A 56291-nucleotide genomic window follows, 5' to 3' on the forward strand; every position below is an offset into this window, starting at 1 on the left:
GAAGCTTCCGATCCTGTCCGCAGCCATGGATACCGTCACCGAAGCCCGCCTGGCCATCGCCATGGCCCAGCTCGGCGGCATGGGCATCATCCACAAGAATCTCAGCCTGGAACAGCAGGCCGCGGAAGTGGCCAAGGTCAAGAAGTTCGAGGCCGGTGTCATCCGCGACCCGATCACCGTCGGCCCGGAAACCACCATCCGCGACGTGCTGGCCCTGACCCAGGCGCACAACATCTCCGGCGTGCCGGTGGTGGGCAGCGACGGCCTGCTGGCCGGCATCGTGACCCACCGCGACATGCGCTTCGAGACCGAGCTGGACGATCCGGTCCGCCACATCATGACCAAGAAGGATCGCCTGATCACGGTCAAGGAAGGCGCCGCGTCTGACGAAGTGCTGCAGCTGCTGCACCGCAACCGCATCGAGAAGGTGCTGGTGGTCAATGACTCGTTCGAACTGCGTGGCCTGATCACCGTCAAGGACATCCAGAAGAACACCGACTTCCCCAACGCTGCCAAGGATCTGTCGACCCGCCTGCTGGTCGGCGCTGCCGTCGGCGTGGGTGGCGATACCGATCGCCGCGTGGAAGCGCTGGTCGCCGCCGGCGTGGACGTGATCGTGGTGGATACCGCGCACGGCCACTCGCAGGGCGTGCTGGACCGCGTCAGCTGGGTCAAGAAGAACTTCCCGAACGTGCAGGTCATCGGTGGCAACATCTGCACCGGCGAAGCCGCACTGGCGCTGCTGGACAGCGGCGCGGACGCGGTCAAGGTCGGCATCGGCCCGGGCTCGATCTGCACCACCCGCGTCGTCGCCGGCGTCGGCGTGCCGCAGGTCACCGCCATTGATCTGGTGGCCGAAGCGCTGCAGGACCGCATCCCGCTGATCGCCGACGGTGGCATCCGCTACTCGGGCGACATCGGCAAGGCGCTGGCCGCCGGTGCCTCGACCATCATGATCGGCGGCCTGCTGGCCGGTACCGAGGAATCGCCGGGCGAGACCGAGCTGTACCAGGGCCGTTCGTACAAGAGCTACCGCGGCATGGGTTCGCTGGCTGCCATGGAGAAGGGGTCGAAGGACCGTTACTTCCAGGACGCGGCCACTGCCGACAAGCTGGTGCCGGAAGGCATCGAAGGCCGCGTGCCGTACCGCGGCCCGGTGGGCGGCATCATCCACCAGCTGATGGGCGGCCTGCGCGCCACCATGGGCTACGTGGGCTGCGCCACCATCGAAGACATGCGCAGCAAGCCCAAGTTCGTGAAGATCAGCGGCGCCGGCCAGCGTGAGAGCCACGTCCACGACGTGACGATCACCAAAGAGCCGCCGAACTACCGCGCCTGATGCGGGCCGAGCAAAGAGGAACGGGGAAGCACTTCCCGTTCCTCTTTCTCCATCTGCCGCCGTAAATCTGATTTCGTTTTCCCTACTGCATTGCCAGGGCGCCATGACCAATATCCATAACGACAAGATCCTGATCCTCGATTTCGGCGCGCAGTACACGCAGCTGATCGCCCGCCGCATCCGCGAGCTGGGCGTCTACTGCGAAATCTGGGCGTGGGACCACAACCCGGCCGAGATCGCCGGCTTCGGCGCCAAGGGCATCATCCTGTCCGGTGGCCCGGAATCGACCACGCTGCCGGGTGCGCCGGCCGCGCCGCAGGAAGTGTTCGACAGCGGCCTGCCGATCTTCGGCATCTGCTACGGCATGCAGACCCTGGCCGCGCAGCTGGGCGGTGCCACCGAAGCCGCTGACCAGCGCGAGTTCGGCCACGCCGAAGTGAACGTGATCAACCCCGATGCACTGTTCAAGGGCCTGAGCGACCACGGCGGCGAGCCGAAGCTGAATGTCTGGATGAGCCACGGCGACCACGTCTCCGTTGCACCGCCGGGCTTCACCATCACCGCCACCACCGACCGCATTCCGGTGGCCGCCATGGCCAACGAAGAGAAGCGCTGGTACGGCGTGCAGTTCCACCCGGAAGTGACCCACACCCTGCAGGGCCAGGCGCTGCTGCGCCGCTTCGTGGTGGACGTGTGCGGCTGCCAGACCCTGTGGACCGCCGCCAACATCATCGAAGACCAGATCGCCCGCGTGCGCGAACAGGTGGGCGATGACGAAGTGATCCTGGGCCTGTCCGGCGGCGTCGATTCGTCCGTGGTGGCCGCGCTGCTGCACAAGGCCATCGGCGAGAAGCTGACCTGCGTGTTCGTGGATACCGGCCTGCTGCGCTGGCAGGAAGGCGACCAAGTGATGGCGATGTTCGCCGAGCACATGGGCGTGAAGGTGGTGCGCGTGAACGCCGCTGACCGTTACTTCGCCGCACTGGAAGGCGTGAGCGACCCGGAAGCCAAGCGCAAGATCATCGGCAACCTGTTCGTTGAGATCTTCGACGAAGAGTCGAGCAAGCTGAAGAACGCCAAGTGGCTGGCGCAGGGCACCATCTACCCGGACGTGATCGAGTCGGCCGGCAGCAAGACCGGCAAGGCGCATGTGATCAAGAGCCACCACAACGTGGGCGGTCTGCCGGAGCACATGAAGCTGGGCCTGGTGGAGCCGCTGCGCGAGCTGTTCAAGGACGAAGTGCGCCGCCTGGGCGTTGAGCTGGGCCTGCCGCGCACCATGGTCTACCGCCATCCGTTCCCGGGCCCGGGCCTGGGCGTGCGTATCCTGGGCGAAGTGAAGCGCGAGTACGCTGAGCTGCTGGCCAAGGCCGATGCCATCTTCATTGATGAGCTGCGCAAGGCGGACCTGTACGACAAGACCAGCCAGGCGTTTGCCGTGTTCCTGCCGGTGAAGTCGGTGGGCGTGGTGGGCGATGCGCGGGCTTATGAGTGGGTGATTGCGCTGCGGGCCGTGGAGACGATTGATTTCATGACGGCGCATTGGGCGCACCTGCCGTATGAGTTCCTGGGTACGGTGAGCAACCGGATCATCAATGAGTTGCGGGGGGTGTCGCGGGTGGTCTATGACATCTCGGGGAAGCCGCCGGCGACTATTGAGTGGGAGTGAGTTGAGGTCCTTTGGGGGCTATCGCTAGCTATCGAAAATATGACGTAACGTGTTGATCTTAAATAAATTACGTCGCGGCAGCTATCGGTGAATATCGTCGGCCAGTAGGAGTGGTTGGCATTAAGAACGGAGGGCCGGATTAAGGTCGTCTCATTCACTATCCAGACCAAACCCGTCTTTGGTGATAAAGGTCTCCTCGGAAAAGCTTGATTTATGCGACTTTCCCGGCATCAGGAGGTCTCCTGGCCTCTGACGGTAAAAGCCGTCATGAGACAGGAGAAAGACCTCGATGCTGACCGACTCAGCACTGCGCAATCCTAAGCCTAAGCAAAGATTTATAAGGCTTCAGACCGCGATGGTATGTACGTGACGGTATCGCCTACCGGTACCGTCACCTTCCGCTACGACTACCGTCTCAACGGGCGCCGCGAAACCATCACGATTGGCCGCTACGGACCTGCCAGTATTTCGCTGGCCCTTGCCCGTGAAAAACTGATCGACGCAAAAAAGGCTGTCGCTCAGGGGAAGTCCCCTGCGCTGGAGAAGCAGCGCGAGAAGCGTCGCCTAACCACCGACGAAACATTCGGCGAGATGACCGGAAAGCGGCTCGCCGGCGCCCAGATGGCCGATAGCGCCAAGGCGATGCGAAAGAGCACCATCGATCGGGACATTTTGTCGGCCTTCGAGAACCGGCAGCTCAACGAAATTGCCGTTGAGGCTGCGCGGTGGCACCTGGTCATTCAGCGCGCAGCCCGCGAACTTCCTGTATCTTTAGCATAATAATTCTTAGCCATTGAAAGTTCACAGACGCTTCAAAGGTTTTGATGCAGCTAGGCGAAAAGAGGATAAGCAAGGATGCCATTGACGCTCACGCCAGTGACGCACGGGAAGCTCTGCCACGGTTCCCGATGGGTAATTTCTGATGAAGATGATCTTGCAAGTAAGGTTGCGCACATCGCACTCGGGCGGTCGCGTCACGTGGTAGCGATTCTCGCCAAGATAGATAAGAAGAAGCCTGCTACCCGCGTAGATACGGCGAAAGATGCGATCAAGCTTCTAACCGTGGAAAAGGGGAGTAAGCCCTACCATCGTGATGGCTGGATCTTTCAAGCAATTTCCTGGATCGCCGCTCACCGAAATGAAGCTGGAGCTGTAGTCCGTATTCCTCATGGAATCCTTGCGCACAAGGGTTTCGATGGCATGCAGCTGCGACTCGATACGAATGAAGAGAATGTCGTCGCAGTCGTCATCTTCGAGGACAAGGCTACGAAAAATCCAAGAAGTAAGGTTTCTGGTGATGTATGGAATGGCTTTCGGGCATTGGAGCGAGGCGAGCGTATGCCTGAACTCATTCAGGAAACCGGAGCAATATTGGAAGCGCATCAGCTGCGTTTTCCAAACCTGGATATTGATGACGCGGTAGAGACCATCCTATGGGAGCAGGCGCGGCACTACCGGGTCGCCGTCACCGTTGACGGCGCTTGTGACGATGATACCGAGCGGAAAGCTCTCTTCAAGGGGTTCGATGAAGTGGCGCCCGGGGCGCGTAAGCGCCGACAGGCTGAAACGATGTCTATCCCAGATCTTCGAAAGTGGATGGATAAGTTCGCTGCCAAGACTGTCAAGAAGATCGAGGCCTGGAGAGACGATGTTTGACCCCGCAACAATTAGCCTAATAAAAGCGGCTCCACCGCTCAGCTCTCTTGATCTAGAGGAGTTACCCCGCCGCTTCACCAACGCATTTGCAGAGATCGTTGCCGCTCGCGTTCGGCTCCGGGGGCTTCGCGATGTGGAGGATCGGAGTGAAGTTCTGATCGCGCTGCTGGATCAGATGCGTCGGCTGGCAGCCACTCAAGAACTGCTTGTTGCTACCGCGCCAGAGCGTTCTGACCGTACTGCAGCGGCGTTCGTTGCCGGAACCGCGCACCAGCTGTGCTTGATGGCCGAGGTTGTTTCTGAGAGCAGTGAGAAACGGGCGCCCTTCATCGACGCTGTTCGCGTATCGCCAGAGATCTGTAGCACCCTGCTGTTCTTGATCGCTGACTCGCAAAGCGACGCTGCCGAACTGGCAAGACGTCTAACCGTTGTTGGAGAAAATCGTTCAGCCGAGGCGCAGTTGATCAGGGCTATCGGTGATCTGGCGGCGGGCCGACTCGAATCGATCATTGGAGGAGCTGACGGGCCGCGCTATGAACGTCCATCCGATCAGAGTGGGATGGGTCTAGCTGTGGACGCTTTGCTGCGGCGGCTACATGTAGGAGTGGTCGAGCTCGCACGGGGATTGCTCAGCCGACCCGCGAATGGGGCCAAACCTGGAGTGGTTTCCAGGGCTCGAAAGATCTTTACCGAGGTTATTGATCTGTGCATAGCGCCTGTTGATGGCATCTTTGATGCTGGCGGGGCGAGCGCAATCAGTGTCTTCCCAGGTCCACTTCATGTAGCTAAATTGCTGTTCGCTCTTTCAGGTGATCTCGGTGCTGCTAGCCTCTGCAGAGTGCCAGCACCCCATGGGCTCGACGAGGATCAATGGTGGGGGGTTGTTCGGCGAGCCGCTAGCAAGCGTCCGTATCTTTGGCCAAATCACCGCGCTGCGCTCGACCAAGGGTATCTCACAAAGGGCGTGTCTGCCGCAGTCAGCTTTCCGACCGGCGGGGGGAAATCCACGCTCGCTGAGCTCAAAATCGCCACGTCTCTTCTCGATGGTGGGAAGGCCGTGGTCCTTGCGCCGACCTTGGCGCTCGTCGATCAGATAGCCTCCACACTTCAGCGAGCATTTGGTGACCACAGTGTCATTGGCGATCTTGATGAGGAGGTTGATTTCTCTGCAGTGATCGAGCTGCCAGAGATCATCGTCACTACGCCCGAACGATGTCTCATGCTGCAATCGCTGCAGCCGGATGCGTTCAAGGACGTCGGATTGGTGATGTTCGACGAGTGCCATCTTCTGCACCCCAGGGAGGCAGATCGAAGTCGCCGCAGTATCGACTCGATGCTTTGTCTGCTAAATCTCACTCAGCTGGCGCCGGATGCCGATCTTCTGCTGATTTCGGCGATGATGCAGAATGCAGCAGAGATCGCGGGTTGGGTTGCCGACCTGACTGGACGCCCGTGCCTGCCTCTTGATTTGGCATGGAAGCCAACCCGGCAGGCCCGAGGATGCGTGGCCTACAGCGAAGAGCGAATTGCCGAGCTCAACGAGTTGCTTCAAGACAACCAGGCTGTAGCCACCACTGTTGGGGTGCCGGCGAAGGTGAAGTCGGAGCTTAACGCGGCGCCACTTGCATTCTTCTGTCTTCGACAGACATGGGAAACGCGCAAGCGTAGCGACTATGCGCTGATGGCTCTGCTGGACGAACCTATCGGTTTTGCGACGGGGGTTAATAAATGGAAGAAGGAATGGTATCTAACGCCAAACGGCAACAAGGTTGCTGGGACGATCGCCGCAGCGGCTGCGGAGGATGGGCTGAAAACGCTGATCTTCGTGCAGAGTACAGTTGCTGCCGAGTCCACCGTCCGGCACTTTCGAGAGTTGCTGCCTGAGCGCCGCGTTTCGCTCACTGATGCAGAGAATGTGTTGAGGAGGCTGGTTGAGGAAGAGATGGGTGGACCGCAGTATTGCTACCTGAAGCTCGACGCGGATGGGCAAGTGGTGGGAGGTGCTGCCAGCCACCACGCACAGCTGATAAAGAATGAGCGGCTCCTACATGAATCTTTGTTCAAGCGGCGGGATGGCATTAGCGCACTCTTTGCTACTTCTACTCTTGCCCAAGGGATGAATCTTCCCAGCGATATCGTGCTGATCGCCGGCGACAGTCGATGGGATGTTGATGGCGACAAAATGAAGCAGCTTGATGCTCACGAATTACTCAACGCGGCCGGGAGGGCCGGGCGAGCTGGTGAGGGTAGCCAAGGCTTTGTGCTTGTTGTGCCGAGCAAAATCATCAGTATTGATGATAAGAAGAGCAACATCACGAGCCATTGGATGACTCTTCAGGGAATTTTCTCCCAATCAGATCAGTGTCTAGTGATTGACGATCCATTAACGGAACTGCTGGATCGGATTCATTCCGGAGTGCACGAAGGAAATGAAGAGTATCTACTTTCTCGGCTGCCTGTTGGTTACGAGGAGGCTTCAGACGATCCGGCGAGGGTAATGATTCAGCGGAGCTTTGGCGCATATCGTAAGCGCCAGGCGGGAAAGGCTGAATGGATCGAAAGCCGGATTGCGTCAGCATTGGCTCGGCGAGCTGAACTATCTCCTAAGCAGGACCTTACTTGGCTAGAGCGTGTCGCAGCGTCTTCTGGGCTCTCATACGATATCGTGGCGAGCTTGGCAGAATTCCTCGAAGCTCGTGAAGAATTTCCTGAGACTTCGTTCGGCTGCATGGAGATGCTCTTCGACTGGATCGAAAATAGTCCCGAATGGCTGCTGCAGTTGATTCGGCCGAATGATGTCGAGGGGCTGTTTGGAGGTGAGTACCGTCGGCTCAAAGACGACAAAAAGAAGGGCGAGCTGGCTCTCCCAAAAATCAAACTACTTCTTGGAGCGTGGATGTCAGGCAAGCCTCTATGCGATCTTGAGCGAGCGATCGGAACTGCAGAGAGTTCCATCAAGACATGCGAGACAGCGCGGCATTTCGCTGTCCGCTTGGCAGCGGACTTGGCCTTTGTAGCCGGTCTCCCTGCTCGGATACTAGCCGCCAAAGCTCTGGCTGCAGGTGAGGAGCCCTCAATCCCGATTACTTTCTTGACGCTAAGTGGGGTGGTTCGGAAGGGGTGCGCGAGTCCAGAGCTTCTGGCGAATTTAATTCACTTGAAGGGTGCCTCACGTCCGGCCGCGCTTGCAGCCTTTGCGCAGGTGCAGCTGCATCTCCGCCCAGGAAGCGCGTTCGAGAGCTTTGAGAATGTGCGGAAGCGAGTGCGGAGGGCATATAGGCTCTCGGAGTTGGATCAGCTTTAGGTTGGGGTAGCCAAGAAAAGCGCGCCGACCTTTGGGTGGCGCGCTTTTCGTATGACGAATTTAGGGGCGCTTTAACGCTGGGAAGTGGCCTTCTCGCTTCCAGTTGTTGATGACTTCGAGTTCACTTATCGACAGATCCTGGTCTAGTGCCTCTTGCGGGATCAGGAAATCATCTTCATTTAGCGCAATGTGGAGATCCAACCCTTCCCATTCCTGTAGCTCTCTCTTGGGAGGAAGGATGTGAATACGTCCATCGCTGATTTGGTGCCGGGCGTTGGAGTGAACATATCTAGTACGCCACTTCAATTTAAGGCCGGGGGGCGGTGCCTCCAGCTTATCGCCGAGATCATCATTGAAGTTCTTGATGCCAAGACGCACGTCCGAGTAGATCGAGCGCATGATGCCGAGGAAGTAGTTTCCCCGGCCCATATCGGCCCTTATATACATAACGATGGAGGTGTGGAACATGGCTAGGGATCTCAATGACATGTTCAAGCGGAAATTGGTTTTTCCGTGGGTGTAGTTGATGGCTACCTGATTGTTGGCGATGGTGAAGGATGACGGATTGTGGACGAGTGCATTCCGCATCACCTTTGCCACTCTGAACAGTTCACGCAGCATTCGGTCGTAATCCCCGTTGACCGGCAGATCCAAATATTTCTGGCGATATGACTTGCCTTCCATGTCGGGGTGCATGGTATCAACATGGAAATCAAGAAGGGAAAAGATCATTAGGAGCTTCAGGTGCTGGTTCTGTTCGATGCTAATTCGATTTCCCTGTAGAGCAGAAATATGAGACAACTGCATTCCGCTCTGTTCTAGCCAGTGAATGTCTGGATATCCGACAAACATTCCAGCGTCTTCCAGTAGCATCAAACTTTGATGGATGAAATTCATATATCCCTCCTTGTTTGGATTGTCTGATTAAGGGTGTTAAAAGAATGACGATTTCGGGCGTCAGGAGCACTTTACATCTTGAACGTCCTCGCTCGTAAGCTGGGTGGTCGCAGCCTCGTGGGGCATGGCTTCGTGGTGCGCGCCGATACCTGGCGTCATGCACGCTGCCGTACGTTCTCGGTGTACTGATGGCGTTGCAGCACTGACTAAAGTTGGTTCCTGCGGAGCATGGAGTTGCGGTGTGTTGGCTCGTCGCACGCCCGTCCGCTGATCGGCGGTGCTTGGTGGAGGTCGGTGTAGACTCGCTTTCCGCGTTGCAACCAGAACTTTGTTGCCTGCGTGGCTACCAAGGCGTCGCTATTGCCATGTTGGAACGCATCATCGTCGATGACGGGAGTTCGGTAAGGAGCAGGGACGCTGCCCCAAGCGTTGTCTAGGGGAGGCGGGAGGCGGGAGGCGGGAGACGGGAGACGGGAGACGGGAGACGGGAGACGGCCGAGATTGTCTGCGGTATGCTGTGAGATGATTGACATTGGTCCACCAAACACGGCTGCCTCACATGTGTCCGCATCTTCCATGCCTGGCAAAGCACTTGTCGGATGACGGTAGAAGCGACGGTAGTGCCGCGCGTCAATCGCCACTAATCCCTTTAACTACGCGGGCTTAGGGGATCTGTTGATGATGGAGTGGGAATGAGTTCCCGGCGCCCTTAGTGAAACATTGGAGTGCCCGGCTCTAATTCAAGCTGTTGAATTTTAGCCGCGGGTGGGCGATCGCTAGTTTCAAAAATTCATTCAAGCGCACGTAGGGGGCGCAGGTATCAAAGCAAGGTGTTGAAGTCCGTCTTTCTGCTGTTTGCTCCAGGATGTGCGCGAGTAGGAAGAGCGGCGGCTGAAGTGTGTTGGGACGTGCAGTTTTGCGGCGATTCCGATTACAGTGGGGCATGGACCTAGGAATCCACGGGGTCTACCTTTCGTGCCATGCCTGTAGGGGAAGGCTTGGGTGACGCATTGAGCCTCTGGGTCGACGCAATTGCTCGGAAGTAATGATCGGGCGTTTTGCGAGACATGAATTCCTGCTAGATTTGCCTGGCAGGCTTGGAATCCGTGGCTATAGGGAGCGAATTGGGGAACATGGAGCCAGTAGATTGCGCCACGGAAGCGCTCAGTCCATTCCTGAAGTGGGCTGGAGGTAAGCGCTGGTTTGTCCGGCATCATGGAGGCTTATTTCCTGCTACCTACAACCGGTATTTCGAACCCTTTCTGGGCGGCGGAGCCGTCTACTTCCACCTGCGCCCGCAGCGTGCAGTGCTCAATGATGTGAACCCCGAAGTGATCGCTGCGTATAGGGCCATCAAAGAGCATTGGATTGGTCTTAAGAAGAGCTTGGCCTACCATCAGCGCTATCACGATGCAGACGATGGCTATTATTATGCCGTCCGCGGACGAGCGCCCAAAACCTTGGTGCAGCAGGCATCGAGGATGATCTATCTCAACAGGACCTGCTTTAACGGTATCTACCGTGTCAACCGCCAGGGCGAGTTCAATGTGCCGCGGGGCAGTAAGGATAGCGTCCTGATGGACACCGACGACTTCAAGTCGATGGCCGCCTTGCTAGCCACGGCCGATCTTCGGGTGGGGGATTTCGAAAGAGTCATTGATGAAGCCGGTGAGGATGATCTTGTTTTTGCGGATCCGCCATACACCGTGCGGCATAACCTCAATGGCTTTATAAAATATAACGAAATCCTGTTTTCCTGGGCTGATCAAGAGCGATTGGCGAGGGCGCTCAAGCGCGCGGCTGCGCGCGGGGCGAAGGTCGTGGCCACCAATGCCAATCATCACTCTGTCCGCTCGCTTTACGAAAGCTGGGATTTCCTAACGCGCTCGGCAAGCCGGTTTTCGCAAATCTCAGCTGACGGCGCAAGTCGAAAGCAATTTGAAGAGCTCATCATTACCTGCAATATTTGAAGGAGTCGCCATGTCCACGCTTGGAAGCTTGATGCAGACCTCGGCAACGCAAGGCAATCCGATCGATGCTTTGCGAAGCTTTCTTGATGCCGAGGCAAATAATGAAGCTGCAAAGCTAGTAAGCAAAATGCGCTTTGTGGGGTACGTACTTGAATTGGGCTTTGACTCCGCAAAGATCATCACCAGCGACCCTTACAAGCTGGCGGTCGGGGGCATTCCGCGAGGTTCGTTTCTGATCATGACGCCGGTGAATGCTACCTCAGCACCGGCGCATTTTACCCTCCTTCGCGTCACGGGCGTATCGCCCACACCCCTTAGTAGTCAGGTTCAGCAGACGTATTTCGAACTGCACAAGAAGTCTATGCCTGAACTGGACGTGTGGACGCAAAGCGAATTGCAGTGGGGTGCGCTGGACTGCGACGTGTTGGGCATGTTCTATGCCGATCCCGCTGCGATGCAGCGGCTAGCCTATTCGGGTGATGTGAACAATGTGGTGAGCGCCCATCGCTACAAGGTTTTCTCTCCTGACGATGCGCTGTTGAAGCTGATTGTCAATGGCATGGTCAAGCCAGAGAGCCAGATCGAGATCGGCGCGCTAAGGACAATGGAGTGCGGCCTGTCCAGCGCAAGCACCAGCCGCATCCCTGTTTCAATCTCGATGAGAGATTTCAAGGGCTGCCGGACTGCGATGTTCGGCAAGACCCGGCTTGGTAAATCCAATGTGGTCAAGCTCATTGCTAAGGGCATGCTTGATGCAACGGCAGAAGATAAGTCGGTTGGTCAGCTGATCTTCGATGTGAACGGGGAGTATGCCAACGACAATCCTCAGGATGGGAACAAATCCATTCGCTCGGCTAATGCGGATCGATGTGAAGTCTATGCTCTGACTACCCGCCCGGAGACGCCATCCAAGCCGTTGCGACTGAATTTCTACGAACAGACCGACTCCGCTATCCAAATTCTTGGCTCGATGCTGGAGCAGGATAACAATACGGCGCACTACGTTAAGAGTTTTACCAGTGCGACACTGCCCTCCATTGAAGGGATCAAATCGCTCCCTGAAGAAGATAAGGTTCGGCCGATCCGGAAAATCCAGATGTTCTGGGCAATTCTGAGGAAGGCTGGCTTTGATATTGACGAGAAGCGGCTACGAGCACTTGGACTGATATCTCGTGTTGCCAAACACTTTGATCCGCATTTTAGCATGGAACTCCGGTCGGCAGCCTATTCGGCCACTGGTGCAGGAACGCCTCCCTCATCGATCGATTCCATTGACCTTCTCAAGACAGAGCTTGAGGTAATTGCTCAGTTTCGCCGTGACAATCCGTCCGATCCGGTGCTTACGTCTAAGAAATCGAAGAAAGCCACGTTCGATCCAGACGACATTGCGTTGCTGGACTTTCTCAGTCCTGCAGCGGGGCGTACAGGTCCAGGTATGCTGCGAGCCTACAAGGCTTTTCACTCGCCGCATGCTGGCGACTTTATCAATGAGATCCTAGCCCTACTGGATAACGGGCTTACGGTTATCCTCGACCTTGGCAATGCGACAGATGAAATACGGCGCTATTTTGCTGACATGCTGTCCAAGGCTGTATTCGCGCACCAAGAGCGCAAGTTTGTCAGCAATACCTTGGGTGGGTATTTTGTGCAGCTGTACTTCGAGGAGGCTCATAACCTATTTCCTCCGGATGCGCGAGACCTAACAGGCGTCTACGCTCGTTTTGCCAAGGAGGGTGCGAAGTTCCACATTGGCATGGTGTATTCGACCCAGTCGCCCTCCACGATCAACAAGGACCTGTTGGCTCAGACAGAGAACTTCTTTGTCGGCCATCTCTCCAGTCAAGATGAGGCGCGTGCGTTGGGTCGGGTGCAGATCGCCTTTGAAGGCATCGAGCAGGATATTCTTAGGTCCAAGACCCCAGGGTATATGCGCATGTTGACGATGTCGCACCGGTTCGTCATTCCTGTGCAGGCAAACAAGTTCGAGGCGATCTGACATGCCTTACAGTGGCGGGACAAGGTTGCCCTTCGAGTCGGCCTCCAAGTTGGGCCATCTATCGGTGGTTCAGAGCACGTGGGTGAAGGAGCTGGTCAGCGATTTCGAGCAAGCGAAAGCACCAGCAACGGATAACTCTGGAACTTTATGGCAGACCATCGACACTCAGGGTGTACTGCCCTTGCGGAGCGTCTGGGCAGTAGATGGCTCGTTCGTTGCGGTGCGATCAGAAGGGAAGCCGCCCAAGGAAGTCGCGTTCGTCAAGACCGCGCTCTTGCTGGTCGATCGAGTCAAGATTGATGCGATCGACAAGGAGAATCCGCACCCGCTTCTGCTGCAGGATGTTCTCAGGGGCAGTGCGATCTATCATTCCACTGTGTTTCCGCTCAAGAACGTGCGCACCACGCTGGGAAGCAACTACGACGCTGTCCGTCACATTGTCCGAGACTCGTTCAAAATCGATCAGGGTGGTGCGTTCTTCGACACTCTTAAGTGGCTGGTCTACAAAAAGTGGTCCGATGGCACTTCGTCGTCCCCTTCCTTCGAATGCCCGCATTGCCATACCTTGATCGATGGCTTGCCTCACGATGCCGACGAAGGTACTTGTGATCATTGCAAGCAGGTCGTCTTTGTGTCGGATCTGATTGGCTTCCATCTCGACATGGATGAGGACAGTGCGCCAGACTCGGTCGCGTCGTCCTACATGCTCGTCATGGAGCATCTGATGCTTTTTACCGCCATTCGGGTCGCATGGGGACACACCGACAAGTCGTTGGTCGGCGAGACTCTATTTATAAAGGACGGCCCATTATCGCTCCGTAGCCAATATTCCAAGCTCGTCCCCAACATCCGCGAGTTTCTTTCCTTCGCCGTGAATCAAGGCAGGGCTGTGCACATCATCGGACAGGAAAAGAGCGGTGCCTTCGTCGATCACTTGCAGTCAATCGTGCACTTCGCTGCTCCGCACGAGCGGGGAGAGCGGGGTAGCTATGCCGCGTTGGATCACAATTATGTTCGTCGCGAGGTCTATCGCTCGCCAGATTTGTCTAATCCCTATGGTAAGCGTACAAATTGGGGGGAGAAGCTATTCGTCAAGTTGGACCCGGGAATGTCCATGGTCCTGAATGTTCCAACGGGAGACTACATTGATGCTGGAGACCGACCGGTCCCCCAGGACTTGATCGGGTTTAAGCGAATCTTGGCTACTCTGCCATCGATAGTCAGCCATAAATTTGAGGGGGCACTTTTCCCCGTTGAGCTCGCCAATGGCATCGCGTCTATGTCGAGCTACCCGTCAGCTGCAATCCTGGCGAAGTTCTTGGAAGACCAGTCACCCTAATGACGAGAGGTGCCTGGCGATAGATTTGAAAAGAATGTTGCGGGCGCTGCAGTTGTTGCCTTGCCATCCTCGCGCAGCGGTGCTGGTCTCAGCATCCGATATCTATGTGGCCTAGGGTGATCAGTGAAGATCACCCCGGCCTTACCTCATGGCAAGCCCACTCAACCAACCCCCGGCAGGCCAGAAACAACCCATCAACTACCCCCTCATCCAAATGCCGCTCCGGGTCCGCTGCCACCCGACAGCGGTCCGCCGCGTGCAACAGCTCCAGCACGGTCAGCGCGCCGACCATCGCGCGCTCGCTCCTGGCCAGGCTCACGCGGCGGCCGGGTGATACATCGGTTTCCGGCCAGGGATGCCCATCTGCACCCTCGCAGCCACGCATGCGCTTGAGGATGCCGAGCAGGTAGTTCAGGTCGGGCAGGGAAGCGTCGTCGTTGATGGGCTCAGCAACGGTGTAGGCGGAGAGGATGTCGGAATCGTTCATGGCGTCGGTTTCCTTGGCTGTGCTTAACAGCGCCACCGCGTGAGCGGGGTGGCGGACGATGCGTGGCTGCAAACCGGGACGAAGTAGTGCCATGACCGGTGGGTCCGAAGACCCCCACGCACCGCCCGCCATACAGGCCGACGGATTGCCCGCCGGCACCGGTTAAGGGCGGTGCCGACGGGCAAGCGTAAACAACAGGCACAACAATCGTCGCGGGTTTGCAGACCCGGAGCCACCCGTTGTCGGTGGCACGTCATGTTGGTTACGCCGCCGCTTCGAATGCCAATAGAAATTCGCGAAGGAATCGCGGAGTTCGAGAGCGAAGAACTATTGTGGCATGCACCATTCGTGCAGCACGCGACACCGCCAGACGCATTCGCGCAGCTGCTCTGTTGATTGCGATTCGGAATGACGCAATCGCCTGCGCCACAAGCGCATAGCGCGACGGCCTTCTTTACAACAGTTCTTAGTCATGCCCGGCAGGCAACAGGGCCCAATCAGCCGCACGCCCCGAAAAGCGGTTCAAACACGACACCGCCAGCCAGCATCCCAGCCTCAACCAACACCTTCCCCAGCCACCGCCGCATTCCCCACCAACAACTCAATCATCGCCCGCGCCGCCGCCGACTGCCGCCGATGCGGCGCATAGATCACCGAGAACGGCCTCGACCGCCCACGTAACTGCGGCAGCACCTCCACCAGCTGCCCACGCTGCAACCGCTCGCGCACGATGAACTCATAGCTCTGGCAGATACCAATGCCCTGTTCGGCCAGCGACACCATGCCCAGCACATCGTCGGAAGTCTCGATGGACGAGCGCGGCACCCAGTCCACATCCCGCCCACCATCGCGGAACACCCACGGCGCCAGCCGTCCCGTACGCGGCATCACAAACGGCAGGCACAGGTGCTGCTGCAGATCGTCCAGCGTCTGCGGCGTACCACAGCGCTGCAGGTACTCCGGCGCGGCCACCAGCAGCAGCGGGGCGTCTTCCAGCTTTCGCCCCACCAGACCGCTGTCCGGCAGCTGGCCCAGGCGAATGGCCAGGTCGAAGCCTTCGGCCACCAGGTCCACGTTGCGGTTGGTGATGTTCAGTTCCACCTGCACCTGCGGGTACTGCTGCGCAAACCGCGCCAGCACGGGCGGCAGCCGGTAGTGGCCATAGGTGGTGGGCACGCTCAGGCGCACGCGGCCGGCCAGCGCACCGTCCTGGGCCAGTACGTCGCGCTCGGCGTCGTCCAGCAGGCCGAAGGCGGTGCGCACCTGTTCCAGATAGAGCCGCCCGGCGTCGGTCAGGCCCACGCGGCGGGTGGTCCGCTGCAGCAGCTGCCGGCCCAGCCGCGCTTCCAGGCGGGTGACCGCGCGGCTCAGCACCGAGGGCGTGGTGGACAGCGCCACCGCGCCGGCCGTGAACGAGCCGTGCTCGACCACCGCCAGGAACACTTCCACATCGCCCAGGTAGTCGAACTTGCGGCTCATTTGGCTCTCCGGGGAACAGATGTTTTGCGATGCGGTCAATTTATCGCCGCTGGGGCGATGAATAAAGTGGCCACCATTCCCCGATAGGAGCTCCCCATGAATCTGATGACCCGGCTGGCCGCTGCGCTGGCCCTGACCCTGGCCGCAACCGGCGCGCAGGCCGCCAACGTGTTGGTGGTGCTGTCCGACGAAAACCACCTGGACCTGAAGGACGGCAAGGTGCTGTCTACCGGCTTCTATCTCAACGAGCTGATGCAGCCGGTCAAGCTGCTGCTGGACGCGGGCCACGAGGTGACCTTCGCCACACCGCAGGGACGGGCGCCCACCGTGGATGCGTCCTCGGTGACGCCGGCGTACTTCGGCAACGATGCCGCGCAGCTGACGCTGCACAAGGACCTGCTGGAGAAGCTGGCGCTGACCTCGCCGACGGCCTCGCCAGTGGTGAGCCTGGCGCGTGTCGAGCAGCAGGGCTACGCGCGGTTTGATGCGGTCTACATTCCCGGTGGCCACGCGCCGATGCAGGACCTGCTGAAGAGCCCCACGCTGGGCCGGTTGCTGGCCGACTTCCATCAGCGCAACAAGACCACCGCGCTGGTCTGCCACGGGCCGATCGCGCTGCTGTCCACGCTGCCGGATGCCGATGGGTTCGTGGCGAAGCTGGAAGCGGGTGCGATGCCGGCCATGCCGAAGTGGATCTACAGCGGCTACCAGATGACGGTGATCAGCAACCAGGAAGAAGAGCAAGCCAAGCCGTTGCTGGGCGGCGGTGAGATGAAGTTCTACCCGCAGACCGCGTTGCAGCGGGCGGGTGCGCGGTTCAGCAGCAACACTACGCCGTGGACGGGGCATGTGGTGGTGGACCGCGAGCTGATTACCGGGCAGAACCCGGCTTCGGCGCTGGAGGTGGGGCAGCGGTTGGTGGAGCGGTTGAGGTAAGGCGGTTTCTGCATCGCATGCGGTGCCGTGGCACCATGATGGGCTGGCCTCGTCCTTCCGGCCGGGGCCGTTTTCCCAGGGAAGCCCACCAACACGACATGCGAACGCCCTTCTTCATTCTCTCCGCCCTGTGCCTTGGCCTGCTGTCCGGCTGTGCCAGTGGCCCGGAGGAGCACGCCTCAAGCCGCGAGATCACCAGTGCGTTCGTGGCCGACGACGGCCAGCTGTACCTGTTGCCGCGCTATGACGAGCCCATGCGCTTCAATGCCGCGCCGTTCCGCGAGTACCGCGCGCTGATGGACAGCCCGCTGCGCGAGGCGGTGGCCTGCGCGCAGATGTACTTCCATGAGGATTGGCGCGACCCGGCCAACAAGTCCAAGGTGCACGGCAGCTATGCGCTGCTGCTGCGGCCGGAGCAGGTGACGGCGGAGCAGGCCGCGCAGTTCAAGCTGGAGCGGATTGAGGTCCCCCCGCGTGAGGCCAAGGCCGTGGAGGAGCGGGCGCGCTACTACCTGCCGATGGACCGGACCCGCTACGCGCTGGCGTTTGATCGCGCCTGCAATCTTTCAAGGAAGGGCGGCAGCTATTACAGCGCGCTGTTCGAGGGCGACGGCGAGCAGGTGCAGTTGCCGGATGCTGTGGCACTGGCGGAGAAGGGGAAGCTGGCACAGCCGATCAATGCGCGGGCGCAGCGGATCCTGCCGGAGAGGGAGGACAAGCCGGGTGTGGGGTCGGCGGCGGGCAAGGTGCTGGGCGCGGCGCTGGTTCCTGTGGCGGTTCCGGTGTTTGTGTTGAGCCTGCCGTTCCTGGGGCCGGATCATTGGAAGTGAAAAGGCGTTGAGGGAGAGTCATCCACGCGTGGCGTGGATCTACTTGGGTATCGCCTGAAAGTTCATCCTGGAGATCTGTGTGCCCAGCACGATGGAAACTGTTTTGAAGACCGTAGGTTTCATTGTCCTCGCGGCCCTTCCGTTGGTGATCCTCTGGTTCACCCTTCGGCGAATGTCAGCAACTGCTCGCTCGTCCGTGAAATCGGGGCTGCATTTGCATGCCCCGCGCCGGATTTCCGGCAGGTCCATGACCTTGGTGATGGTGGATGGAAAAGAGGATCGGGAGCACTACTTCTTTGATGCGGCGTCCTTCTACCTGCGGCGTGGGCCGGTGCCCACGGCGGTTCCGCTTTCGCAGATCAACTCAGTCACTCGCACCTCCGACAAGATCTACGGACGTTATGTCTGGCAGGTGTGCTTCAGCAAAGCATCGGGCAGAAAGTGCGTGACGTTCACCAACAACCTGACGCTGTTCAATCGCGATTTCCTGCTGTTCCTGGAGGCGGTGCGGAAGGCCAATCCACTGGCGACTGTGGATCAGGCGGGTCTGTTCTTCTGATTGCGCGGGGACATCAGCGGCGCTGATTGGCAAATGGAGGGGACAGGGGGCGAGTTGCCTTGGACACGGTGGTGGGCAATTCAGTTGTGCGGGCGTTGAGGGAGTGAATCCACGCGTGGCGTGGATCTACCGGCACCTCGGTGTGCCACCTGCCACACAGCTGGCCCGCCAACGCTCCCAGGCCTTGGCGTCGATGCCGGCCTTCAGTGCGATGGTCTGCAGCTCGGCCCAGTTCCTCGGCGACGGCGCGGCCAGCAGCCCGCGCATGAAGGCCTGCATCTTCGCTTCGCCCACCTGTTTCTCCAGCGAGAGCAACAGCAAGGGGGCATGGACGTAGCGATACATCTCGCCCAGATCGGAGTTGCTGTCGATGGCATCGAATGCTGGCAGCGGCTTGTCCTGCGTGTCGATGGCCGATTGCAGTCGCGCAATATAGCGATCGGCCGCGGTATCGCCACTGATCTCGCGCAGCGCCTTGATCGACAGGAACTCGGCGCTGGACTCCAGCAGCACCCAGAAATACGGCCCCTGCGGATGGTTCAGTGTGCCGAAATAGTAATGGCCCATTTCGTGTGCGATGTACTGCACGCGCCGTTCGGCATGTTCGACACCAGTCAGCAGGGAGTCGGCCACGTTGCTGATGCTGCCGCTCATGGCGATGGTGGGCCAGGTGGCAAAGCCCCATTCGCTGCCTTCGCGATCGCGCTCGATCTGGTTGAGCGTGACCATGCGCAGGAAGGTGGGGCGGTCGGCCAGCGGCATGCCCATGTAGCGGCTGTGCACGTCGGCTACCTTCTGCACCGTGCTGGACAGTGCATCGACCTTGGCCGTGGGCAGGGTCTCGTTGAGGATCGTGACCTGCGCGGTGCGGGTGATCGGGCCGCTGCCGCCGAACAACAGGATCGGCCGTGCGTTGTCGCTGCGGAATCGCCCCTGCGCGCCTTCGATGGCCGGGCTGCCGTTGAGATACAGGAAGCGGCAGCCGGCGCAGTCCATCTGCAGGTCGTAGCGGCTTTCGTTGCTGCGCACGCGGGCCTTGGGATCGAATGCCTGCGGCAGCCATGCGGACTGTTCGGTGAAGCGGGCGCTGTCGCCGTTGAAGGCCATCATGCCCTTGAAGTCGCCCAGGGCATCGTGCTTCGGGTACAGCGGGAACGCGCCCACGTACTGCACGCAGAGCGTGGCGGTGGGCTCGGCCAGGGTGTAGACGCGCGCCTCGCCATCCACGCCCGGGTCGTACCAGCCATCGAACCCGACCGGTTTACCCTCGCCATCTGTGACCCGTGCGACGTTCAGGCCGGCGTTGAGTACGAACGCGCCCCTTGATTCGGCTGGGAGGTTGGACATGCAGACATCGCCCTCGACACGGCCGCTGGCAATATCCAGCCGCACGCTGCCGGTAGTGAGCGGTGTGGCCGGTTGTGCGGCCGGTGCGGCCACGCTGGTAGCGGGTGCGAGCAGCGCGATCAGGGCGGCAGGCAGTAGGGCGTTGCAGGGGTTCATCGGGCCATCCTTGGGTGGATGGCGTTGACTATAGGGCCAACATCGATGGACGCGGAGAGTCTTCTGGTCACCCGGTCTTGTGGGGCTGGCGCAATGCCCTGGCCTGGTGCAGGCATACTGTCAGCCGGGCGAACGGATGCCCGCAAACAGGAAGGAAGCCTGTGCCATGACGAACATGCCAACCCAACTCACGACCGACTTCGATGCGGTGCTCGACCGTGGTGACATTGCCGAGGCGCGACGGCTGTTGGCCCCGCAGCTTGCACGCGGCTGTGCTGAAGCGTTGTTCCTCTCTTCTTCGATGCCTGTGGGGGAGGACCACGCACAGGCCGAGGCGGACAGCTTCGCGACCCTCAAGCAGGCCGCAGAGAAGGGCTATATGCCGGCGATCCATGCGGTAGGGCTGTGCCTGCTGACCGGTGACCGCGTCGAGCAGGACGTCATGCGGGCGGCCGCGCATTTTGAGCGGGCATCGGAGGCCGGCTATCCGTCGGCCATCTACGAGTTTGGCCTGGCGCTGTTCCATGGCAAGGGTGTCCCCAGCGACGTGCCACGTGCGGTGTACCTGATCCGCGCTTCGGCGCAGGCTGGGAATGAGTACGCCAGGGAGTTCCTGCTGGCGTACTCGTTGGACGTGGGCACATAGGAGGAGGGTGCGGAGGCCGATAACGCTACACTGGCGTCCTACCCCCGATGGAAGCTCACCCATGTTCAGTGGCAAGGTTGCGGTGGTCACCGGCTCCACCAGCGGTATCGGTCTTGGCATTGCGACCGCGCTGGCCCGGCAAGGCGCGGACATCGTGCTGAACGGCTTCGGCGATGCGGCGGCGATCGAACGCGCCCGTGCCCGCCTGGAAGCCGAGTTCGGCGTACGGGTGGTGCATGACGGTGCCGACCTGTCCAAGGGCGAGGCAGTGCGAGGGATGATCGACCACGCCGTCGCGACGATGGGGCGCATCGACATTCTGGTGAACAATGCTGGCATCCAGCACACCGCATCGATCGAGGAGTTTCCTGTTGAGAAGTGGGATGCGATCCTGGCGCTGAACCTGTCGGCGGTGTTCCATGCAACGGCGGCGGCCTTGCCGCACATGAAGCAGCAGGGCGCCGGCCGCATCATCAACATCGCGTCGGTTCACGGCCTGGTGGGCTCGGTGAACAAGTCCGCCTATGTGGCGGCCAAGCATGGCGTGGTGGGGTTCACCAAGGTGACCGCGCTTGAGAATGCGGGGACCGGCATCACCGCAAACGCGATCTGCCCAGGCTGGGTGCGAACGGCGCTGGTCGAGCAGCAGATCACCGCGTTGGCCGAGCGCGAAGGCACGGATCAGGAGACCGCCGCGCGTGCGCTGCTGGCTGAAAAGCAGCCGTCGTTGCAGTTCGTGACGCCTGAGCAGCTGGGACAAATGGTGGTGTTCCTGGCCTCGGACGCAGCGGCGCAGATTACCGGCACGGCGCTGCCGGTGGATGGGGGCTGGACGGCGCGCTAGCTGGCTGGCTGCGCCTTTCGCTGCAGCATCGGCAGCGCCACCAGCGTGGCGAGGAGGGTGAACAGCACCAGCGACGAGCCCACCGTGCCGAAGCCCAGGCCGCCCTTTTCCAGCGGCTTGGTGAGCAGATCGCCGAAGGTGGCGCCGAACGGGCGGGTGAGCACGAAGGCGATCCAGAACAGGATGACCCGGTTGATGCCCTTGATGCGGCTGGCCAGTGCGGTGAGCGCGATGAGGCTGCCGATCAGCAGTGCGCCGCCGGTGAAGCCCAGTCCGGAATCGTCGGCGAGGAAATCACCCAGCGCGGTGCCGAGCGTGTTGGAGAACAGCACGGCGGTCCAGTAGAAGCCTTCGGCACGGCGCGATGCGATGTTGCTGACCGAGATCGACTTTTCCGACACCCGCCAAGCCAGCAGCACCAGCGCCAGGCAGCCGGCCAGCAGACTGGCGCCGGTGGCGTAGCCCAGGCCGAGCGTGCGGTCGATCAGGTCGGACAGGGTGGTGCCGGCGGTGCTGGTGGCCAGCACCACCGACCAGAACAGCACCGGGTGGAAGCGCCGCGCCGACAACTGCATGCCCAGCAGGCCGGCAAAGATCGCCAGCAGGATGGCCGAGCTGGCCACGTAGCCCAGATTGAGCGTCATCGACAGCAGATCGCCCGCAGTCTCGCCGAGGGTGGTGGCGGCGATCTTCATCACCCAGAAACCGAGGGTGACCGCCGCCACTTTGCTGTGCAGGGAATCTGCGTCTGAAGCGCGCATCGAACGTCGCCTGGGGAGCCCGCGGGTGATGCTGTGGCGCGCGGCGTCGGAGCCCGGTCGGAACCCGGTTCGGCGAGGGTGAGCGTGGGGGCGGCGTTCAGCCGGCGCTGGCGGGGGCCGAAAGGCGCGCCAGCAGGGCGCCCCAGTCGGCCACGAAGCAGCCGTCGCGGCCGCGGTTGCATTCGGTGATCCACGCGTCCAGCGATTCGCTCTGTGCGCGGTAGCCGCTGACATCGCCCAGGACGGCGAAGTGCAGGCGGTAGTTCACCAGCATCTGCAGCCATTGCCCGGCCATGCCGGAGCGCAGCTCGAAGAAGTCTGCCGAAAGGCGCTGCACCGGCACGGCGATCCACTCGGCCTGGTGCCCAAGGGCATCGCCGACCAGGTCGCGCAAGGCGTTGCCATCCAGCAGCGGGCCTGTATCGGCGCTGCGCAGGACGCGGGTGCTGCCGATCTGTTCTACATGTGTGTGCATCGTGCGCTCTGAAGTTCGTATCGTCCGCCCAGTATGGCCATGGGAGAGGCCGACAGTAAGCAGATGCAGCATGAATCTGGCGAACGAACGCGCTAGGCTGCGCCGGGCGCCCGCACGAGGCGGGTTCACGATACCGGGGACGGGCATGGAAGGGTGGAAGAGTCGTTCGTTGTTGAGCGCGGTGCTGGCGTGTTCGGGCCTGCCGGTTGCAGCCGCCGAGCTGTGCACGGTCAGTGCCTACGGTGACGGCCAAGGCAGCATCGTGGTGCTGGGCGCACCCGCTGCCGCGCCGGCCACGGGGCAGCGTTATCTGATGCTGGACGGGCGACGTGGCGCCACCGGCGATGCCAACGCACCGGTGAGCTGCAACGGCGACGTGGTCAGCTTCAGGTCGTCTGCTGGGGCCACGCAGCGCTGGCAGCGCCTGCCGACCCGTGATACCGATGCAACTTTCATCAGTGCGGGAACCAAGCTGGTCGGGCAGTTGATCGAACCGGCCGGCCCGGCCGACCCCAAGCGGCCGTTGGTGGTGCTGGTGCACGGCTCGGAACGCACGATGGCAGTGGCGGCGATCTACCAGCGCATGCTGGTGGCGCAGGGTATTTCGGTGTTCGCTTACCAGAAGCGTGGCACCGGCGATTCGGAAGGCGAGTACACACAGAACTTCGAGCTGCTGGCCGACGACGCGGCGGCGGCGCTTGCCAAGGCGCGCGAACTGGCGAGAGGTCGGTTCGGCCGCGCCGGCTACTTCGGTGGCAGCCAGGGCGGCTGGATCGCGCCGCTGGCGGCGACCCGCTCGCAGGCGGATTTTGTGGCGATCGGTTTCGGGCTGGTGGTGTCGCCCATCGAGGAGGACCGCGAGCAGTTGTTCGACGAGGCACGGCGCATGCAGCTGGATGCGGCCGCGTTGGCGCAGGTCGGGCAGCTTTCAGACGCAACCGCGCAGTTGATGCGCACGCATTTCACTGAAGGGTTCGAAACGCTGGCCAGGGTGCGTAGCCAGATCGGTGCCGCGCCGTGGGCAAAGACGATCAACGGCGAGTGCAGCGGCGACATGCTGCGCATGAGTGATGCCGACCTGCGCCGGATCGGTCGCGCGCGATTCGACAACCTGGAACTGATCTGGGACTACGACGCCGAGGCCGCGCTGCGCCGCCTGAAGGTGCCGTTGCTGTGGGTGCTGGCCGAGCAGGACCGCGCCGCGCCGATTGCCGCCACGCGTTCGATCCTGTCGCGCCTGCGCGCGTCGGGGCAACCGATCAACACCTACCTGTTCCCGGATACCGACCACGGCATGGTCGAGTTCCGCACCGATGCCGAGGGCAACCGCGTGTCGACGCGGATCACCGACGGCTACCTGCGCCTGCTGGCCGATTGGATCAAGCAGGATGTGCGTGGCAGTTATGGGCGTTCGCGCAGATTGAGCGATTGACCGGCCAGGGAGCGCTGGCGGCGGGTGGCGCTCCGCCGCCGATTGCGGCACGACTCAGTTCGGCTTCGCAAACACATCCAGCCCCTTGCCGGTCTCCAGCAGCGACTTCAGGCTGGACAGCACGATCGGCCAGCCCTGGCGGATGCCGGTATCCATGCCGCTGCCGGGTTCCAGTTCCTCATGGGTAACCGTCAGCCGCACCATGTCCTGGTAGGGCACGATGTCGAAGGTCACCCGGCTGTAGGCGTCCGGGTTGTCGGCCTGCGAGGCGGCGGCCCAGGTGATGACCAGGCGCGAGGGCGGGGTGCTTTCCACCACTTCGCCGACCAGCTCGACCGAGCGCGTTTCGTTGGCGCGCACGTGCTGCCAGCGCGAGCCCGGTTTCCAGTCCGAGACGTTCTCGTGGCCCCAGTAGCGGCTGGCGATCTCGGGGCGGGTGATGGCCTCGAACACCTTCTGTGGCGTGGACGCGATATAGATCACGTGGATGAAGCGGGTTGACTCTGCGGACATCGTCATTCTCCTTCCAGTTCGCGTTTCAGGTCATGCAGCAGGCTCAGGCGCTGCTGCTCGAACTTGCGTACCCAGCGTTCGTAGACTTCATGCAGCGGCACCGGGTTGATGAAGTGCAGCTTCTCGCGGCCACGGCGCACGGTGCTGATCAGGTTGGCGTCTTCCAGCAGGCCCAGGTGCTGGGTGACCGATTGCCGGGCCATGTCCAGGTGCTCGCACAGCTGGCCCAGGCTCTGGCCGTTGTCTTCGCAGAGCAGATCCAGCAGCGTGCGGCGCGTGGGATCGGCCAGTGCCTTGAACACCTTGTCTGCATCGCGCACGTGGTCTACCGCCATGGGGAGGTTTTCAATTCCAGTTGTCGATCCTGACGTCGTGGGGGTTGGGCTGGCCCTTGCCGGTCTCCAGCAGTGCCTTCAGGCTCATCAGGAACACCGCCCACTTGGTGCTGCAGTGGGAGGTGAACTCGACGCGCTCCTTCCAGCCTTCGTGCGTGAACAGCACGATGCAGTAGTCGCCTTCCTGCTTCAGCGCGAAGCGCGCGTGGGTGCCGATCCATTCGGCGGGGCCGGCGAGGAACCGCCACAGCACGAGCTCGCCTGGAACAAGCTGCTCAAGCTTCATCTCCATGGCGCCGATTTCCTGGCCGTTGTTGGTGAAACGGACCTTGACCGTGCCGCCGGCTTCGCGGTCGCCGTGCGCGTCTTCGGCCCACCAGGCGGCCACGCCTTCGGGGGTGGCCAGCGCCTGGTACACCTGGCTTGCGGGGGCCTTGATGCCGACCCTGTGTGCGATATCCACCATTGCAGGTTCCTCGCGATGGGCTGGCAGGCGCCGCCCTCGAGTGGACTATATGCAGGTAAATGCCTGCATGTCAAACCCGCCACGAACGCCCTCGCGTGTAGTGCCGGCCGCTGGCCGGCATCCCGGTGGCGTTGGGTGCGTGCAGTTGCCGGCCAGCGGTCGGCACTACCGGGGGCGATGCTTCAGTTCTCGCCGTCCTGCAGGGCGGCATGCAGTTTGTCGGTGATCCGCTGCAGTGCGGCACGATCATCCGCGGAGAGATGGTCGAGAAAATACCGGCGGACACCGGCGGCGTGTACCGGCCGTGCCGCGCGCAGCTGCGCGTGACCTTCTGTGGTCATGCGGATCACTACGACGTTTTCGCTGTCGGTATCGCGTTCGATCAGGCCACGGCCCGCCATGCGGGTCAGCTGGTGCGAGAGGCGCGTCTTGTCCCATTCCAGGTAGTCCAGCAGTTCGCGCTGGCGGCGGCAGCGATCCTTGGACTGGTTCAGCTCCATCAGCACGATGAAGTCGGCCCTTGAGAGCCCGGTACTACGGGTGATGTCCTGGACGATGCGGCCGGAGGTGATTTCTGCCATGCGCCGGAAGCCGCGCCAGGTGGCCCATTCGTCGGGTGTGATGCTGGGGGAGGTCATGGCCGAACGTTGCCGGGCAATGGTTGACATGTCAACCCTTGCGGCATACGGTTGACGTATCAACTAACCTGGATCGCGCCATGCAGCACCCTCCCCGTATTGCCGTCATCGGCGCAGGCCCCGCTGGCCTCACCGCTGCGCTCATCCTGCATCGCGGCGGTCACCGCGTGAGCGTGTACGAGGGCGAAGCATCCGGGCAGCAGCGCACACAGGGCGGCACGCTGGATCTGCACGACGATTCCGGGCAGGTGGCGCTGCAGCGCGCGGGCCTGCTGGAGGCCTTCCGTGCGGTCGCACGGCATGAGGGGCAGGAGGCGCGGATGGGCGACCCGTGGTCCGGGGAGATCACCACCGGCGGGTTCGGTCCGGAAGGGAGCAAGGACAAGCCGGAGATCGACCGCGGCGACCTGCGCCAGCTGCTGCTGGACGCGCTGCCGGCGGACACGGTGCAGTGGGGCCACAGCCTGACCGCGCTGGTATCTGCACAGGCGAACGGCCACGGCCTGCGATTCGCCAACGGCGTGCAGCGCGAGGCGGACATCGTGATCGGTGCCGATGGTGCGTGGTCGAAAGTGCGCGCGGCCTTGAGTACGTGCCAGCCGCTGCCCACCGGCATTACCTTCTTCGAAGGTTGGATTGCACAGCCTGCTGCGGACATCGCCGCGATGGTCGGGCAGGGCAGCCTGTTCTGCTTTGGCGGCGAGGAGGCCCTGTTCGTGCAACGCAACAGCCGCGATCGACTCTGCGTGTATGCAGCGCTGAAGCGCTCTTCCGAGTGGCTTGATGCGCAGATCGCGCAGCACGGCATACGGACGCTGGTGACAGGCTGCTATACCGGGTGGGCCACGAACCTTCGGCGCCTGCTGGAGGCCTGCACGGACTTCGTGCGGCGGCCGATCTACAGCCTGCCAGCGGATTTTTGCTGGACCCCCCGCGATGGCGTGACCTTGATCGGCGATGCGGCGCATCTGATGCCTCCGGTGGGCGTGGGCGTGAACCTGGCGATGCTGGACGCGTCGGATGTGGCGATGGCGTTGTGCGCGCGGCCGGATGCGATCAGCGCGATGCGCGACGCCGAAGTGCTGGTGCGTGAACGCGCCCGCGCCCTGATGCCGGATGCGATCGAGGGGTTCCAGCGCTGGTTCATTACCGGAGGGGATGCTCCACGCGGTTGATGAAGCATCGAGTCTGTACGCACCTGCGACACTGGGAACAGCAGCAGATTCCTGGCGGCGCGCTGGAAGTCACATGGACTGCCGACTGCTTTGGTCCGGTACAGGTGGCCACGCTGGGGCATGCGCTAGACTGGTTGAACCGGCCGACGCTCCCCCTGTCTTCCAGGGTTGGGGAGCGTGGTATGACAGGAGCGGAACGCATGACTGAAACCGGAAAGGACGCCTTGAACATCCGCCGCGCCAGCGCGGCCGATGCCCCCGCAGTGTTGGGGCTCTTTGACGAGGTGATCGAGTGGTTCGTGTCGATCGGCAATGTGCAGCAATGGGGCAGCGAACCGTGGTCGACGATGCCGCGCCGGATTGCCCAGGTCACCGAGGCGTGTGCACTGCCAGGCGCATGGGTGGCGCAGAACGAGCAGGGCGGCGTGCGGGCGTTCCTGGCACTGGGCGAGTCGATGCCCTATGTGCCCGCGCCCACCGGGCCGGAGCTGTATGTGCGGGTTCTGGTGGCCTCGCGTGATGTGCGCGTGCGTGGCATCGGCCGCCGACTGATGGCGTTTGCCGACGAGCAGGCGCGCGCTGCCGGTGTCGACCATCTGCGTGTGGACTGCTACGCCGGAGGCAGCGGCGACCTGGTGCGCTTCTATGAATCCTGCGGGTATACGCGCATCGCGCCGTTCAACGTGGACGGCTGGCCAGGCATGCTGCTGGGAAGGACGCTCTGACGCGGCTGCGTCATTCCGTCGCAGCCTGCGTGCAGGAAACGATACATCGGATCGGCGCTAGAGTAGGGTCATGACCTGCATCGGATGGCTGTGTCATTCCGCTGCCGGTTCCTGATGACCCCCTCCAGGAAGGTGCAACGCATGTATTACAGCAGTGGCAACTACGAAGCTTTCGCGCGCCCGCGCAAGCCGGCCGGTGTGGATGGCAAGCGCGCCTGGTTTGTGGGCTCGGGCCTGGCCTCGCTGGCCGGCGCCGCGTTCCTGGTGCGCGACGGGCGCATGGCCGGTGAACGCATCACCCTCCTTGAACAGCAGCAGATTCCCGGCGGCGCGCTGGATGGCCTGAAGGTGCCGGAGAAGGGCTTCGTGATCCGCGGCGGCCGCGAGATGGAAGACCACTTCGAGTGCCTGTGGGATCTGTTCCGCTCGATTCCGTCGCTGGAAATCGAGGATGCCAGCGTGCTGGACGAGTTCTACTGGTTGAACAAGGACGACCCGAACTATTCGCTGCAGCGCGCCACCATCAATCGCGGCGAAGATGCGCACACTGATGGCCTGTTCACGCTGACCGAGCAGGCCCAGAAGGACATCATCGCGCTGTTCCTGGCCACCCGGAAGGAGATGGAGAACAAGCGGATCGACGAGGTGCTGGGCCGCGACTTCCTGGACAGCAACTTCTGGCTGTACTGGCGCACCATGTTCGCGTTCGAGGAATGGCATTCGGCGCTGGAGATGAAGCTGTACCTGCATCGCTTCATCCACCACATCGGCGGCCTGCCGGATTTCTCGGCGTTGAAGTTCACCCGGTACAACCAGTATGAATCGCTGGTGCTGCCGCTGGTGAAGTGGTTGCAGGAGCAGGGCGTGGTGTTCCAGTACGGCACCGAGGTGACCGACGTCGACTTCGATCTGCAGCCGGGCCGCAAGCAGGCCACGCGTATCCACTGGATGCGTGATGGTGTAGCCGATGGCGTGGATCTGGGCGCGGATGATCTTGTTTTCATGACAATCGGTTCGCTGACCGAAAACTCGGATAATGGCGATCACTACACCGCGGCGCGTTTGAACGAAGGACCGGCGCCGGCCTGGGACCTGTGGCGTCGCATCGCCGCGAAGGATGCGGCGTTCGGTCGCCCGGACGTGTTCGGCGCGCATATCCCGCAGACCAAGTGGGAATCGGCGACAGTGACGACGCTGGATGCGCGCATTCCGGCTTACATCCAGAAGATCGCCAAGCGCGACCCGTTCAGTGGCAAGGTAGTGACCGGCGGCATCGTCAGCATGCGCGACTCGCGCTGGCTGATGAGCTGGACGGTGAACCGCCAGCCGCATTTCAAGAACCAGCCCAAGGACCAGATCGTGGTCTGGGTGTACTCGCTGTTTGTGGATACGCCGGGCGACTACGTGAAAAAGCCGATGCAGGAGTGCACCGGCGAGGAGATCACCCGCGAGTGGCTGTACCACCTGGGCGTGCCGGTGGAAGAGATTGATGCGCTGGCCGCGACCGGTGCGAAGACGGTGCCGGTGATGATGCCGTACATCACGGCGTTCTTCATGCCACGCCAGGCCGGTGACCGCCCGGACGTGGTGCCGGACGGTGCGGTGAACTTCGCCTTCATCGGCCAGTTTGCCGAATCGAAGCAGCGCGACTGCATCTTCACCACCGAATATTCAGTGCGCACGCCGATGGAAGCGGTGTACACCCTGCTGGGGATCGAGCGCGGCGTGCCGGAGGTGTTCAATTCCACGTATGACGTGCGCTCGCTGCTGGCCGCCACCGGTCGCCTGCGCGATGGCAAGGAACTGGATATTCCCGGGCCTGCGTTCCTGCGCAATCTGCTGATGAACAAGCTGGACAAGACCCAGATCGGTGGCCTGCTACGCGAGTTCAAGCTGGTGCAGGAAGACTGAGCGGGCAGGGGGAGGCCGCCGGTGAGGGCATCGGCGGCCTCAAGATCTCACGCTACGCCGTCGGTCGAACGGCTCAGCTGTTCCCACGCGTCGATGCTACCGGCCATCGATGCCAGCTTTGCCCTCACCAGCTGCAGTGCATCACTGCCCAGCAGCAAGTGGCGGGGAGGAGCGTCGCTGTCGATGACCTGCAGCATGGCCTGCGCAGCCTTCACTGGATCACCGGGCTGGTGGCCACTCTTCGCCTCACGCGCGCTGCGGATGGGATCGAACAATGCGTCGTAGTCGTCAATGCTGCGCGGTGCCCGCACCATCGAGCGGCCTGCCCAGTCGGTGCGGAAGGAACCCGGCGCGACGGCCGTGACGTGGATACCAAACGGCGCGACTTCCTTGCCAAGCACTTCACTGATGCCCTCCAGCGCGAACTTGCTGCCGCAGTACCACGCGATGCCCGGCATCGTGATGAAACCGCCCATGGAGGTGATGTTGAGGATATGGCCGCGGCGCCGGGCGCGCATGTGCGGCAGCACGGCCTTGATCAGCGCGGCTGGAGCGAATACGTTCACCTCGAATTGCTGCCGCAGCTCGGCGAGCGTGGATTCTTCGAGGATGCCTTCGTGGCCGTAGCCAGCGTTGTTGACCAGCACGTCGATGCTTCCGATGTTGGTTTCGATATCGGCGACGAGCGCATTGATGGCGGCGGTATCGGTTACGTCCAGCAGGCGACCGAATGCGCGGCCGGGAGCGAGCGCTTCGAGTACCTGGCGGTCGGTTTCGTTGCGCACGGTGCCGACCACGCGGTGGCCGGCCAGCAGGGCCTGCTGGGCAAGGGCGCGGCCGAATCCACTGCTGACACCGGTGATGAGGAGGAAGCGGGAAGGGGGCATGAGGGGGCGTTCGTGGTGGGCAGGGCTTGCACGTTAGTTCTTGAACGACCGGGGTCACAGGCCTAGGATTCGGCCATTCTTGCCTATTCCTCTGGAGTGCCTGTGCCTGTGGTCGATTCCCTGCAACGGCAGGTGCAGGCGCGCATGGTCGGCCTGCTGAAGACGCTGGCGGTGGAGGAGGGCTACACGCTCACGCGCCTGCCGGGGGTGCGGTTGCTGCGATCGGACCGGCCACTGGCGCGCACGCCGGTGTTGTACGACCCCGGCATCGTGATCGTCTGCCAGGGGGTGAAGCGTGGCTATCTGGGCGGGCAGGTCTACCAGTACGACGCCCAGCACTACCTGGCAGTGTCGGTGCCGGTGCCGTTCACGATGGAAACCGATGCGTCGGCCCAGGCGCCGCTGCTGGCGATCTACCTGCACCTGGATCTGCAGCTGGCGGCGGATCTGCTGATCGAACTGGGTGAACAGGAGGGCACCCCGGCGACACCGGCGCAGGGCATGATGTCCAGCCCGATGCAGGCGCCGATGCAGGCCACGGTGCTGCGCCTGCTGGAGGCACTGGCTGAACCGTTGGAGGCTGCCGTGCTCGGCCCTGCGTTGGTGCGTGAGGTGTACTTCCGCGTGCTGACGGGTGCACAGGGCGGCGCAATGCGCGAGGCGCTGGCCCTGCGCGGGCGCTTCGGCAGCATCGGCAGAGTGCTGCGGACGATCCATGCCGGATATGCCACCACCCTGGACGTGGGGCAACTGGCCACCGAAGCGGGCATGAGTGTGGCGACCTTCCACGACCACTTCCGCGCGATTACCGGCACGTCGCCGATGCAGTACGTGAAGTCGACCCGCCTGCACCAGGCACGGTTGCTGATGCTGCGGCAGGGGATGACTGCCGAAGCGGCATCGCTGGCGGTGGGGTATGCCAGCCCGTCGCAGTTCAACCGTGAGTTCAAGCGCCTGTTCGCGTTGCCGCCGGCGGCCGAGGTCGCGCGGATGCGGCGCAGTTTCGCGCTGCCACCTCCGCCAGCCGATGCGGTATACGTGTCTTCGCATTGAGGGGCAATCGAAGGTCACGTTGCCAGCAAGCCGGCCAGCGGCCGGCTCTGCCGGGAATGATGCCTGGCGGGTGCAGCAGAGAGGGGTTGACAGGCCGTCTACCTACTAGTAGGTTTATTGCCATGAAAGAGTCGCTCTCGCCCAAGGCACAGGAAATCCTGGCCCATGCCCGTGCGCTGCTGGAAGCCGGTGGCTACAACGGCTTCAGCTACGCCGACGTGTCGGCGCGGGTGAACATCAGCAAGGCCAGCATCCATCACCACTTCCCCAGCAAGGCGGATCTGGTGCGCACGGTGGTCGAGCTGTACCGGGCCGAAGCGCGCGAAGGCCTGGCGCTGCTGGACCGGCAGTTGGCCGACCCGCTGCAGGAGCTCAACGCCTATGTGGAGTACTGGTCCAGCTGCATTGCAGGGGGTACGTCCTCGTTCTGCATCTGCGCGATGCTGGCCGCCGAAGCGCCGATGATTCCGGCAGAGATCGCTGAGGAAGTGCGCGGCCATTTCGAGGACCTGAGCGGCTGGCTGGCAGTGACGCTGGAGAAGGGCGTTTCGATGGGCCAACTGCAGTTGCAGGGCTCGGCGGCCGATGAGGCCAAGGCGTTCATGTCATCGGTGCACGGCGCGATGCTGGCCGCGCGCGGTTTCGGTGATGCGGCGACCTTCGCGGCACTGGCGCGGTTCGCGATCGCGCGGGTGAGCGCGGCGTCCTGAGAGATGTGTGGTGGGCCTGCGGCGACGCGGGCCTTCTTTTTGAGTTCAATGCCTACCTACTAGTAGGTTCATTCTGTCCCTGGAGATGTCCCATGTCCCACCCTCTGTCCACACTTGGCGTGATCCATACCGCTGTCAGCCTGATCCCGGTGTTGAGTGGCCTGTATGCCTTCATTCGCCACCGCGCAATCGATCTCGCCACGCGCGCGGGCAAGCTGTACCTGGTTGGGCTGGTGCTATCGGTGGCCACCTCGTTCACCGTGTCCAGCACGGGCGGGATCAACCCCGGCCACGCATTCGGGGTGATCGTGCTGCTGGTGGCATTCGGCGGCATGCTGGCCGCGCGGCTGCGCTGGCTGGGGCGCGCCGCGCGTTACCTGTCGACCTTCGCACTGTCGTTCAGCTTCCTGCTCTCGTTGGTGCCCGGCGTCAACGAAACGCTGACCCGCCTGCCGGCAGCGCATCCGATTGCGGCGGCACCGATGGCCCCGGTGGTGCTGCACACGCTGCTGGCCTGCCTGGTGGTGTTCGTGATCGGCTTTGCCGCGCAGTGCTGGAGGCTGCGAAACCGTGCCTTGGCAGGACGATCCTGAGACGCCGCCGGTCACCCCTGCGCGGCAAGTGCGCCCAGTAGTGCCGCCGGTTCGATCAGTGCAGCCGAGCGCGCCGGATCGAGTTGAATGTGCCGGCTGCAGAAGCAGAACGATTGGCCCGCTGCAGGCTCGGGGGTGTTCGCGCTCGCGTCCGGCGTCTCGATCTCCAGCACTTCGTCCACGGCCAGCGCCAGGGTTGCGGTGCCGGCGTTGATCAACAGCATGGCCGGGCTGCCACCCTCGAATGCCGGTTGGCCGCTCATGCGGCGCAGGTCGACGACGGGTAACGGTTGCCCACGGACCTCCAGGGTCGGCCTGCCGTTGCGGTCTGCAGGGCCGAATGCCTCCGGACCGCGGATTTCGACCGCCGCCTGGATGTCGATGGCGAACAGGACGGTACCTGCACGCACGACGACGATCTCGAACAGGTCGGCAGGCGATGCGCGTGTTTCCGTTGCAGGGTGGGCGGGTACGGGCATGCGATGGGCGTGGCGAAGACGATGGGAAAGGAGATCTGGATGATGACGCCTGGACGCAACGCGCGGCCGCGTCGGCGTGCGCGTGCAAGGCGATGGTTCAGTGTCTATCAGGCGGCTGCGCGTGGCGCGCCGACGGTGCCGACGCGTGGAAAATGCGGACGCAGCAGGCGGACGAGCTGGTCCATGCCCGGAATGGAGTGGCCGAACTCGTCCCAGCGCGCATTCACCAGGCCGGACACCACGATCTGCCCGGTCTCGATGTGGGTCATTGCCCAGTACGGAACGGCACGCGCGCTGATGGCCATGTCCAGTACCGGCACGACGGCAGCATGCGAGCGGCTGTCATGGATGCGGCGCTTGACTGCTTCCAGGGCGTCGGGCGGGCCTTCGATGTACTGGAAAAACCGCTGCCCGTCGACGATCAGCGCACCGGTAACGTCCACCCGGCGATTGAACGTGGCAGATTGCGAGACGATCTGGTGGAGGGCTTGATTGGACAGCCCAGCCGACATGCGGCTGGAGTAAGCAAATGCATGGAGCATGGAAGGGGCTTCTTGTGACGCACGTCACTATACGCACGCAAGCCCGGACCGTCGTGAGGCTTTGCTCACGCCACGCCTGGCTCCGCGCACGGGATCAACAGCCCACCAACCGGTCGGCACCGAGACCGCCGCGATGCTGGCTGCGGTACTCGGTAGGGCTCGCGTCGACCTGACCGCGGAAGTGCCGACGGAACGATTCCTGCGAACCAAAGCCGGCCTGTTCTGCAATCCACTGCAGCGGCCGGTCAGTGGTTTCCAGCAGCTCGCGCGCGAAAGCCACGCGCTCGCGGATCAGCCAGTCGATCGGCGACAGGCCGGTGGCGTCCAGGAACTGCCGCTGCAGCGTGCGTTGGCTGAGCGCGGCCTGCTCGGCGAGGCTGCCCAGCGAGTGGGGCTCGCGCAGGTTGCGGCGCATCCATTCCATCAGCTTTGCCAAGCGGGTGGGCTCGCCGTGGGGAATGGCGCGGCTGACGCGCTGGCTGCGCCCGGCATCACGCCACGGTGCCAGGACCAGCCGTTCGGCCACCAGGTTGGCCACGCGCGCGCCGTAATCCTTGCGCACCATGTGCAGCATCATGTCCATGCCGGTGGCCGAGCCGGCCGAAGTGATGATGCTGCCGGTATCCACGTACAGCGCATCCTCGCGCACATCGATGCGTGGGAACTCGCGTGCCAGCGCTTCGGTGAGGCGCCAGTGGGTGGTGGCCTGGCGGCCATCGAGCAGCCCGGCCCAGGCCAGCACGAAGGCACCGGAGCAGATCGAGGCGATGCGCGCGCCACGTGCGTGGGCACGGATCAGTGCATCGAGCAGTGCCTGCGGTGGGCGCTCGCTGGGTTCGCGCCAACCGGGGATGACGATGATGTCGGCGTCATCGACCGTGCTGAGATCGTAGGGCAGCTGCACCTGCGCATTACCGAGCATGCGCAGCGCGCCGGGCTCGCCCGCGCACAGCTGGGTGCGGTACCAGGCCACGCCGAGTTCCGGCCGCACCGGCGCGAACAGGCCGACCGCGCAGCCGAATTCGAACAGCCCCTGGCCGTGGCAGGCGACGATGGCAACGAGCGGCGCGGTGGGATCGGCGGGTGGGCTGGGCATGGCCTGATGCTACGGGTGGCGGTGCGTGGCGTTGCGTGATGCGCGGGCATGAGGTGATGCCGGGCGGGCATATGGGAACCGGGGTCGGATCCCTTCCGCAGGAAGGGCTCTGACCCCGTGGTGGGGAGGCGTGCGTGGGGTCAGAGCCCTTTCCTATGGAAAGGGATCCGACTCCGTGGGGGGACCCCGTGCGTGTGCGCCGCCTAACGTCATTACCAGCGGTCATGTGGGTGGCCGGATGTTACGGCTGGGTGACGCGATCCCGCCTGTCGCACCAGGTGAACAGGCCCTTGAATGGAAGCGTGTTTCCGGCCCACCCCCACGAGCCCCCATGCCTGCCGCCCACGCCCCTGTCCTGAGCACTCTCGCTGTTCTGATCACAGCCATCCTTGCCACCTCGCCCAGCCATGCGGCTGAAGCCGACGCAGATCCTGCTGCCACCGCCGCGACGGCCAACGTGGCAGCGTCCACGCTGGATGCGGTGGTGGTCACCGGCTCACGCACCAGCACGCGCACGGTGAAGAACAGTTCCACGCCCATCGATGTGATCTCTGCAGAGGACCTCGCCGCCACCGGGCAGGGCAACCTGCTGGAAGCGCTGCAGCGCAGCCTGCCGTCGCTGAGCCAGATCGGCGGCTACCAGAGCGACCAGGAGAGCCTGATCCGTGGCTACCAGCTGCGCAACCTGTCACCGGGCTACACGCTGGTGCTGGTGAACGGCAAGCGCCGCAATGCCAGCGCTTACGTGAGTGGCGCAAACGGTGGTGGCTTTCCGGGCCACGCCTGGGCCGACCTGGCGTTGATTCCGGTCTCGGCCATCGACCACGTGGAGGTGCTGCGCGATGGTGCGTCGGCCATCTATGGCTCGGACGCGATCACCGGCGTGGTCAACGTGATCCTGAAATCGCAGGCGCACGGTGGCGATGTGTCGGTGGAGAGCGGGCAGAGCATCGATGGCGATGGTTCGCGTACCAGCGTACGCGCCAATGTCGGGCTGCCGTGGGGCCAGGATGGCTTCGTCAACCTGTCCGGCGAGAACACGCGGCAGCACCACGCGATCCGCACCCGCCGCTACATCGATGGCTACCTGAGCTATCCGGCAGTAGATGCCAACGGCAACCGGGTCGCACTGCGCCCGAACAATCGCTTGCCGACGGGTGCATCGCCGAACCCGGCCGAGGCCAACCGCGATGCCGAGGCCAACACCATCCTCAGTTCGCCGTCGTACGCGTTGAAGGCTTTCGCAGTGAATGCAGGCCATGGCCTGGGCGAGAGCGCGCAGTTCTACGCCAACGCCACGGCCAGTGACCGCACCGCGCAGGCGATCCAGAACTTCCGCCTGCCGGCGACCATCTTCACCACCTACAAGGCACCCGGCGTGCTGAGCGTGTTTCCCGATGGCTTCCTGCCGGTGCTGGAGACCAAGGAAAAGCAGTACACCGGCACTGCGGGCGTGAAGGGGCAGATCGCGGGCTGGGATTACGACGCCAGCCTGACCGGCAACCGCAGCACGGTGCGCACCTATACCCGCAATTCGGTGAACTACTCGCTGCCGTATCCCGGTTCGCCCACTGACTTCTATGACGGCAAGCTGGACTACCAGCAGGGGATCGCCAACCTGGACCTGCGCCGTGGCTTCGAGGTGGCCGCCTTTGCGTCGCCGCTGGAAGTGAGCGCAGGCGCCGAGTACCAGCACGAACAGTACAAACGCGGGGCCGGGCAGTGGGAGTCGTACACCGGCTTCGGTGCCGCGGCGTTCGTGGGCTACTCCACCGCCGATGCGGTGAAGGCGACGCGCAACAGCAAGGCGGTCTATGTGGGCGCGGCCAGCAACATCACCTCGCGCTGGTATCTGGATGCAGCGGCGCGCTGGGAAGATCATTCCGACTTCGGCAGTGTCTCCACTGGCCGCCTGACCACGCGCTTCGACTTCACCGACGCGTTGGGTGTACGCGCGACGGTCAGCAACGGCTTCCATGCGCCCAGCCTGGGCGCACAGTTCTACCAGGCCACGGGCAGCTGCCCGTGCGGGACCACGCTGGTGGCGCAGGTGTCTTCACCGGCGGCGGTTGCGCTGGGTGCTACGCCGCTGAAGCCCGAGAAAGCCACCAACTACAGCCTGGGCGTGACCTGGGACCCGAGCCCTGCATTCCATCTGGCCGTGGATGCGTACCAGATCGACATCCGTGGCCAGCTGGGCCAGTCCAGCCAGATCGGCTACAACGCGCAGGATCCGGCGCGCATCACCGACAACAGCGGTACGGTGCTGAGCGCGGCGCAGAAGAACACCATCGATGCGCTGCTGGGTTCCGCCGGCATCAGCATCCTGCCGGGTGATGCGTTCTACGCCAGCTACTTCACCAATGTAGGCAATACCCGCACGCGCGGTGTCGAGCTGACCCTGGAAGCCAACCAGGACACTGCGTGGGGCAAGCTGCGCTGGAGCTACGCGGCCAACGTCGGCCGTACCACCATCCAGAAGGTGAGCGACATTCCGGCGGCACTGCAGGGGCTGCCGAACATCAACCTGCTGACCAAGAGCAGCGAATACGCGCTGCGCTTCCGCACGCCCAGCTACACCCAGGTAGCCGGGCTGGGCTGGCAGAACGGGCGCTGGCGCTCGAACGTCGATTTCACCTACTACGGCCCGATCAAGCGCCTGAACAACGGCGTGGAGTACAAGCAGCCGCCGGTGCTGGTGACCAACCTGTCCGGCGGCGTGGAGCTGGGGGCGGGCTGGAGCGCGGCGCTGGGGATCAACAATGTGTTCGACAAGCGCACGCGCAAGGTGCCCGGGTACGCGCGCAGTGCCACCGATGTGGCGAGCATCGAGACGACCTGGGACAACGGCGACGTGTTGGGCAACGTCGGGGCGTATTGGTATGGGCGGATCAGTTACCGGTTCTGATCTGGGGCAGCCGAGCATGGCTCGGCTCTACAAAGGCGGGAAGCAGCCGAGCATGGCTCGGCTCTACAAAAGACGAAGGGCGGCCGGAGGTAGTTCGGCATTATCGAGGAGCAGTTCATGTCTTCTGCATTGAAGGTGGTTGCATTGGTGGGGTCGCCGACCAGTTCGGCGACATCGCGCACGTTGCTGCTGGTGCGGCATCTGCTGGCGTCGCTGCAGCAACGCGTGCATGCCAGCGTGGAGCTGGTGGAGCTGGCGCCGATCGCGCGCTCGCTGGGCCAGTCGTTGTCGCGCGATGAGGCGGGGCCGGAGGTGGAGCAGGCGCTGCAGAGCATCGAGGCCGCAGAGCTGCTGGTGGTGGCCGCGCCGGTCTATCGCGGCTCGTATCCCGGGTTGTTCAAGCACCTGGTCGACTTCGTCGGGCTGGAGGCGCTGGTGGATACGCCGGTGCTGCTGGCAGCGACCGGTGGCAGCGAGCGCCATGCGCTGGTGATCGACCACCAGTTGCGGCCGTTGTTCAGTTTCCTGCAGGCGCATACGCTGCCGATCGGGGTGTATGCCACGCCTGCCGACTTCGACGGCGAGCACATCAACAGTGCTGCCTTGCAGGCACGCATCGCGCTGGCAGCCGAGCGTGCGGCCGGCCACCTGGCGACGCAGGCGCTGGCGGTAGCGGCGCCGCTGCGACGCATCGCCTGACGTCATAACCGGCGGCGCTTTGCTTATGGCCACGCCGCATCTGCATGGCCGGATCTGACCGCCTATTGTCGCCAGGCGTCGCTGCCGCAGCCGCCGGCATCTCTAGCATCGATATCGAAGCGGCATCGCATTGCCGGCCCAGATGAGGACCCCCCAGTGACGCTCGACGCAGCAAGCAAACCCATCCTGTTCCTGCTCGACCGTGAGTTCGAGGACGGACAGATTCCCGGCCAGCGCTTCTTCTGCCGGCACAGCCTGTTGCTGGAAGGTGCACTGTCGAGCATCGACGGCCTTGATGCGCAGCTGGACGTACGTCGCATCGGCTTCGCGCGGCCGCGCCGCGAGGTGATCGCCGAGATCGGCGAGCAGGACCAGTCGTTGCCCAAGCTGGTGCTGCCGCAGGGCATGCGCAGCGACCTGGCCAGTGGCGCGCACCGGGACCGGCAGTACATCTCCGGTGCCGAACCGATCCTGGCCGCACTGAACGGATTGCTCGGCATTCCCGTGGCCCACCCCTGAGCGAGGACGCGACCGTGAGCTATCAGATCAGCGTGCTGGACAAGAGCCCGGTAGCCGAGGGCGCTTCGCCGGAGCAGGCGCTGCGCAACAGCCTGCAGCTGGCGCAGCGCGCCGAACAGCTGGGCTATCACCGCTACTGGTTTGCCGAGCACCATGCCGCACCGACGTTGGCCAGCCCTGCACCGGAAGTGCTGGCGGCCTGGGTGCTGGCGCAGACCCGGCGCATCCGCATCGGCAGTGGCGGGGTGATGCTGCGCCACTACGCGCCGTACAAGGTGGCGGAGAACTTCAACCTGCTGGCGGCGCTGGCGCCGGGGCGCGTGGATCTGGGCGTGGGCAAGGCCCCCGGCGGCCTGCCGGCCTCGACTGCCGCGCTGGCAGCCGGGCGTCCGCCGTTTGCCGACTTCGACCAGCAACTGCGCGACCTGGAGGGCTATCTGGCCGGCGCCGAAAGCGAGGCGCTGGCGCGGCCGGTTCCGCAGCAGGCGCCGGAGCGTTTCCTGCTCGGCGCAAGTCCACAGAGCGCAAAGCAGGCGGCCGAACTGGGCTGGCGCTTCGTCTACGCCGCCCACTTCGATGGTGACCCGAAGCACATCGAGGCCGCGTTCGATGCCTACCGCAGCGTCGCCTCGCAGCCGCCGCTGCTGGCCACGGTGGCCTTCGCCGCACCCACTGCGGAAGCCGCTTCGCGTCATATCGGTGCGCTGCGCGTCTACAAGCTGCACCTCGGTCCCGGGCAGGCGGTGAACCTGCCCAGCGCCGAGGCAGCTGCCGAATACGCGCGCCAGGTGGGGGTGGCCGACTTCCGCATCGAGGAAACGCGCCCCAGCGTGCTGTCCGGTGATGCGCAGCATGTGCGTGACGAACTGGATGCGCTGCACCGGCGCTTCGGCGTGGGCGAGTTCATCCTCGATGCGCCGGTGGCCGACCTCGACGCACGCCTGACATCCCTTGAACTGCTGTCGCCCGCGCCGCGCGCGGCGGTGGCCTGACCTGCAGGAGCGTTTCCCATGAGCACGACCCCGCGCCACATTCCGTTCGGCATCATGCTGCAGGGCCCCGGCAGCCACATGCATGCCTGGAAGCACCCGTCCAACCCGGCCGATGCCAGCGTCAACCTGCAGTTCTACATCGACATCGCGCGCACCGCCGAAGACAACGGCATCGCCTTCGGCTTCGTGGCCGACGGGTTGTATATCAACGAGAAGTCGATCCCGCATTTCCTCAACCGTTTCGAGCCGATCTCGCTGCTGTCGGCGTTGGCCACGGCCACGAACAAGATCGGCCTGGCCGGTACGCTGTCGACGTCCTACAGCGATCCGTTCACCGTCGCCCGCCAGTTCGCCTCGCTGGATCTGCTCAGCGGCGGCCGCGCCGGCTGGAACGTGGTGACGTCGCCGTTGGAGGGCTCGGGTCGCAATTATGGCCGGCCACACCCCGAGCATGCCCTGCGCTACCAGATCGCCGACGAGTACCTGGAGGTGGTGCAGGGGCTGTGGGATTCCTGGGATGACGATGCCTTCGTGCGCGAGCGCGACAGCGGTACGTTCTTCGCGCCGGAAAAGTTCCGCCGCCTCGACCACAAGGGCCGCTTCTTCCAGGTGGAAGGCCCGCTCAACATCCAGCGTTCGCCACAGGGCCAGCCGGTGATCTTCCAGGCCGGTTCGTCCGACGATGGCATCGCGCTGGCCGGCAAGTACGCCGATGCGGTGTTCACCCATTCGCCGTCGCTGGAAGAAACCCGCGCGTTCACCCAGAAGGTGAAGAACTCGGCGATCGCTCATGGCCGCAGCGGCAACGACGTGAAGATCTTCCCGGGCATCGGCCCCATCGTTGGCCGTACCGCAGAGGAGGCTGAAGCCAAGTACCAGGCAATCGCCGCACTGGCCACGCTGGAGGATGCACTGGCCTACCTGGGACGCTTCTTCGACCACCACGATTTCAGCCAGTACGATCCGGATGCTCCCTTCCCGGACCTGGGTGAGATCGGCAGCAACTCGTTCCGTTCCACCACCGACCGCATCAAGCAGGATGCGCGGGAGAAGGGGCTGAGCCTGCGCCAGGTGGCATTGGAAGCCGTGAGTCCACGACCGAACTTCATCGGTACGCCGGAGCGCGTGGCCGATGAGCTGATCCGCTGGTTCGATGCCGGTGCCAGCGACGGCTTCATCCTCGGTTTTGCGGCACAGCGCGAAGGCCTGGACGATTTCGTGACCCAGGTGCTGCCGATCCTGCAGGCGCGCGGCTACCACCAGCGCGAGCTGGGAGGGCAGACCCTGCGCGAGCATCTGGGCCTGCCGTACAAGGCCAGCCGCCATTCGACCGATGCCGAGCCGGCGCGGAAGGCGGGGTAGGGCAATGCGCGGAGACACTGCGGCAGCACCGGGCCATGCCCGGCGGGATTCCCAAACGACGGGCGTATTGCCCGAGATCGCGGCACGCGCCGAGGCCACCATCGCGATCCGCCGTGACCTGCACCGCCACCCGGAGCTGGCCTTCGAGGAGCACCGCACCAGCGCCCGTGTGGCCGAGTTGCTGCAGCAGTGGGGCTATGAGGTGACCACCGGTCTCGGCGGCACCGGCGTGGTCGGCACATTGCAGCGTGGGCAGGGGGGCCGTCGGCTGGGGCTGCGTGCGGACATCGATGCCTTGCCGATCCACGAAGACTCGGGGCTGGCCTACGCCAGCCAGACCGACGGCCTGATGCATGCCTGCGGCCATGATGGTCACACCGCCATCCTGTTGTCCGCCGCGCACTACCTGGCCCATCACGGCACTATCGACGGCACCTTGCAGCTGGTGTTCCAGCCAGCCGAGGAAACCGGCTCGGGTGCATCGAAGATGATCGCCGATGGCCTGTTCGAGCGCTTCCCGGTGGATGCGATCTATGGGCTGCACAACTGGCCGGGCGTGCCGGTGGGCCACTTTGGCTTCGTCGACGGGCCGGCGATGGCGTCGGTCGACTGGGCGCGGCTGAAGGTGATCGGCAAGGGCGGCCACGGTGCCGAGCCGCAGGGCAGCGTGGACCCGATCCTGGTCGCCGCGCACATCATCACTGCATTGCAGAGTGTGGTGTCGCGCAATGTCGACCCGCGGCAGATGGGCGTGGTCACCGTCGGTTCGATCCATGGTGGGCAGGCCGCCAATGTGATTCCGGACGTGGTCGAGCTGAAGCTGACCGTGCGCGCCTACCTGCCCGAGGTGCGCGACACGCTGCGCCGCCGGGTGACCGGAATTGCCGAGCAGACCGCTGCCGCTTTCGGGGCACGCGCCGAAATCGAGTTCCCGCGTGGCTTCCCCAGCGTGATCAACCACCCGCAGCAGACCGCCTACATCCGCGACGTGGCCATACAGGGCTTCGGCCACGAACAGGTGGTGCCGGAGTTCGCGCCGCGCACCGCCAGCGGGGACTTCGCTTTCCTGTTGCAGGCGCGGCCCGGGAGTTTCGTGTTCGTCGGCAACGGCGACAGCGCGCCGTTGCACAGCCCGCGCTACGTGTTCAACGACGCGGCCATCGCACCGGCCGCCAGCCTATGGGCGCGACTGGCCGAAGACTATCTGGTGAAGGACGTGGCATGAGCAGCAACGAACGCTTCCTCTATACCTCGGTGGATGATCCATTGGCGCGGCCGCTGTTCGATGGCCTGGAGCAGGAGTACGACAGCCGTTACGCCGACGTGCGCCGACGCATCGGCGGCAGCGCCCGCGAGGAGCTGCAACGCTATCCGGCGCAGGCCTTCGCGGCGCCGGTAGGCGCGTTCGTGCTGCTGCTGCGCGATGGTGTGGCGATCTCCGGCGGCGCCTTCATGCCGCACCGCGATCCGGACACCGCCGAATTCAAACGCATCTGGACGCTGCCCGGGCTGCGCCGGCAGGGCATCGCGCGTCGCGTGCTTCAGGAACTGGAAGACCAGGCGGCGCGGCAAGGGTACCGGCGGGTGTTCCTGACCACCGGCTTCCGCCAGCCTGAAGCCGTCGGCCTGTACCTCAGCCACGGCTATACCGCGCTGTTCGACCTGCAGGCCGACCCGGAAACCATCGCGCATCTGCCGTTCGAGAAGCATCTACGTGCGCCGGCGCCAGTGCTTTCGCCGTCGCAGACCGTGTTGCACGGAGCCCACGCATGAGCACGCCTTCGACTGCGCTGGATGGCATTGCCGCACCCCCCGCGCCAGCACCGGCGCTGAAGATCGTGCCGGCCCGGCATCCGCTGCAGGTCTTCGGCACGGTGCTGGCACTGGCGCTGATTCTGATCGGGCTGCAATCCGTGCTGGGCAATCCGCGCTGGGGCTGGGGCACGTTCGCCGAGTGGTTCTTCGCACGGCCTGTACTGGAAGGCCTGGGTCGCACGCTGCTGCTGACCGCGCTCGGTACCGGCCTCGGCTTCGCGCTGGGTACCTTGCTGGCGCTGGCCCGCGTGTCCGGCTCGCCGCTGCTGTCGGCGGTGTCGTGGGGCTATGTATGGCTGTTCCGTTCGATCCCGCTGCTGGTGCTGTTGCTGCTGCTGAACAACCTGGGCTACCTGTACAGCACCATCGAACTGGGCGTGCCGTTCACCGGCATCAGCCTGTTCTCGTACCCGACCACGCAGCTGATCGGCGTGTTCACCGCCGCAGTGCTGGGCCTCACCTTGAATCAGGCCGCGTTCTCGGCCGAAGTGATCCGTGGTGGCATCCTCTCGGTCGACCATGGCCAGTACGAGGCGGCAGCGGCACTTGGCCTGCCGCGTGGCCGCCAGGTGCGCCGCATCATCCTGCCGCAGGCGATGCGTTCGATCCTGCCGGCCGCGTTCAACGATGTGATCGGCCTGGCCAAGAGCACCTCGGTGGTCTACGTACTGGCGCTGCCGGAGCTGTTCTACACCGTGCAGGTGATCTACCGCCGCAATCTGGAAGTGGTGCCGCTGCTGATGGTGGCCACGGTCTGGTACCTGGTCATCCTTACCGTGCTGTCGCTGTTGCAGCGGCGCGTGGAGCAACGCTTCGCGCGCGGCCAGCTGCAGCGCGAGCGCTCGGTGTCGCGGGTGTCATCGCCCCCGCGTGTGCAGAGCGAAGCCGCACCGCGCGTAGCAAGCCGCCCGCGTATCGCCCCCCAGGTTGAAGCGGGCGAGGGCGCGGCGGTGTCGCTGCATGGCGTAGGCAAGGTGTTTGGCGACCAGCCGGTGCTGGAAGACGTGAACCTGGACCTGCGCGCCGGCAGCGTGACCGTGCTGATCGGCCCTTCGGGCGCCGGCAAGTCCACGCTGCTGCGGCTGATCAACCACCTGGAACGCGCCGACGGCGGTTACGTGACTGTCGGCGGCCAGCTGATCGGCTACCGCCGCGAGGGCGACACCCTGTACGAGCTGCCCGAGCGCGAGATCCGACGCCGCCGTGCAGAAGTGGGCATGGTTTTCCAGGGCTTCAACCTCTTCCCGCACCTGACCGCGCTGGAGAACATCATCGAGGCACCGATCGCGGTGCGTGGCGTGCCGCGCGCGCAGGCCGAGCAGCAGGCGCGCACGCTGCTGGAACGGGTCGGCCTGGCCGACAAGGCCGATGCCTTCCCGCGCCAGCTGTCCGGTGGCCAGCAGCAGCGCATCGCGATTGCCCGCGCGCTGGCCCTGCAGCCGAAGGTGCTGTTGTTCGATGAACCGACCTCGGCGCTGGACCCGGAGCTGGTAGCCGAGGTGCTGAGCGTGATCGAGGAGCTGGCCCGCTCCGGCACCACGCTGGTGATCGTCACCCATGAGCTGAGCTTCGCCCGCCGCGTAGCCGATCACGTGGTGATGATGGACCAGGGCCGGGTGATCGAGCAGGGCACGCCCGAGGTGCTGTTCGAACGCCCGCGCCAGCAGCGCACCGCCGATTTCCTGGCCAAGACCCTGTAACCGAGAAAGGAACACCATGAGCCCTGCAGCACCGCGTCGTCCCTCGCGCAGCACCCTGTTGATCGTGGGCGTGCTGGTCATCGGCATCACCGGCATCGTCTATTCGCGCGTGCGGCAGGCACCGGATGCCGGCACCGTGGCCGCGACCAGCCTGGCCGGTGCGAACACGGTGGTGTTGAAAGGCACGTTCGATCCAAAGGCGCAGTCATTGATCCCCACGGGGTATCGCTTCGTCACGCCCGGGTCGTTCACCGTGGCCACCCATCCAGGGCAGCTGCCGCTGGCCGACTACGGGGCCGACAGCAAGGACGTTGTGGGCATCGAGCCCGACATCGCGCGCCTGATCGCCGATGCGCTGGGCCTGAAGCTGGTGATCGTGCCGGTGGCCTGGGCCGACTGGCCGCTGGGTCTGGAATCAGGCAAGTACGATGCGGTGCTGTCCAACGTGACGGTTACCGAAGAGCGCAAGAAGAAGTTCGATTTCTCCAGCTACCGTTTCGACCTGCTGGGCATCTACACGCGCGCAGACGGGCCGATCCAGAAGATCGAGAAGCCGGCCGATGTGGCTGGGCTGAAGGTGGTGGTGGGTGCCAGCACCAACCAGGACCAGATCCTGCGGCAGTGGGACCAGCAGAACATCGCGGCGGGATTGAAACCAGTGGAGTACCAGTACTTCGATGACGCCGTGGTCGGCCGGTTGGCGGTGATCACCGGCCGCGCGGATGTGTCGTTCGAACCCAACGCCACCGGCGCCTATTCGGCACGCGACGGTAAGGTGCGGCGCGTGGGCCTGTTCCCCGGTGGCTGGCCGAACGCCGCGGCAATCTCGGTGACCACGCGCAAGGGCAGCGGCCTGGCCGACGCGGTGACGCAGGCGCTGAACACCCAGATCGCCAGTGGCACCTACGCGCAGGCGCTGAAACGGTGGAACGTGGCCGAGGAAGCCGTGCCGCAGTCGCAGACCAACCCGCCGGGATTGCCGACGTTGCAATGACACCGGGCGTGGCCCGGCGCGACCTCCGCTTTTGTAGAGCCGAGCCATGCTCGGCTGCTTTACCAATGCGCCTCCAGCGTTTTGAACGGTTTCGCCAGGCGCACGCCCTCGGCGTCGAAGTCGGAAATGCTGCGTCCGTCCACACGCACCGTCTTCGGCATCGTGCGCGCCGGCCACCAGACCTTCACCGCCGTTCCGCCGCGCAGCCCTTTGCCCAGCGCCACCGTCAGCACCCCGTCGCGCTGCCGCGCCTGCATCTGCAATGTGCCATACGCCGTCGGCAGGCGTTCCACCGCCAATCCATTCCCCGCCACCCACGAGGGCGGTGTGCCCGGCAGCAGCGAGAGCGCATCATCGTCTTCGCGCATCAGCATGCCGAACAGGGTGCGGCCGTATTCGGCGCCGATCCAGGTATGCGGCATGTCGCCGAGGTAGCGCGGGAAGCGCAGCCGTGAATGCACTACTTCGGCCAGCACCTGCCATTCAAGCGGGCGCCGGTCATGAAGCAGGCCCTGCAGCAGCTCGTCAGCCACGTCTGGCTGGCCCAGGTGCACATAGCTCAGCACGTTGCGGATCTCGTACGGCGTGTAGGCATACAGCGCACCGGGCTGGCTGCGCTTGCGCACGTCTTCCAGGTAGCGGGCGAAGGTGGTCCGCAACGCATCTGCCGGCAACACGCTCTGCGCGCCGGTCGGGTCCAGGGCGATCGACACGCCCGTGGGGTCACCATCGCCAAGATCGGCCGATGACGGAATGAAGTCGATGCCCTTCCACGCCATCGTTGCGCGGATCGAGGCACGCAATGCGTCGTACAGCGCTTTGTACTGCTCGCGCGCCCAACGGGCGGTTTCGTGGTCGCCCAGTGCCTCGGCCAGCCACGCGCCGTCGTGCCACCCCTTCAGGCCCCAATAGTCATCCCAGTAGCTGTGGGTGGGTGATGGATAGCCCTCATGGCTGATCGATGGTGCAAGGATGCCCGCAAAGCGTTCCGGGGCAGGCTGGTCAGCCTTGTATCCGGGCACCAGCGTGCGCTCGCGCAGTTCCTGCAGGAAGTGCAGCGCGGCCTTCACCTTCGGCAGGTAGTCACGCACCGACTCGGGTCCGCCATCCAGCCGTGCAACGTCGGCGACCAGCGCCACGTACTGGCCCTGGCTGTCGTACTCGATGTCCGAACCGAAGCCGGTGTTGACGCTGCCATCGTCATTGAGGATCGGCGAGACCAGGCCGTTGGCATGTACGCCGTGTTCGCTGTACCAGGCCAGGTAGTCGCGCGCGACCTTGGCCTCGCCCATGCGCAGCAGCACGGCCGATGTGGCCATGCCGTCGCGGATGAAGGAGCGGTTGTAGTTGCGCGGGCCGGGCTGCATCGCCGGGCCGGTCTGGTTGATCAGCATGTAGGCGGCCTGCGCGCGCAGCATGTCCACCAGTGATGGATCGGGCAGGCGCAGGCCGACCTGGCCCAGCCGTGCCTGCCAGTCCGCGGACGCCTGCGTGGCCAGTGAATCGAACGCCGCATTGGCATCGCGGGGAAGCGTGGCCAGATCCAACGCAGGCGCTTCGGGCAGCACGCCATTGGCATCCGCGACGGCGGTGCCCAACGGGAACGCGACCACGATGGCATCGCTGGTTCCCGGCGCCAACGAGACGCGGTAGTCCAACGCAGCCGAGGCAAGACCCTGGTCATCATGCGCCTGTTGCGCGGAAGGCAGTTGGCCGGCAGCGATGTCCGCGGTGATTTCCGTGGCGCCATCCCTGCCGAACGGCGCCGCGCCGGACGCAGCCACTGGCGTGAGCGACTGCAGCAGCGTGCGGCCATTGATGCGCACGGATTGCCTGTCGATGGCCACATCGCGGATCGGCGACAGCCCACCGTTCTGCCATGGCGGGTTCATCTGCATCGGGCGCACGACCAGGCTGAGCGTGCCGTCGATCCGGGTTTTTCCGGTGTTGTGCAGGCGATGACGCAGGAACGTTACCGGCTGGCCGTTGCGCTCGATGGCGAATACCTCGCTGCGCAACTCCAGCCCGGGCTGCGGTGACCACGTAGCGGAGGGCATCGGCTTCCAGCCATCCCGCAGCGCGTGCTGTATCGGCTGTCCTGCCGCGCCAGCGGCGCGGCCGTCAGCACTTCGCCAGATCGGCTGCACCAGTGGCGCGCCCTTGAAGGCTTCCAGATTGCCGTATTCGTCGAAGATCGACTTCTGCCGGCCCGCATGCACGCCCACTGCGGTCCAATAGGTCTGCTGCATCTGCAACGACGCCGGGAACAACGCGCGCTGCGCGCCGCTGGCAGCGATCTGGTAGCGCTTCATCGGCGTCATCACGGCTTTCGGGCCGAGCAGGCGCAGGCGCGCGATCTGCGGTGCAGCGCCGTCCACGCTCAGGCGGAATGTATGTAACGGTTGTGCTGCAGTGGCGGCCAGCCAGCTTTGTCGATGATTGGCCGCTTGTGCATCGTGTGCGAGGTCCTGCCAACGGCCCTGTGCATCCTGCACCTGCAGTCGCGCGGCGCCGCGCGCGCCATCGGCCCAGTCGACGACCAGGCCAGCCGTTGATTGGGCCCGCGGCAGCGTGATCTCGAACGTATGGGATCCATTTGCCCCGGCCGGCATCGCGACGGTGCCGCCGCCTTGCCAGAGCGCCGCCGCCTGCGTTGCATCCACACCGCTGATGCGTGCGCTGAGCGTGCTGTCCAGTGGCTCCATCTCGAAGATCGACACGCCCCAATCGGAGGTGCGCTGCGGGCTGGCCAGCCGCAGGTAGCGTGCCTTCCGCGGCGCGAAGTACAGCGTTTCCACGTCGCCCAGCGAATCGGCCATCGTGTACGCGGTCTGCCACTGCGTGCCGTCCAGCGAGGTCTGCAGCGAATAGCCTTCCGGGTTGGAGACATCCCAGGTAAGGCGCGCACCGGCCAGCAGGGTGGCCGCGCCCAGATCGATCTGGAACCAGTGGCCCGGACTGAAGGCGCCGCCGGTGACGGTCTTCGGGTCGCCGTCGATCAGGTGGCCGATCGCCATCGCCGGTACCTGCTGCGAGGAACTGCTGGCCTGCCATTGGCTGCGCGGGGGGAGGGTCTGTGCCTGTGCGCTGGAGGCCAAGGCGGCCAACAGCAGGGCGGCGGCAGATCGCCATGGGATAGCTGAGCGGGAGACCTTGGAGCGTTCGGCGCGCAACGTCATTACGGACTGCCTCGCAGGTTCGACCGGAATCGGGCGAGCGCTACGCTAGCAAGGGATGTAATCGGTTACATGACGCACTGCAGCGCCGCAGGCCGCTTCTGTGGTTGACGCAGCCGAGCATGGCTCGGCTCTACATGGCTTCCGGCAGGTCAAACGGCATCGCCCGTTAAAGCTCCACCGTCTCCCACCATCGCGTACCCGCCTGCGGCGCCTGCATGTCCAGTGCTTCGCCCATCATCGGCGTGGCCACCGGCACATTCTTTGCGGCCGCCAATGCCGTGATGCGCTCGAACGGCTGCTGCCATGCGTGCAGGGCCAGATCGAAGGTGCCGTTGTGGATCGGCAGCAGCCACTTGCCGCGCAGGTCCAGGTGCGCCTGCAGGGTCTGTTCCGGCTGCATGTGCACGAACGCCCAGCGCGGATCGTAGGCGCCGGTCTCGATCATGGTCAGGTCGAACGGTCCGTACTTCTCGCCGATGGCCTTGAAGCCATCGAAGTAGCCGGTGTCGCCGCTGAAGAAGATGCGGAAGTCGCCGTCCTGGATCACCCATGACGCCCACAGGCTGCGGTCGCTGTCACCCAGCCCGCGGCCGGAGAAGTGCTGGCCCGGGGTCGCGGTCAAGCGCAGGCCACTGGCTTCAGTCGACTGCCACCAGTCCAGCTGTTCCACCTTGTTGGCATCCACACCCCATGCAATCAGCTGGTCGCCGACGCCGAGCGGTGCGATGAAGCGCGCGGTCTTGCCGGCCAGCTGCATTACCGCGGCATGGTCGAGATGGTCGTAGTGGTTGTGCGAGAGGATCACGCCGGCGATGGGCGGCAGTTCGTCGATGCTGATCGGCGGTGCGTGGAAGCGCGCCGGCCCCATCCACTGCACCGGTGAGGCGCGCTCTGAGAACACCGGGTCGGTCAGCCAGTACTGGCCACGCAGCTTCAGCAGGATCGTGGAGTGCCCAAGCCGGAACAGGCTGCGATCCGGCGCAGCATCCAGGGAGGCGCGGTCCAGCGGCTTCACCGGAATCGGGTGGGCGGGCACGGTGCCCTTGGGCTTGTTGAACAGGAACGTCCACCAGATCTCCGCACCGTCGCGCAGGCCCATCGCCGGACGGGGCAGGGCATTGCGGAACTTGCCGTCGCGGTACTGCGGCGAATCGGGGAAGTCGGGGAGGGACCAGGACTTGCAGAAGGTGTAGGCGGTCACGGCGAGGATTCCAAGCAGGAGGACAAGGAGCAGGCGCTTCATGGGTGACGTCCGCTGGGTACACTGCACAGTGTAGTTTCGCATTTTTCAAAAGTACACTCCTGGGTGTAAAATGGTGCCGTCCGTTCAGCTATCCGGTTCCTGCCATGCCCCGTGCCCCACAACGCCTGACCGACCGCAAACGCGAGGCCATCGTGCGCGCGGCGGTGGAGGAGTTCCGTGCATCGGGCTACGAGGCGACCAGCATGGACCGCATCGCCGAGGTGGCCGGGGTCTCCAAGCGCACCGTCTACAACCACTTCCCGAGCAAGGAAGCGCTGTTTTCGATGATCCTGGAGGAGCTGTGGGAACGCAGCGTGGCCAGCGATGCACTGCCGTATCGCGCCGACCAGCCGTTGCAGGCGCAGCTGCTGCAGTTGCTGGGCCAGAAGCTGGAACTGCTCAGCGATGCCAACTTCATCGACCTGGCACGGGTGGCGATGGCCGAGGTCATCCACTCACCGGAGCGGGCGCAGGCCATCGTCTGCCGCATGGGCGAGAAGGAAAGTGGCGAGAGTGCGTGGATCCGCGCAGCGATCGCCGATGGCCGGTTGCGAGAGGTTGATCCGGAATTCGCCGGCCACCAGCTGCATGGCCTGGTGAAGAGCTTCGCGTTCTGGCCGCAGGTGACGATGGGGCAGCCACCGTTGACCGCGCAGGAACGTGCACGCGTGGCCGAATCGGCGGTGGCGATGTTCCTGGGTTTCTACGCGGTCTAGCTGGCGGCGAAGCGGCGGAACTCGTCGGCCGGCAGCGCCGCCGAGTACAGATAGCCCTGGCCGACATCCACGCCCAGTGCACGCAGTTGCTGTTCCTGCGCCAGGGTTTCGGTACCTTCGGCCACCACGATGGCACCGCAGCGGTGCGCGACTTCGACGATGAAGCGCACGATCGACTGCGACTTGGCGTCGGACAGCGTGGCGATCAGCGCCTGCTCGATCTTGACCTCGGCGATGGCCAGCTGCGAGAGCAGGATCAGGGTCGAATAGCCCGCGCCGAAATCATCCAGCGACAGGGTGACTCCGGCCGCCAGCAGCTGTGCGATGTTGGCATCGACCAGGTCACGCTCGACGATTTCGGTCCATTCGACGATTTCCAGCCGCAGCATCGCGCCGGGGATGTCGTGCAGCTGCAGCAGTTCCTGCAGGCGCAGGCCGAAGTCGGGCAGGCGCAGGGATTCGGCTGACACATTGACTGCGATGGTCAGCGCCGCGCCGTCCTGCCGACAGTGCTGCAGGAAGTGCACCGCCGACTGCAGCGTGGCCCATTCCAGGTCTGCCAGCCGGCCCTGCCGGCGCAGCAGCGAGATCACCCGCATCGGTGCGATCGGCCGGCCTTCGCCATCGCGCATGCGCAGCAGCGCTTCGGCGCCCACCAGCTGGCGGTCCTGCAGGCGATGCTTGGGCTGGTAGCACAGCGGTGCGTCGCCCTGCTGCAGCCAGCGTTCGAGGGCGACTTCGATCAGGGCGTCGATCTCGCCGTCGCGCTGGATCGGGTCGTCGAAGAACACGACGCCGGATTCGATCGCGCTCAGTGCCACGGTGATCGCGCGGAACGGAAGATGTCCTTCGTCGGCATCAACGGGGGGCTTCAATTCAACCACCGCACAACGGAACAGTGGCCGGAAGCCAGGCCAATCGCGGCCGACCCGATCGGCCAGGTTGCTGGCCAGCTCGGTGATCTGCGGTTGTATGCGCAGTTCGGACAAGGTCATGCCGCGCACCAGGATCGCCAGCGCGGCATCACCGAACTGGTAGACCTCCACGTCGTCCACCGCCAGCGATGGCAGCAACCGGTGGACGTCGGCCGGTGTATCGCGCTGCCACAGGCCGTTGTCCTGCAATGGCCCGTAGCGCAGGCGCAGATCGCGCAGGTTGCCCATCTCGGCCACGATCAGGCAGGCCTTGCCGATGCCGTCGTTGTCGCGCCAGTACCGCTGCAGGCGTTCACCGAGCGCACGCATGTTGGGCAGGCCGCTGATCGGATCGATGCGCAGCCACGCCTGTTCGCGCTGGCGCTGCGCATCGATCTGGGCATCGTTGTAGACCAGCGCGAACACTGCGCCGAGTACCAGCAGCGAGACCGGCAGTGCCAGCACACGCTGGATCGCCAGTTCGGCCACCGGTAGTTGATCGGCCCCAATGATCGCCACACCCAGCGCCAGGCCCAGAGCGGTCATCCCGATCCGCACGGACCACGCCTGCAGGATCATGCGTGGCGAGAGTTCGTTGAGCATGCGCGGGTGCAGGCGCCTGCGCAGCCAGACGCCGGCCACCATCTGCAACACGGCCTCGAGGCTGGCAGGCAGGAAGAACTGGGTGCCGACGAACTGGTAGCGGGCGAGCAGGGCGGCGGCCAGGCAGGCCAAGCCGCCGCGCCAGCCACCGAGCAGGCCACTGACCAGCAGGATGTCGAAGCCGAGGTGCAGCTTGACCACTCCCTGGGTGTAACGGGCCACGAACCAGGAATTGAACAGGTAGATCAGGCCCAGCGCTACGCCGACATACAGGCGCCGTCCTTCAATGGCGTGCCCGGCGCGACGGGTGGCGATCAGCAGCACGCCGATCATGCCGATCACCGCCGTGGCCTGCAGCAGGTACAGCGGCAGGCTGGGCAGGGCGCTGTCCAGGACCTGGGCCGAGACCCGTGAAAGCGCATCCATAGCAGGTTCCCGCCTGTGACCGACGGCCAGTGACGAGCAGGGTAAACCACAGGCGCCTGTGCGGCCACCAAGGGCCAGGCCAAGGTCCCTGCGGTCAGTAGCGCGGGTCGGCGATGGCGGGCAGCACCAGTTCGCGCACGAAGGAGGACGGTGACAGCTGCAGCAGGGCGCGTACCATCGCCACGACATCATGGACCGGCACCAGTGCGCCGTCGCCGCGCGCTGCGGCGTCCGCTACCGGCACTGACAGTGCATCGTCGGTGTTGAGGTAGCCCAGCTGCAGGCTGGTTACCGCCAGGCGCCGATCCCGGAAACCTTCGCGCAGCGCATCGGCGATGCCGTTGAGCGCGAACTTGGATGCGCCGAACGCCACTTCCGGGCGGCCGCTGCGCGGCAGCGCCGAGGTCGAGCCGGTCAGCACCAGCTGTGGGCGTGCTGCGCCCAGTACCCTCGGCAGCAGGCGCCGCAGCAGCACCAGGGTGGCGGTGATGTTGACGTCGACGAGCTGGGCAAGCGCGGCATCGCTTTCGTCGAGGAAGGCGTACTCGTCGCTGAAGGCCGTCTCTTCCCAGATGCCCAGGTTGTGGATGAGCACATCCAGATCGGCCGGCGCCTGCGCTGCGATGTGATTGGCAGCAAGGGTGGGCTGGGACAGATCCGCTTCGATCCACTGCAGGGTGACGCCCTCGGGGCATTCGAGGTCGTGCGGGCGGCTGCGCGAAACGCCGATGACGGTGTCGCCCGCACTGCACAGGCCTTCGACGAACGCTCGACCGAGGCCCCTGCTGGCGCCGATGACCATCAATTTCATGTGGCTTCCTTGTTGTGCTGCGGCGGCCTCAGTCGGCCGCCAGAATGGTGTCCCAATCGGCGAACGCGCGCAGGCCGCTGCGTCCGGCGGTGATGATCGAGGCGGTGTTGTCGAGCTGGCAACGGTATTGCGGCTGCAGCCCGGACGCCCGCGCGGACACGGCCATGGCGTGTACCAGCTGTCGCGCGTGACCGCGACCGCGGGCCTCGGGCAGGGTCAGTACGCCCATATCGGCGAAGGCTGGATCCAGGCTCCAGGGGTACATGCTTCCCGCAGCGACCAGGCACTCGCCGTCGAAGGCACCGAACACCTGCCAGTGATCCAGCTCGACCCATGCGGCATCGAGATCGTCCTCGCTGGCGGTGGCCTGGAACGCGTTGAACGCTGCCGCGTCGGTCGCGCCGAGGCGGCGGATATGTGGTGGGGCAGGGTGTTCGGCGAGGGCGGCGAGTGTTGCGGTGGGGAAGTAGAAGACACGATCCGCGCCGTGCGTATGCTGGCCGAGCTGCTGCAAGCGCTGTTGCAGCTGCGCCAGTGTCCAGTGCGGTTGCGCACGCAGTTGCAGGCGAGCGGCCAGGGCAGGACGCAACAGCGCTCGGGCGGGGCCCGCGACCGGCTGTAACAGCATGCCGTCCTCACCCTCATCGACATCATCGCTGCACGCCAGGTGCAGCTGCGGCCCCTGCTGCAACGTGCGCTGGCCGGCGAACACGCGCTGCCAGGCAGCATCGATCAACGGGGAAATCGCATCATCCATGACAAACGGTTCGCTCAGTGTCGGGGCAGTTCAACCTGCAGGCCTGCGGCCTTCCATTCGGGATAGCCGGCGGCCAGTCGCTGCGCGCTGAGGCCGGCTTCGCGCAGCATCATCACTGCATCGTTGGACAGCACGCAGTAGGGCCCGCGGCAGTACGCGACAATGTGGACGGCGCGCGGCAGTTCGTCCATCCGCGCGTGCAGTTCCGTAGCGGGAATGTTCAGCGCGCCGGGCAGGTGGCCCAGATCGAATTCCTCGCGCGGCCGCACGTCCAGCAGTACCACGCTGTCGCGTTGCTCCAGCAGCTGCTCGACGGTCAGCCCTTCCAGTGCATCGCGGCGCTGCAGGCTGTCGGTGAGGACGCCCTGCATTTCGCTGCGCTGGTGGTCGGCATAGTCGCGCAGCGCGGCCAGCAGGTTGGCCAGTGGGCCGTCAGCGCTTCGGTAGAGGATGCGCTTGCCGTCACGGCGGGTCTGCACCAGGCCGGCACGACGCAGCTGCTGCAGGTGCTGGGAGGTATTGGCCACCGACAGGCCGCTCAGTTCGGCCAGGCGCTCGACCGCACGCTCGCCTTGGGCGATGTGCTCCAGCAGGGCCAGGCGGTGCGGGTGGCCCAGGGTGCGGGCGATCTCGGCCAGCGCTTCCAGCGCGGACGGCGGCAGCTCGGTTGCAGCGTTCATGCCGGGCACGCTAGCGTCGCTCCATCATTCAAGCAAATAATTGAAGGTAAGCGGAATGAGTGGCTGGGCGACGACATTGGTGATCGATGCGGTAGTGATCGGCGTGGGCGCGACCGCGCTGATGGATCTGTGGGCGTTGCTGCAGCGCAGGCTGCTCGGCATTCCGTCGCTGGATTTTGCGATGGTCGGCCGCTGGCTCGGCCACCTGCGGCGTGGGCGCTTCCGCCATGAGGGCATTGGTCGTTCGCCGCCGGTGGCCGGCGAACGCGCGCTGGGGTGGACCGCGCATTACGTGATCGGTGTGGTCTTCGCCGCGTTGTTGCTGGCCGTGGTCGGGAACGGTTGGGTGCGGGCACCGACCCTGCGGCCGGCGCTGGCCTTCGGCATTCTCAGCGTTGCCGCGCCGTTCTTCATCCTGCAGCCGGGCATGGGCGCCGGCATTGCCGCTTCGAAGACCCCGGCGCCTGGCAAGGCGCGGCTGCGCAGCCTGGTGGCACACAGCGTGTTCGGCGCAGGCATGTACCTTTCCGCGCTGCTGTTGGCCGGGGTCCGTGCAGGATGAGCGAGAATCCGTGGGTCACCGGCAACAGGAACATCCCCGCATGGAAGCACCCGATCCCTTCACTGACGGCATGCCGCTGCCGTGGGCGTGGCGGGAAACATTGGCCGATGCGCGCATCGAGCGGCAGTCGATCGGCGTATCGCGCGCAGACGTCGCCCGTGTGCAT

51 protein-coding genes and 1 pseudogene (2 of these 52 only partly in view) are annotated in these 56291 nt (G+C 64.1%); 32 read left to right on the plus strand and 20 right to left on the minus strand.

Going from position 1 to position 56291, the window contains the following annotated elements:
- The 5 genes and pseudogenes from guaB to AC5P98_RS05625 form a co-directional block, all read left to right on the plus strand.
- A protein-coding gene (guaB, locus tag AC5P98_RS05605) for an IMP dehydrogenase (RefSeq protein WP_049404104.1) crosses the window boundary here: on the plus strand, positions 1-1339 show its 3' portion. 119 nt of this gene lie to the left of the window's left edge; only the last 1339 of its 1458 coding nucleotides appear in the window; the start codon falls outside the window, past its left edge; its stop codon occupies positions 1337-1339.
- Between the two features lie 103 nt (positions 1340-1442).
- Entirely contained in the window at positions 1443-3008 is a 1566-nt protein-coding gene (gene guaA, locus AC5P98_RS05610) for a glutamine-hydrolyzing GMP synthase (protein WP_049419260.1), read from the plus strand.
- A gap of 289 nt (positions 3009-3297) precedes the next feature.
- A pseudogene (locus AC5P98_RS05615) lies at positions 3298-3734 on the plus strand (Arm DNA-binding domain-containing protein); the annotation flags it as partial.
- 129 nt (positions 3735-3863) lie between these two features.
- Positions 3864-4664, plus strand: a complete 801-nt coding sequence (locus AC5P98_RS05620) for a hypothetical protein (protein WP_049404094.1) — start codon at positions 3864-3866, stop codon at positions 4662-4664.
- Positions 4657-7968, plus strand: a complete 3312-nt coding sequence (locus tag AC5P98_RS05625) for a DEAD/DEAH box helicase (RefSeq protein WP_049404096.1) — start codon at positions 4657-4659, stop codon at positions 7966-7968. The genes AC5P98_RS05620 and AC5P98_RS05625 overlap by 8 nt, the downstream gene beginning before the upstream one ends.
- 60 nt (positions 7969-8028) lie before the next feature.
- On the opposite strand, the gene AC5P98_RS05630 is transcribed toward AC5P98_RS05625, so the two are convergent.
- Positions 8029-8865: a hypothetical protein gene (locus tag AC5P98_RS05630; protein ID WP_049404098.1), complete on the minus strand. Its 837-nt coding sequence runs from the start codon at positions 8863-8865 to the stop codon at positions 8029-8031.
- A gap of 1133 nt (positions 8866-9998) precedes the next feature.
- Between AC5P98_RS05630 and AC5P98_RS05635 the strand changes: the two genes are divergently transcribed.
- The 3 genes from AC5P98_RS05635 (at position 9999) to AC5P98_RS05645 (ending at position 14170) form a co-directional block, all read left to right on the plus strand.
- Positions 9999-10835, plus strand: a complete 837-nt coding sequence (locus tag AC5P98_RS05635; protein ID WP_049404106.1) for a DNA adenine methylase — start codon at positions 9999-10001, stop codon at positions 10833-10835.
- Between the two features lie 10 nt (positions 10836-10845).
- On the plus strand, positions 10846-12831 hold the full coding sequence (locus AC5P98_RS05640; RefSeq protein WP_049404099.1) for an ATP-binding protein: 1986 nt from the start codon (positions 10846-10848) through the stop codon (positions 12829-12831).
- A gap of 82 nt (positions 12832-12913) precedes the next feature.
- Positions 12914-14170 (plus strand): hypothetical protein, encoded by a 1257-nt coding sequence (locus AC5P98_RS05645; RefSeq protein WP_234413142.1) that lies wholly within the window; start codon positions 12914-12916, stop codon positions 14168-14170.
- Between the two features lie 130 nt (positions 14171-14300).
- Here AC5P98_RS05645 and AC5P98_RS05650 read toward each other — a convergent pair whose 3' ends face one another.
- Both AC5P98_RS05650 and AC5P98_RS05655 read right to left on the minus strand, forming a co-directional pair.
- Positions 14301-14657, minus strand: a complete 357-nt coding sequence (locus tag AC5P98_RS05650) for a hypothetical protein (RefSeq protein ID WP_049404103.1) — start codon at positions 14655-14657, stop codon at positions 14301-14303.
- 555 nt (positions 14658-15212) lie between these two features.
- Positions 15213-16136 (minus strand): LysR family transcriptional regulator, encoded by a 924-nt coding sequence (locus tag AC5P98_RS05655; RefSeq protein ID WP_099475768.1) that lies wholly within the window; start codon positions 16134-16136, stop codon positions 15213-15215.
- Between the two features lie 96 nt (positions 16137-16232).
- Between AC5P98_RS05655 and AC5P98_RS05660 the strand changes: the two genes are divergently transcribed.
- The 3 genes from AC5P98_RS05660 (at position 16233) to AC5P98_RS05670 (ending at position 18461) form a co-directional block, all read left to right on the plus strand.
- Positions 16233-17072, plus strand: a complete 840-nt coding sequence (locus tag AC5P98_RS05660; protein ID WP_495229900.1) for a type 1 glutamine amidotransferase domain-containing protein — start codon at positions 16233-16235, stop codon at positions 17070-17072.
- Positions 17073-17170: 98 nt separating this feature from the next.
- Complete coding sequence (locus AC5P98_RS05665) at positions 17171-17902, plus strand: hypothetical protein (protein WP_049406486.1); 732 nt, start codon at positions 17171-17173, stop codon at positions 17900-17902.
- Between the two features lie 79 nt (positions 17903-17981).
- Positions 17982-18461: a hypothetical protein gene (locus AC5P98_RS05670; RefSeq protein ID WP_234413145.1), complete on the plus strand. Its 480-nt coding sequence runs from the start codon at positions 17982-17984 to the stop codon at positions 18459-18461.
- 126 nt (positions 18462-18587) lie between these two features.
- On the opposite strand, the gene AC5P98_RS05675 is transcribed toward AC5P98_RS05670, so the two are convergent.
- Positions 18588-19964 carry a M1 aminopeptidase family protein gene (locus AC5P98_RS05675; RefSeq protein ID WP_049406482.1) on the minus strand — a complete coding sequence of 459 codons (1377 nt, stop codon included), beginning with the start codon at positions 19962-19964 and terminating at the stop codon, positions 18588-18590.
- A 166-nt stretch (positions 19965-20130) separates the two neighbouring features.
- Here AC5P98_RS05675 and AC5P98_RS05680 point away from each other — a divergent pair, with 166 nt between their 5' ends.
- Together AC5P98_RS05680 and AC5P98_RS05685 are read left to right on the plus strand one after the other, a co-directional pair.
- Positions 20131-20610, plus strand: coding sequence for a tetratricopeptide repeat protein (locus AC5P98_RS05680; protein ID WP_049406480.1), 480 nt, complete (start codon positions 20131-20133; stop codon positions 20608-20610).
- A 61-nt stretch (positions 20611-20671) separates the two neighbouring features.
- On the plus strand, positions 20672-21454 hold the full coding sequence (locus AC5P98_RS05685; protein WP_032958121.1) for a 3-hydroxybutyrate dehydrogenase: 783 nt from the start codon (positions 20672-20674) through the stop codon (positions 21452-21454).
- Here the strand turns inward: AC5P98_RS05685 and AC5P98_RS05690 are convergent.
- Both AC5P98_RS05690 and AC5P98_RS05695 read right to left on the minus strand, forming a co-directional pair.
- Complete coding sequence (locus tag AC5P98_RS05690) at positions 21451-22215, minus strand: COG4705 family protein (RefSeq protein ID WP_032958119.1); 765 nt, start codon at positions 22213-22215, stop codon at positions 21451-21453. The genes AC5P98_RS05685 and AC5P98_RS05690 overlap by 4 nt on opposite strands.
- A 97-nt stretch (positions 22216-22312) precedes the next feature.
- Positions 22313-22690, minus strand: a complete 378-nt coding sequence (locus AC5P98_RS05695; RefSeq protein WP_032958117.1) for a DUF4180 domain-containing protein — start codon at positions 22688-22690, stop codon at positions 22313-22315.
- A gap of 145 nt (positions 22691-22835) precedes the next feature.
- On the opposite strand from AC5P98_RS05695, the gene AC5P98_RS05700 reads away from it, so the two are divergent.
- Complete coding sequence (locus tag AC5P98_RS05700; RefSeq protein ID WP_049406478.1) at positions 22836-24122, plus strand: alpha/beta hydrolase family protein; 1287 nt, start codon at positions 22836-22838, stop codon at positions 24120-24122.
- A 54-nt stretch (positions 24123-24176) separates the two neighbouring features.
- Here AC5P98_RS05700 and AC5P98_RS05705 read toward each other — a convergent pair whose 3' ends face one another.
- From AC5P98_RS05705 to AC5P98_RS05720, 4 genes are all read right to left on the minus strand, one after another.
- Entirely contained in the window at positions 24177-24635 is a 459-nt protein-coding gene (locus AC5P98_RS05705) for an SRPBCC family protein (protein ID WP_005409329.1), read from the minus strand.
- Between the two features lie 2 nt (positions 24636-24637).
- On the minus strand, positions 24638-24970 hold the full coding sequence (locus AC5P98_RS05710; protein WP_049406476.1) for an ArsR/SmtB family transcription factor: 333 nt from the start codon (positions 24968-24970) through the stop codon (positions 24638-24640).
- Between the two features lie 10 nt (positions 24971-24980).
- Positions 24981-25436, minus strand: a complete 456-nt coding sequence (locus AC5P98_RS05715; protein ID WP_046430242.1) for an SRPBCC family protein — start codon at positions 25434-25436, stop codon at positions 24981-24983.
- Between the two features lie 182 nt (positions 25437-25618).
- The gene (locus AC5P98_RS05720) at positions 25619-26104 is read right to left on the minus strand and encodes a MarR family winged helix-turn-helix transcriptional regulator (protein WP_236636253.1); all 486 of its coding nucleotides are present in this window, start codon (positions 26102-26104) and stop codon (positions 25619-25621) included.
- Between the two features lie 50 nt (positions 26105-26154).
- On the opposite strand from AC5P98_RS05720, the gene AC5P98_RS05725 reads away from it, so the two are divergent.
- The 3 genes from AC5P98_RS05725 to AC5P98_RS05735 all read left to right on the plus strand — a co-directional run bounded on the left by AC5P98_RS05725 (position 26155) and on the right by AC5P98_RS05735 (position 29885).
- Positions 26155-27249, plus strand: coding sequence for an FAD-dependent oxidoreductase (locus tag AC5P98_RS05725; protein ID WP_049406473.1), 1095 nt, complete (start codon positions 26155-26157; stop codon positions 27247-27249).
- A 200-nt stretch (positions 27250-27449) separates the two neighbouring features.
- Positions 27450-27974, plus strand: a complete 525-nt coding sequence (locus tag AC5P98_RS05730; protein WP_049406472.1) for a GNAT family N-acetyltransferase — start codon at positions 27450-27452, stop codon at positions 27972-27974.
- Positions 27975-28115: 141 nt separating this feature from the next.
- On the plus strand, positions 28116-29885 hold the full coding sequence (locus AC5P98_RS05735) for an oleate hydratase (protein WP_049406470.1): 1770 nt from the start codon (positions 28116-28118) through the stop codon (positions 29883-29885).
- Between the two features lie 47 nt (positions 29886-29932).
- Here AC5P98_RS05735 and AC5P98_RS05740 read toward each other — a convergent pair whose 3' ends face one another.
- Positions 29933-30772, minus strand: a complete 840-nt coding sequence (locus AC5P98_RS05740; protein WP_046430252.1) for an oxidoreductase — start codon at positions 30770-30772, stop codon at positions 29933-29935.
- A gap of 108 nt (positions 30773-30880) precedes the next feature.
- On the opposite strand from AC5P98_RS05740, the gene AC5P98_RS05745 reads away from it, so the two are divergent.
- From AC5P98_RS05745 to AC5P98_RS05755, 3 genes are all read left to right on the plus strand, one after another.
- Entirely contained in the window at positions 30881-31825 is a 945-nt protein-coding gene (locus AC5P98_RS05745) for an AraC family transcriptional regulator (protein ID WP_080354527.1), read from the plus strand.
- Between the two features lie 122 nt (positions 31826-31947).
- Positions 31948-32535, plus strand: a complete 588-nt coding sequence (locus AC5P98_RS05750) for a TetR/AcrR family transcriptional regulator (protein ID WP_049406467.1) — start codon at positions 31948-31950, stop codon at positions 32533-32535.
- Positions 32536-32627: 92 nt separating this feature from the next.
- A complete protein-coding gene (locus AC5P98_RS05755; protein WP_049406465.1) occupies positions 32628-33128 on the plus strand; it encodes a hypothetical protein in 501 nt (166 codons plus the stop codon).
- Between the two features lie 11 nt (positions 33129-33139).
- Here AC5P98_RS05755 and AC5P98_RS05760 read toward each other — a convergent pair whose 3' ends face one another.
- From AC5P98_RS05760 to ftrA, 3 genes are all read right to left on the minus strand, one after another.
- Entirely contained in the window at positions 33140-33607 is a 468-nt protein-coding gene (locus AC5P98_RS05760; protein WP_049406464.1) for a chemotaxis protein CheW, read from the minus strand.
- Positions 33608-33714: 107 nt separating this feature from the next.
- Positions 33715-34149 carry a BLUF domain-containing protein gene (locus AC5P98_RS05765; protein WP_041863350.1) on the minus strand — a complete coding sequence of 145 codons (435 nt, stop codon included), beginning with the start codon at positions 34147-34149 and terminating at the stop codon, positions 33715-33717.
- Positions 34150-34243: 94 nt separating this feature from the next.
- Positions 34244-35245 (minus strand): transcriptional regulator FtrA, encoded by a 1002-nt coding sequence (gene ftrA / locus AC5P98_RS05770; RefSeq protein ID WP_049406461.1) that lies wholly within the window; start codon positions 35243-35245, stop codon positions 34244-34246.
- 331 nt (positions 35246-35576) lie between these two features.
- On the opposite strand from ftrA, the gene AC5P98_RS05775 reads away from it, so the two are divergent.
- From AC5P98_RS05775 to AC5P98_RS05815, 9 genes are all read left to right on the plus strand, one after another.
- On the plus strand, positions 35577-38153 hold the full coding sequence (locus AC5P98_RS05775) for a TonB-dependent receptor plug domain-containing protein (RefSeq protein WP_495229902.1): 2577 nt from the start codon (positions 35577-35579) through the stop codon (positions 38151-38153).
- A gap of 117 nt (positions 38154-38270) precedes the next feature.
- Complete coding sequence (gene msuE, locus AC5P98_RS05780) at positions 38271-38852, plus strand: FMN reductase (RefSeq protein ID WP_032960012.1); 582 nt, start codon at positions 38271-38273, stop codon at positions 38850-38852.
- 156 nt (positions 38853-39008) lie between these two features.
- The gene (locus tag AC5P98_RS05785; protein WP_049406457.1) at positions 39009-39371 is read left to right on the plus strand and encodes a DUF3088 family protein; all 363 of its coding nucleotides are present in this window, start codon (positions 39009-39011) and stop codon (positions 39369-39371) included.
- Positions 39372-39385: 14 nt separating this feature from the next.
- On the plus strand, positions 39386-40363 hold the full coding sequence (locus AC5P98_RS05790; RefSeq protein WP_032960009.1) for an MsnO8 family LLM class oxidoreductase: 978 nt from the start codon (positions 39386-39388) through the stop codon (positions 40361-40363).
- Between the two features lie 18 nt (positions 40364-40381).
- Positions 40382-41725, plus strand: coding sequence for an LLM class flavin-dependent oxidoreductase (locus AC5P98_RS05795; protein WP_049406455.1), 1344 nt, complete (start codon positions 40382-40384; stop codon positions 41723-41725).
- 4 nt (positions 41726-41729) lie between these two features.
- Positions 41730-42950: a M20 aminoacylase family protein gene (locus AC5P98_RS05800; protein ID WP_495229903.1), complete on the plus strand. Its 1221-nt coding sequence runs from the start codon at positions 41730-41732 to the stop codon at positions 42948-42950.
- Positions 42947-43498, plus strand: coding sequence for a GNAT family N-acetyltransferase (locus AC5P98_RS05805; RefSeq protein ID WP_014646902.1), 552 nt, complete (start codon positions 42947-42949; stop codon positions 43496-43498). The genes AC5P98_RS05800 and AC5P98_RS05805 overlap by 4 nt, the downstream gene beginning before the upstream one ends.
- Entirely contained in the window at positions 43495-45240 is a 1746-nt protein-coding gene (locus tag AC5P98_RS05810; protein WP_080354525.1) for an amino acid ABC transporter permease/ATP-binding protein, read from the plus strand. Before AC5P98_RS05805 ends, AC5P98_RS05810 begins: the two co-directional genes overlap by 4 nt.
- A 16-nt stretch (positions 45241-45256) precedes the next feature.
- Positions 45257-46234 (plus strand): ABC transporter substrate-binding protein, encoded by a 978-nt coding sequence (locus AC5P98_RS05815; RefSeq protein WP_049406449.1) that lies wholly within the window; start codon positions 45257-45259, stop codon positions 46232-46234.
- A gap of 59 nt (positions 46235-46293) precedes the next feature.
- Here the strand turns inward: AC5P98_RS05815 and AC5P98_RS05820 are convergent, their stop codons facing one another.
- Together AC5P98_RS05820 and AC5P98_RS05825 are read right to left on the minus strand one after the other, a co-directional pair.
- Entirely contained in the window at positions 46294-49413 is a 3120-nt protein-coding gene (locus AC5P98_RS05820) for a galactose-binding domain-containing protein (protein ID WP_495229904.1), read from the minus strand.
- A gap of 166 nt (positions 49414-49579) precedes the next feature.
- Entirely contained in the window at positions 49580-50656 is a 1077-nt protein-coding gene (locus AC5P98_RS05825) for an MBL fold metallo-hydrolase (protein WP_049406444.1), read from the minus strand.
- Between the two features lie 104 nt (positions 50657-50760).
- Here AC5P98_RS05825 and AC5P98_RS05830 point away from each other — a divergent pair, with 104 nt between their 5' ends.
- Positions 50761-51372 (plus strand): TetR/AcrR family transcriptional regulator, encoded by a 612-nt coding sequence (locus AC5P98_RS05830; protein WP_014646907.1) that lies wholly within the window; start codon positions 50761-50763, stop codon positions 51370-51372.
- On the opposite strand, the gene AC5P98_RS05835 is transcribed toward AC5P98_RS05830, so the two are convergent.
- The 4 genes from AC5P98_RS05835 to AC5P98_RS05850 all read right to left on the minus strand — a co-directional run bounded on the left by AC5P98_RS05835 (position 51369) and on the right by AC5P98_RS05850 (position 55563).
- Positions 51369-53315: an EAL domain-containing protein gene (locus AC5P98_RS05835; RefSeq protein WP_049406440.1), complete on the minus strand. Its 1947-nt coding sequence runs from the start codon at positions 53313-53315 to the stop codon at positions 51369-51371. The genes AC5P98_RS05830 and AC5P98_RS05835 overlap by 4 nt on opposite strands.
- 94 nt (positions 53316-53409) lie before the next feature.
- Entirely contained in the window at positions 53410-54126 is a 717-nt protein-coding gene (locus AC5P98_RS05840; RefSeq protein WP_049406437.1) for an SDR family NAD(P)-dependent oxidoreductase, read from the minus strand.
- Positions 54127-54154: 28 nt separating this feature from the next.
- Positions 54155-54883: a GNAT family N-acetyltransferase gene (locus AC5P98_RS05845; protein ID WP_049406436.1), complete on the minus strand. Its 729-nt coding sequence runs from the start codon at positions 54881-54883 to the stop codon at positions 54155-54157.
- A gap of 14 nt (positions 54884-54897) precedes the next feature.
- Positions 54898-55563, minus strand: a complete 666-nt coding sequence (locus AC5P98_RS05850) for an ArsR/SmtB family transcription factor (protein ID WP_041863356.1) — start codon at positions 55561-55563, stop codon at positions 54898-54900.
- 55 nt (positions 55564-55618) lie between these two features.
- Between AC5P98_RS05850 and AC5P98_RS05855 the strand changes: the two genes are divergently transcribed.
- Complete coding sequence (locus AC5P98_RS05855; protein ID WP_049406434.1) at positions 55619-56125, plus strand: DUF2938 domain-containing protein; 507 nt, start codon at positions 55619-55621, stop codon at positions 56123-56125.
- A 40-nt stretch (positions 56126-56165) separates the two neighbouring features.
- Positions 56166-56291, plus strand: partial view of an APH(3')-II family aminoglycoside O-phosphotransferase gene (locus tag AC5P98_RS05860; RefSeq protein WP_014646913.1) — the beginning only. It continues 678 nt past the right edge of the window; the window shows 126 of its 804 coding nt (coding positions 1-126); its start codon is at positions 56166-56168; its stop codon lies off the right edge, out of view.

The organism is Stenotrophomonas sp. YJH_SMC_135 (assembly GCF_059372355.1).

What these genes read in the sequence shown, in the direction of transcription:
- AC5P98_RS05810 (WP_080354525.1), top strand. Translation starts at nt 43,495, where the DNA reads ATGAGCACGCCTTCGACTGCGCTGGATGGCATTGCCGCACCCCCCGCG.
- AC5P98_RS05835 (WP_049406440.1), bottom strand. Translation starts at nt 53,315, where the DNA reads ATGGATGCGCTTTCACGGGTCTCGGCCCAGGTCCTGGACAGCGCCCTG.
- AC5P98_RS05720 (WP_236636253.1), bottom strand. Translation starts at nt 26,104, where the DNA reads ATGTCAACCATTGCCCGGCAACGTTCGGCCATGACCTCCCCCAGCATC.
- AC5P98_RS05820 (WP_495229904.1), bottom strand. Translation starts at nt 49,413, where the DNA reads ATGACGTTGCGCGCCGAACGCTCCAAGGTCTCCCGCTCAGCTATCCCA.
- AC5P98_RS05855 (WP_049406434.1), top strand. Translation starts at nt 55,619, where the DNA reads ATGAGTGGCTGGGCGACGACATTGGTGATCGATGCGGTAGTGATCGGC.
- AC5P98_RS05730 (WP_049406472.1), top strand. Translation starts at nt 27,450, where the DNA reads ATGACTGAAACCGGAAAGGACGCCTTGAACATCCGCCGCGCCAGCGCG.
- AC5P98_RS05805 (WP_014646902.1), top strand. Translation starts at nt 42,947, where the DNA reads ATGAGCAGCAACGAACGCTTCCTCTATACCTCGGTGGATGATCCATTG.
- AC5P98_RS05765 (WP_041863350.1), bottom strand. Translation starts at nt 34,149, where the DNA reads ATGCTCCATGCATTTGCTTACTCCAGCCGCATGTCGGCTGGGCTGTCC.
- ftrA (WP_049406461.1), bottom strand. Translation starts at nt 35,245, where the DNA reads ATGCCCAGCCCACCCGCCGATCCCACCGCGCCGCTCGTTGCCATCGTC.
- AC5P98_RS05710 (WP_049406476.1), bottom strand. Translation starts at nt 24,970, where the DNA reads ATGGCGGTAGACCACGTGCGCGATGCAGACAAGGTGTTCAAGGCACTG.
- AC5P98_RS05665 (WP_049406486.1), top strand. Translation starts at nt 17,171, where the DNA reads ATGCGAACGCCCTTCTTCATTCTCTCCGCCCTGTGCCTTGGCCTGCTG.
- AC5P98_RS05825 (WP_049406444.1), bottom strand. Translation starts at nt 50,656, where the DNA reads ATGAAGCGCCTGCTCCTTGTCCTCCTGCTTGGAATCCTCGCCGTGACC.
- AC5P98_RS05850 (WP_041863356.1), bottom strand. Translation starts at nt 55,563, where the DNA reads ATGAACGCTGCAACCGAGCTGCCGCCGTCCGCGCTGGAAGCGCTGGCC.
- AC5P98_RS05700 (WP_049406478.1), top strand. Translation starts at nt 22,836, where the DNA reads ATGGAAGGGTGGAAGAGTCGTTCGTTGTTGAGCGCGGTGCTGGCGTGT.
- AC5P98_RS05845 (WP_049406436.1), bottom strand. Translation starts at nt 54,883, where the DNA reads ATGGATGATGCGATTTCCCCGTTGATCGATGCTGCCTGGCAGCGCGTG.
- AC5P98_RS05715 (WP_046430242.1), bottom strand. Translation starts at nt 25,436, where the DNA reads ATGGTGGATATCGCACACAGGGTCGGCATCAAGGCCCCCGCAAGCCAG.
- guaA (WP_049419260.1), top strand. Translation starts at nt 1,443, where the DNA reads ATGACCAATATCCATAACGACAAGATCCTGATCCTCGATTTCGGCGCG.
- AC5P98_RS05625 (WP_049404096.1), top strand. Translation starts at nt 4,657, where the DNA reads ATGTTTGACCCCGCAACAATTAGCCTAATAAAAGCGGCTCCACCGCTC.
- msuE (WP_032960012.1), top strand. Translation starts at nt 38,271, where the DNA reads ATGTCTTCTGCATTGAAGGTGGTTGCATTGGTGGGGTCGCCGACCAGT.
- AC5P98_RS05725 (WP_049406473.1), top strand. Translation starts at nt 26,155, where the DNA reads ATGCAGCACCCTCCCCGTATTGCCGTCATCGGCGCAGGCCCCGCTGGC.
- AC5P98_RS05795 (WP_049406455.1), top strand. Translation starts at nt 40,382, where the DNA reads ATGAGCACGACCCCGCGCCACATTCCGTTCGGCATCATGCTGCAGGGC.
- AC5P98_RS05800 (WP_495229903.1), top strand. Translation starts at nt 41,730, where the DNA reads ATGCGCGGAGACACTGCGGCAGCACCGGGCCATGCCCGGCGGGATTCC.
- AC5P98_RS05740 (WP_046430252.1), bottom strand. Translation starts at nt 30,772, where the DNA reads ATGCCCCCTTCCCGCTTCCTCCTCATCACCGGTGTCAGCAGTGGATTC.
- AC5P98_RS05760 (WP_049406464.1), bottom strand. Translation starts at nt 33,607, where the DNA reads ATGCCCGTACCCGCCCACCCTGCAACGGAAACACGCGCATCGCCTGCC.
- AC5P98_RS05840 (WP_049406437.1), bottom strand. Translation starts at nt 54,126, where the DNA reads ATGAAATTGATGGTCATCGGCGCCAGCAGGGGCCTCGGTCGAGCGTTC.
- AC5P98_RS05650 (WP_049404103.1), bottom strand. Translation starts at nt 14,657, where the DNA reads ATGAACGATTCCGACATCCTCTCCGCCTACACCGTTGCTGAGCCCATC.
- AC5P98_RS05705 (WP_005409329.1), bottom strand. Translation starts at nt 24,635, where the DNA reads ATGTCCGCAGAGTCAACCCGCTTCATCCACGTGATCTATATCGCGTCC.
- AC5P98_RS05675 (WP_049406482.1), bottom strand. Translation starts at nt 19,964, where the DNA reads ATGAACCCCTGCAACGCCCTACTGCCTGCCGCCCTGATCGCGCTGCTC.
- AC5P98_RS05750 (WP_049406467.1), top strand. Translation starts at nt 31,948, where the DNA reads ATGAAAGAGTCGCTCTCGCCCAAGGCACAGGAAATCCTGGCCCATGCC.
- AC5P98_RS05660 (WP_495229900.1), top strand. Translation starts at nt 16,233, where the DNA reads ATGAATCTGATGACCCGGCTGGCCGCTGCGCTGGCCCTGACCCTGGCC.
- AC5P98_RS05685 (WP_032958121.1), top strand. Translation starts at nt 20,672, where the DNA reads ATGTTCAGTGGCAAGGTTGCGGTGGTCACCGGCTCCACCAGCGGTATC.
- AC5P98_RS05680 (WP_049406480.1), top strand. Translation starts at nt 20,131, where the DNA reads ATGACGAACATGCCAACCCAACTCACGACCGACTTCGATGCGGTGCTC.
- AC5P98_RS05735 (WP_049406470.1), top strand. Translation starts at nt 28,116, where the DNA reads ATGTATTACAGCAGTGGCAACTACGAAGCTTTCGCGCGCCCGCGCAAG.
- AC5P98_RS05775 (WP_495229902.1), top strand. Translation starts at nt 35,577, where the DNA reads ATGCCTGCCGCCCACGCCCCTGTCCTGAGCACTCTCGCTGTTCTGATC.
- AC5P98_RS05815 (WP_049406449.1), top strand. Translation starts at nt 45,257, where the DNA reads ATGAGCCCTGCAGCACCGCGTCGTCCCTCGCGCAGCACCCTGTTGATC.
- AC5P98_RS05755 (WP_049406465.1), top strand. Translation starts at nt 32,628, where the DNA reads ATGTCCCACCCTCTGTCCACACTTGGCGTGATCCATACCGCTGTCAGC.
- AC5P98_RS05830 (WP_014646907.1), top strand. Translation starts at nt 50,761, where the DNA reads ATGCCCCGTGCCCCACAACGCCTGACCGACCGCAAACGCGAGGCCATC.
- AC5P98_RS05630 (WP_049404098.1), bottom strand. Translation starts at nt 8,865, where the DNA reads ATGAATTTCATCCATCAAAGTTTGATGCTACTGGAAGACGCTGGAATG.
- AC5P98_RS05655 (WP_099475768.1), bottom strand. Translation starts at nt 16,136, where the DNA reads ATGAGCCGCAAGTTCGACTACCTGGGCGATGTGGAAGTGTTCCTGGCG.
- AC5P98_RS05640 (WP_049404099.1), top strand. Translation starts at nt 10,846, where the DNA reads ATGTCCACGCTTGGAAGCTTGATGCAGACCTCGGCAACGCAAGGCAAT.
- AC5P98_RS05690 (WP_032958119.1), bottom strand. Translation starts at nt 22,215, where the DNA reads ATGCGCGCTTCAGACGCAGATTCCCTGCACAGCAAAGTGGCGGCGGTC.
- AC5P98_RS05635 (WP_049404106.1), top strand. Translation starts at nt 9,999, where the DNA reads ATGGAGCCAGTAGATTGCGCCACGGAAGCGCTCAGTCCATTCCTGAAG.
- AC5P98_RS05620 (WP_049404094.1), top strand. Translation starts at nt 3,864, where the DNA reads ATGCCATTGACGCTCACGCCAGTGACGCACGGGAAGCTCTGCCACGGT.
- AC5P98_RS05695 (WP_032958117.1), bottom strand. Translation starts at nt 22,690, where the DNA reads ATGCACACACATGTAGAACAGATCGGCAGCACCCGCGTCCTGCGCAGC.